Here is a 57109-nt window from a genome sequence, read left to right on the forward strand (position 1 = left end):
AAGGCGACGGTCTGCCCGGCGCCCGTCGCGGCGACGGAGTCGAGGCCGTAGAGGCCGCGGACCTGCGCCGGCGTGTACCCGCACGGTGCGATCGGCTTGCTGCTGGTCCCGTACGCGGGAGCGTTCGGCATCGCGACCGTCTTCTCGCCGTACCAGAGCGAGCACGGCTGGCCGGCGCGGAAGCCCGCGGACGGTGCGCCATGGTTCTGCTTCGGGCCGTTGCCGTTCGTGTTCGTCGGGGCGATCAGGTCGGCGCCCTGGTCGAGCCCTGCGACACTCTCCACGATCCCGGCGAGGGAGGCCGGCACGGTGACGGCGGACTCCGGCGCGCGCAGCGTGGTGCCGTACGCGTCGTATTCGCCGAGGGTGACCCCGAACGCGTTCTGTGCCTGCGCGACCGTGCCCTCCGCGGAGACGTACCGGTTGTTGGACGGCGTGTCCACGATCGAGAAGCCGGCGGACCGCAGGAACTGCTGCACCGCGACCACGCTCGACTGCGCGGGGGCGAACTGCTGGCGGAACTGCTGCGGGGTCAGGTAATGCCGGTAACTCGCGGAGCCGGGTGTGGACACGGCGAGCGCCGTCGCCGCCGCCTGCGCCTGGTTCTGCCACGGCAGGTACACCCGTAAGTCGACCGTGTCGGTCGCGGGCGCCGCGGAACGGAGCGCTTTCGCATTCGCCCAGGCCGGCTGGCTGCCCGGCAGGGCGTTCCTTCCCGGCGCTGCGACGGCGGGTGACGCCGCCACCGCGGCAAAGAGAAGGGCCGCGCCGGCGGTGACAGCTGCGGCCCTGAGGGTTCTGGTTGTGTTGCGCATGGATGTCCTTTCACCGATGCGATGGATGCGCTGGTCGGCGCACGGCTATCCAACCCCTGTGAACGGGGGTAGACCAAGTAGGGTTATTCTGAGAAACCGTTCAGGAAAGGATGGCGGCGTTCGGCCGGGCAGAACCCGGACGGGTTCGCACGGTGAGGGCGGTTACGGTGGAGCGCATGACCACGATCGACATCGACGTCCCGACCGCCCTCAACAGCAGCGACCTGGACGGCATCCGCCGGCTGCTCCCCCAGCTCTCCCGCTCCTCCACATTCGACGAGGAGCGGCTCGTGGCGATGCTGGGCCACCCGGGCACCGATCTGCTGGTCGCCCGCGTGGACGGCGAGGTGGCCGGGATGGCCACCCTGGCATCCTTCCCGCTCGCGACCGGCTGGCGGGGCCATGTGGACGACGTGGTGGTGGACGACGCGTATCGCGGCCGGGGCATCGCCCGGAAGCTGCTGGAGGCGATCATCCGGCTCGCCGTGGCGCGGGGCCTCCGGACGCTGGACCTGACCTCGCGACCGAGCCGTCATGCGGCCATCTCCCTGTACGAATCGGTGGGATTCGTTCCGCGGGAGTCGACGGTGATGCGGTACGCGGGGGTGCGGGACGACAACTAGGGCTCTCGGCGCCCGGCCGCCGGCAGCACCCGCTCCAGCCGCGCGAGCAGCTCCTCCAGCGCCCCGGGAGCCTCCGACTCGTACGGCAGCACCGTCCCGCGCAGGTCGAGTACCTCTCGCCGGTCGTCGTCGATGCCGTCCCGGAACTGCTCCACCCAGGCGTGGTCGGCGTGCCCGGGATGCCGCGACCCGTCGCGGGCGCGCGACTCGAACCGGCGGACCAGTTCGTCCGGCGACGCCGTGCAGTGCACCTGGATCGCAGTGAAGCCGTACTCCGCCTCCCACGACTGGAACTTCGGGTCCTCGTAGGCAGCATTGAACGCGGCGTCCACCACGAACGGGGCGCCCGCCTGCAGCTGCCGCTCGACCACCTGGTCGAGCAGCGCGAAACCGGCGCTGCCCAGCGCCATCGACCACTCCCGGTCCCCGGAGCCGAGGGTGTCGAACAGGATCTCCTTCAGCCCGTCCTTGGAGACGACGGGGAGGCCCGAGCGGGCTGCGTAGGCTGCGGGCATGCCGATGTCCGACTACATCCTGGCGATCCGCGAGCGGATCGGGAACGACTTCCTGCTGCTGCCCGGCGTCACGGCGGTGATCCGGGACGGCGAGCGCTTCCTGCTCGCACGGGCTCCGCACTCCGCCGAGTGGAGCCTGATCGGAGGCGGCGTCGAGCCGGGCGAGCAGCCGGCCGAGGCGCTGGCCCGCGAGGTCTTCGAGGAGACCGGCGCTCGGTGCGGATCACGGGGATCGTCGGCGCCTACGGCGGCGAGCCGCTGATGGTCGACTACCCGAACGGCGACCGGGTCTGCTACGGGACCACCGCGTACGAGTGCCGCCTCACCGGAAAGGCGAACCCTGACGGCGAGGAGATCGCCGAACTGGGCTGGTACACGCACGAGGAGATCCGGGCGCTGCAGCGGCAGGCCTGGATCGACCAGGTGCTCGCAGATGCGGGCTGACCGCTCCGTCTGACAGCATGCCGGTATGACTCGATCCCTCGACGCCGCCCGTGACGGCGTCCCGCGCGCGGCTCCCTACGACGCGATCGCCGACGGCTACGCGGAGCTCAACGCGACCAGCCTGCTGAACGAGTATTACAACCGGCCGGCGCTCGTGGAGCTCGCGGGCGACGTCGCGGGCCGCCGGATCCTGGACGTCGGGTGCGGTTCGGGCCCGATCCTGGCCGACCTCCGCGACCGCGGCGCGACCGTCACCGGTGTGGACGCGAGCGCCGGGATGCTCGACCAGGCACGAGCCAGGCTCGGCGCCGGAGCCGACCTGCGCGTAGCCGACCTGGCGGAGCCGCTGCCGTTCGACGACGACACCTTCGACGACGTCATCGCGTCGCAGGTCCTCCACTACCTGAGGGACTGGGGGCCGACCCTCGCCGAGCTGCATCGCGTCCTGAAGCCGGGCGGACGCCTGATCGTCTCCGAGGAGCATCCCACCGCCCTCTTCCTCTCGGACCGGCTGTCCGGCGGCGACCGCGAGTACTTCGGCACCCACGAGCGGACCGAGGAGTGGACGCTGGGCGGCCGGACCGCCGAGCTCACCTTCTGGGACCGCCCGCTGCACGCGATGACCGACGCGTTCGCCGCCGCCGGCTTCGGGATCGCGACGATCAGCGAGCCGGCTCCGGCCCGGGACGCCTTCGACCGCTTCCCCGAGGTCGGGAGGCGCGAGAGCGGGCGCTTCCTCGCGTTCCTGCTCTTCGTGCTGGTGGCGGAGCCGCAGCGATGACGCCGAACGCTTTCGCCGTCGTCGCCCTCTTCGCATCGATCGACGTCGGGACGTCCATCGCCCGCTCGGCGTGGCCCGCCCATGTGACGCTGGTGTCGAACTTCGCCGCCGAGGCGTCCCCGGGACGAGTGATCGAGGTCGTCCGCGACGCGCTGGCGGATGGCCCGCCGGTCTCGGCCCGAATCGCCGGCCGCGCGATGTTCGGCCCCGCCGGCGACATCCCGGTCCAGCTCGTGGAGCCCGATTCCTTCCCGGGCGTGCACAAAGCGCTCGCGGAGGCCGTCGAGCGCTTGCCCGGTTTCGTCGCCGACGAGCCCGACTACTGGCACGACGGCTACCGGGCGCACATCACCCTCCGGTTCGCGCCGGACCTGCGGGAGGGCGACGCGTTGCCGGTCCGTTGCATTGCGACGGCGCGGCTCACGGAGGAGTGCGGCACGATCGTCGACGTCGTGGAGGTGGCATGAGAGTCGGCTCGATCAGAAACGTCCCTCCGCCCAGCTCGATCACGACCTCCTGGTCCGGGGACGTCCTCGCCGACCGGACGGTGTCGCCCTGCAGGGACACGATGGCCTGGCGGAAGCCCGGGTCGCCGAAGCGGTGCACGCGGGTCCCGACCGCGACTGTCGGCCATTCGGGGATGGTGACGATCGCCCGGCGCTCGCCGAGGAACACCAGCTGCGGGTCGTCCACGTCGAACGTCACGCGTTCGAAGGTGGAGCCGCGCAGCTGCTCGATGAGGCGTGCGCTGCCGGCCGACCAGGCCTGGGCGCGTGCCTCGCGGACGGCATCGCGCCGAGCGAAGCGTCGCGCGACCAGCACGCCGCCTCCGACCAGGGCCGCGCACACGAAGAAGATCGACGCGCCCAAGACTCCGTACCCCACGGTCAGAGGGTAGCGCGGCGCGCCGCCTCCAGAACGTGGTCTGCCGCGGCGCGCGCACTGACCGACTCATCGAATCGCGTCTCCGTCACGAAGTCCAGCGGCTGCCAGCCGTGATACCACCCGCTCATCTCGTCCGCGCTGAACGCCTCCGACTTCGCCCGTGTCGCGTGACGCCGGAGGGTCTCCTCCAACGGGAGGTCCCAAGCGTAGAAGTGCGAACGCGTCGCGATCGCGGCGAGCTGTGCAAGCGAGCGCTGGTAGCGTCCAGCGTTCATGATGCCCTCCACCACCACCACGAGTCCGCGGGCGAGTCCCCAGGCGGCGATCGTCCGGAGCAGTTCGATGGTGGCCGCCTCCGCCCTGTCGGCTTCGTTCAGGAGCTGCCTCCGTACGACATCCTGAGGCACCACGAGGCACTCGCCCGCGCCGAGCTCCGCCTGCACCAGGCCCGCCACGGTGGACTTCCCCGAGCCGGAGTTTCCGCGGAGGACGACGAGAACACCCGCGGGGGCCTCCAGGGCCGTCACGCCTGCGCCCCCTCCCCGGCTGCGACCGTCCCCAGCACCCGGGCCGCCACCACCTCCACGTCGTCGGCGCTCGTGTCGACCATGTCGTCCTCGATGCCCGCGGAGTCGAGGATCGCCGTCAGCTCCGCCGCGCGGGCGAGGTGCCACGCCAAGGCGTCCGGATCGTTCGCGTGCCGCGCGCGCAGCCGTCGCTCGATGACCGCAGCGTCGGCGATCAGCCGCACAAAGGTCGCGCGACCGCCGACCGCGCGCCGGAACCGCTCCGCGTCCTCCCGGGACTCGATGACCCCGGCGACGACGACACGCTGTGCGCCGGCCGCGCCGAAGTTCGCCGCAAGCGCCGCGACGTTCGCGAGCTGCAGCTCCAGGTTGAACGGGTCGCCCGCCGCGGCGGGATGGAACCGGCGGATCTCGTCGAGGTCGACTACCGCGTGCGGACGCGCCTCCCGTTCGCTGATCGCGTCGGCGACGGAGGTCTTGCCGACACCGACCGTGCCGTTCAGGAACACTGCGTGCATCCCGCGATTCTCGCAGACCGGGAGTCACGCCTCCTCACGCGCACCTCATTGCCCCGCGTCGGTCGGGCCGGAGGTACAGCACCCCCGGTCTCCCGGGGGTTTCGTTGGTGGGCGATACTGGGATCGAACCAGTGACCTCTTCCGTGTCAGGGAAGCGCGCTACCGCTGCGCCAATCGCCCAGATCCTGAATGCTCAGGTTCGAGGTGGATACGGGATTCGAACCCGTGTATACGGCTTTGCAGGCCGCTGCCTCGCCTCTCGGCCAATCCACCGAAGCCACAACACGGAAGAACCGTACCGTATTCGAGAGGCCTGGAATCCGAGGAAACCAGGCCGACTCGAGCGGATGACGAGACTCGAACTCGCGACCCTCACCTTGGCAAGGTGATGCGCTACCAACTGCGCTACATCCGCATTTCGCACCCCGGTTTCCCGCGGCACTTGAATGACTTTAGCTGATCGGCGGGCCGATGACCAAACCGGGCGCGCCGTCCGGGTGTGTCGTGCGGCGCAACGCCCGACGCACGGTGCCGATGTGCATTCCGGTGCCGCGGTCGGCTAGTATCGAGACTCGCAGCCGGAATCCCCGGCCGCGCATGCATGGGCGATTGGCGCAGTTGGTAGCGCGCTTCCTTCACACGGAAGAGGTCATCAGTTCGAGTCTGGTATCGCCCACCAGCACAATAAACGGCCCCCGGGATCACCCGGGGGCCGTTTCGCGTCGAGGGTCAGTAGCCGATCACGCCCGTGAAGTCCGGGGAGCCGTCCGGCCTGGCCGGTAGTGGAGTCCCGTTGACGTAGCGCGGCCACTCCAACCGGTATCCGCCGGCGGGCGCCACCACGTTCGGGTACGGCGACGCAGCACCGGCCGGAGCCGCGAACGCGGCAGCCGCAGTCGCCGGAGCGGCGGCCGCCGCAGGAGCCGAGGCCGGCACAAAGGCCGACCCCGCCCCAGGAGCCGCAGCCGCAGGCGCCGCCACCGCTGCAGCCCCTCGCGCACCCCGCGCCGCCTTCGGCCCGAACAGCGTGAACGTCAGCGGGATCAGGATCGTCCCGAGCGCGTCCAGGATCGCGATCGCCGCGACCAGCCGCCAATACGTCTCCGAGAACGTCACCCGGTCGAACACCAGCGGCGCCGCCAGGCCCAGCGTGAGCGCGCCGACCAGCACCAGCGTGCACACCGTCACCTTCGACATGATCGGGCCGGTGAAGCGGCGCTGGGTGTTCAGCACCAGGTGGAGGTGCAGGAGGCCGAGGCGCACCACGACCACCAGCGCGACCCAGCCCAGGAGGCCCCACGACGACGTGCCGCCCGAGTCCTCGGTGGAGGCGCCGCCGTCGAACGCGGGCGCCCAGAGCTTCACGAGGCCGTCGAGCAACAGGAAGGCCGAAAGCGCGACCGACACCGCCCCGAACCAGGGCGCGCGCCGGGCCGAGACGTCCGCGTCGTACCAGGACACCAGCGAGAACAACACCAGCAGCGCGATCGTGCCGATCAGCCGCCAGCAGGTGTCGTCCCACGTCCCGATGATCACGGCGTAGACGCCGACCAGCGCCGCGGCGATCAGGGAGGCGATCACGATCCGCGGCAGGAGCTTGCGCACCCAGGCGAAGCGGTTGGTGTCGGGAGGGAGGGCACCGGCCAGTTCCGTCATGTCTCGAACGCTAGCCAGGGCCGGGGAGTCGCAGAATCCGTGCCAGTACGGTATTCGCCGGCCGCATCCGCCGCTCCCCAGGACCCTCCGCCGCGGCTACCTTACGTTGCGTGACGCGGACGGTCGCGCGGGCGCTCTCCGTGCAGCATCCTTGCTCAATGAGTTTCGCACCGGCCCGGCCCCTGGAGCAGCTCTTCGCGTCCCGGTCGAGCATCAAGTGGCGCCGCTACCCCGCGGACGTCCTTCCGGTCTTCGTCGCCGAGATGGACTTCGACGTCGAGCCCGCGATCCTCGATCGCGTCGCCGAGACCCTGCGCAACTCGGACACCGGCTACCTCGACTCGGCCGGCCCGCTCGCGCCCGCCTTCGCGGACTTCGCGTGGAGCTCGTGGTCCTGGGGAGTCGACCCGGAGTGGGTGCACCTGGCCACCGACGTGACCGTGGGCGTCGTCGAGACGCTGCGGCTGGTGCTCCCGGAGACCGGCGGCCGCGTCGTGCTGACCCCTCCGGTCTACCCGCCGTTCTTCGAGATGATCGAGGAGGCCGACGCCGACGCGATCACCGTCCCATTGCGCGAGGACGCCGGCTGGACGCTGGACCTGGACGCCCTGGAGACCGCCTTCGCCGCCGGAGCCGACGCGATGCTGCTCTGCAACCCGCAGAACCCGACCGGACGATGTCACAGCCGGCGCAGCCTGGAGGCGCTCGCCCGCCTCGCCGCCCGGCACGGGGTGTTCGTCGTCAGCGACGAGGTGCACGCCCCGCTCGCCCACCCCGGCGCCCCGTTCACGCCGTTCGCGCCCATCGCCCGGGCCGCCGGAGCCCGTGCCGTCACGGTGACCTCCGCCAGCAAGGCCTGGAACCTCGCCGCCCTCAAATGCGCGGTCATCGTCGCCGCCGAGCCGGCCACCGCCGAGCTGCTGACCCGGCTGCCCGACGAGCTCGCGGCGCGCACCAGCATCCTCGGCCTGCACGCCAACGTCGCCGCGCTGTCCTGCCTGCGCTGGCGCGACGGGCTGCTGGAGCAGCTCGTCCGGAACCTCGGACTCCTGGAGGCCGAGCTCGCCGTGCACGCGCCGGCGGTGCGCGTGGTCCGTCCCGACGCCGGTTACCTCGCGTGGCTGGACTTCCGGGAGACCGGGCTCGGCGACGATCCCGCCCGCACGCTGATCGACACCGGCCGGGTCGCCCTGAACTCCGGGCTGGCGTTCGGCGAGCAGGGCCGCGGCTTCGCCCGCATCAACCTCGCCTGCGACCCGAGCACCGTCGTGGAGGCCGTGCGCCGCATCGCGCGCACCGTCGCCGCCACCTCCCCCGCCCTCGCGCCCCTCCCCGCCTGACCGCCCCCGCGCCACCCGCGAATCGAGGGGACGCAACACGCCGTCAAGCGCCGGCGCATGCGGCGTGTTGCGTCCCTGCGTTCAGGAGAGGTCAGCCGCGGGCGGCTGCGAGGAGAGCGCGGTCCAGGTCCGCGATGATGTCGCGCGGGCTCTCGAGGCCGATGGACAGCCGCACCAGACCGGGAGTGATCCCGGCCGCCAGGCGCTCCTCCTTGGTGAGCTTGGCGTGGATGGTGCTGCCCAGGTGGATCGCCAGCGTCCGCACGTCGCCGATGTGCGTCATCGGGCTCACCAGCCGCAGCGCGTCCAGGAACCGGCGCGCCGCCTCCCTGCCGCCCGCCAGGTCGATGGAGACGATCGAGCCGGGGCCGAGCGGCAGGTAGCGCTGCGCGAGCTCGTGATACGGGTCGTCGGCGAGGCCCGGGTAGTACACGCGCGCGACCTCCGGCCGCCCCGCCAGCCACTCCGCCACCGCCTGCGCGTTGGCGACGTGCCGGTCCATCCGGACCGAGAGCGTCTCGATGCCGTGCAGCAGCAGGAAGGTGCTCAGCGCCGGGACGGTCGGTCCGTACTCGAGCACGATCACCGCCCGCAGGTAGGCGAGGTAGGCGCCGGCGCCGCAACGGTCCACGTACGCGGCGACGCCCGGCCGCGGCGGCTCGGTGAGCTGCGGGAACCGGTCGGCGTGTGCCGCCCAGTCGAACCGGCCGGCGTCGACCACGGCGCCGCCGATGACCGAGGCGTGACCGGACAGCCACTTGGAGGTCGAGTGCACGACGATGTCGGCGCCGTTCTCGATCGGCCGCCACAGGTAGGGCGTCGGCACGGTGTTGTCCACGATCAGCGGGACGCCGGCCTCGTGCGCGATCCCGGCCAGCCGTTCGATGTCGACCACCTGGTTCAGCGGGTTCGGCAGCGTCTCGGTGTACACCGCCTTCGTGTTCGGCCGGAACCTCGCCGCCCACTCCGCGTCGCTCGCGTCGTCGTCCACGTACTCGATCGCGATCCCCTGCCGCTTGAGGATCCCGCGGAACATCTCCCGCGTGCCCTCGTACAGCGACCGGGTCGCGAGGATGTGGTCGCCGGCCTCGGCGAGCGCGTTGATCGCCGCGGCGATGGCCGCCTGCCCGCTGGAGACCACGATGCCGTCGACGCCGCCCTCCAGGTCGGCGATGCGCCGCCCGGCGACGGCGTTGGTCGGGTTGTCGTTGCGCGAGTACGCCCGGTAGCGGCTCCGGCCGGCGAAGCGGTCCTCGCCGTCGTCGAAGTCGTCGAAGACGTACCCGGCCGTCTGGTAGATCGGGGTGACGCGGGCGCGGGTCTCGGCGTCCACCACCGCTCCGGCGTGGATCTGCCGGGTGGCGAAGTCGAGAGGGCGCGAACAGTCGTCAGACATGCGGCAACTGTAGTGACGCGGGGCGCGCAGCGCGCGCTGCCGCTTCACCGTTCGTCACGGATGGCGGTCAGCTCCAGCCGTACAGCTTCCGCAGGGCGGTGCGGACGGTCGCGAACCGGCGCGCGTCGAGGGCCGCGGCCTCCCGGCGCATCCCGGTGCCGTGCACGCGGAACACCCGGTCGAGCTTGACGAAGCTCGGCCTCCCCTGCCCGTCCCAGTCCCCCGCGCCGATCGCCAGGTACTCGGGGCGCCCGGGATGGGCCTGGCTGGTCAGTGCGACGGCGATCACGCTGCCGGCCGGCTCGGCGGCGACGACGAGCACCGGGCGGTCCTTGCCGCGGCCGTCGTTCTCCTCGTACGGCACCCAGGTCCACACGATCTCCCCCGGGTCGGGCGCGCCGTCGGTCTGCGGGTTGTACGACGTGCGGAGGCCCCTCAGCCGGCGCGGATCGACCTGGACCGTGGCGTCGACGCCCCCGCGTCCCGGCTCGACCCCGGCGACGCGCACGGGGCGCGCAGGGGCGGACCGGGAGGTCCGTCGTTCAGTTCCCCGCCCCGCCGGCCGGAACAGTCGGGCGATCGCGTCGAGGAGTCTGCTCATTCGTGGCACGATAGCGGATCCGCGTGAGGCCGAGCGTGAAGCGCAGTGCGAGCGCCAGCAGCAGCGCGAGGACGAACGAGCCGATCAGCACGGAGAAGCCCGCGATCGCCTGCGCGGTGAAGAGGTCGAAGTTGCCGCTGTCCACCATCCCGCCGCCCCCGGCGAATAGGCCCAGGTAGAGGAGGCCGACCATGCTCGCGACGGTCACGATGACGATCAGCGCCATGGCGGCGCCGAACCGCGCCCTGGCGGCCAGGTCGACCATCGTGGCGCACGTCACGGCGGCGATCGCGCCGAGCAGCAGCGACCAGCCGACGGTGAGCACACCGGCGGCCGGGGTGATGGCGACCAGGCCGGAGAACGCCCCGCAGAGCGCGCTCACCGTGGTCGGGCGCCGCAGCAGCACCCGGTCGACGACCATCCAGGCCAGGCATCCCCCGGCGGAGGCGAGGAACGCGTTGATCGCGATCAGGCCCGTGTAGGCGTCCACTGCGCCCTCCGACCCGACCACGAGCCCGAGCCAGCCGACCCAGACGAGCGTGCCGCCGATGGCGATGGCCGGGAAGCTGCGCTGCTCGGGCGGCCGGTGCTCTCCCCGGCCGCACGCCAGGATGACACCGGCGGCGGCCGCGCCCGCCGCCACGCCGACCGGCAGCGCCCCGCCGAAGTCGATCACACCGAGCACCCCGGTCGCCCAGCCGTCGTCGAGCGCGAAGACCGCGTAGCCCACCGGGTACAGCACCAGCACCGACCAGAGCACCGCGAAGATCAGCCAGGCGCGCAGCGTGATCCGCGACGCGACCGCGACGCCCACGATGGCGACGGCCACGGAGGCCACCGCCAGCAGCGAGCCGGCCGCGGCGAGCTGGTAGGCGTCCGGGTGCCGCACCGCCCCGAAACCCGCGGCGAGGTCGAACGACGGCGTGCCGATCACATGCGGCAGCAGGGGGCGTCCGGCCAGCATCCCGTAGCCGCCCGCCACTCCGAGCAGGACGGTGACCGCCGTGCCGGTGAGCGCGAACAGCAGCGCGCGGGAGGTCGTGGAGCGGCCGCCGAGGCCGCCGACGAAGAACGCGAGGCCCACCGGGACGAGGAGCGTCAGCGCCCCGCAGACGAACAGCAGCAGGGTGTCGACCTGCTCGCTCGCCGCGGACATCCGGCTCCCTTCCGCCTCAATGCAAGCATTACCCTAGCGGCCGGCGGGCTGCGCCCCCGTGCCGCGCGCCCGAACGCGGAACGGGGCGCCGCCCGCAGGCGGCACCCCGTTCACGGATGCTCGATGGTGCGAGACGGTCAGACCGTCTCCAGCGAGTAGCCCTCCTCGCCGTGCACCACGGTGTCGACGCCGGCCAGCTCGTCCTCGTTCTTGATGCGGAAGCCCATCGTCCGCTGGATGACCCAGCCGATCGCGTAGGCCAGGACGAACGAGTAGATCAGGACGCTGAACGCGCCGAGCGCCTGCGCTCCCAGCTGAACCCAGCTGCCGCCGTACCAGAGGCTGGAGAACGGCTTGGTGGCGTCGCCGTCGATGTGGGTGAAGCCGAAGAAGCCGATCCACAGGGTGCCGACGAGACCGCCGATGAGGTGGATGCCGACCACGTCGAGCGAGTCGTCGAAGCCGAGCTTGTACTTCAGGTCGATCGCGACGGCGCAGACGGCGCCGGCGACCAGGCCGAGCAGGATCGCGAAGCCGGGGGTCAGGATGTTACAGGCCGGGGTGATCGCGACCAGACCGGCGACGGCTCCGGACGCGGCGCCGATCGAGGTGGGCTTGCCGTCCTTGATCTTCTCGACGATCAGCCAGCCGATGGTCGCGGCGGCCGGGGCTGCGAGGGTGTTGATCCAGGCGATCGCGGCGACACCGTCGACCGCGGCCTCCGAACCGGCGTTGAAGCCGAACCAGCCGAACCACAGCAGCGCGGCGCCGAGGAGCGTCAGCGGGACGTTGTGCGGCTTGCTCATGCCCTTCTGGAAGCCGACGCGCTTGCCGAGCACCAGGGCGAGGGCCAGACCCGCCGCACCGGCGTTGATGTGGACCGCCGTGCCGCCCGCGAAGTCGTTCACGTGCAGGAGGGAGACGATCCAGCCCTGCGACAGGTTGAACACCCAGAACGCGACCGGGAAGTAGACGATGGTCACCCAGACGCCGGCGAAGACCATCCACGCGCCGAACTTGGCACGGTCGGCGATGGCGCCGGAGATCAGGGCGACGGTGATGATGGCGAAGGTGGCCTGGAACCCGGCGAAGGCGAGGCCGCCCAGGTCGGGGGTAATGCCGTCCTTGCCCATCAGGCTGGAAAGGAACCAGTCCGGCGTGCCCAGCACATGCGGGATGAGCGGCTTTCCGAACGAGAGTCCGTAGCCGTAGACGACCCAGAGCACGCCGACGATGGCCATCGCGCCGAAGCTCATCATCATCATGGAGACGACGCTCTTCGCGCGGACCATGCCGCCGTAGAAGAAGGCGACGCCGGGGGTCATCAGCAGGACGAGGGCTGCGGCGACGAGCAACCACAGGGAGTTGACGGTCCCTGCCGTTGCGTAGTCCGCGGCTGTGTGCAACACCATGCGAGTCTCTACCTCTCTATGCGACGCCCTGGAGTGGGTTCTGGCTCATCGGAGCCGGGTCGGGCGCTTCGGGGTGGAGCCAGTCTGAAGGTGCGAGGTTTCGGCTGCGGGATGCTCGTGTTTCGCGGGTGTTACGCATTCCCGCTCTGTGTAAACAGTCTGTTTCGCGGGGGTGCGAATCCATGGGGCGAACACCGGGCGGTCGCCGGGAGCGGCGCGCTACTCGTCGTGCGGCGGCAGCTCGCCCGCGGTGAGGGCGATCATTCGGGACATCGAGCGCAGGTACTTCTTGCGGTATCCGCCGCCCAGCATCTCGTCGTCGAAGACCTCGCTGAGCGCGGTGCCGGTCTGCACGATCGGGATCTCGGCGTCGTACACGCGGTCGATGAAGGCGACCAGCCGGAGGGCGGCCATCTGGTCGTGCAGCACGTGCACGTCGGCCAGCCCGATGACGTCGACGCCGTCGAGCATCTTGATGTAGCGGGACGGGTGCACGGTGGCGAGGTGGGAGATGAGGCCGTCGAACGTGTCGTTCGTCGCCATCTCGCCACGGGCCGTGAGCGCCGCCAGCGCCCGCTCGTACTCCCCCGCGTCGACGCTGACCGCTGCGCCGGAGGTGTCGCGGCGGCGGTAGTCGAGACCGTCGATGCGCAGGGTCTGGAAGTTGGCGGACAGCGACTGGATCTCGCGCAGGAAGTCGCTCGCGGCGAACCGGCCCTCGCCGAGCGCGTTCGGCGGCGTGTTGCTGGTGGCGGCGATGCGGGTGCCGGAGGCGACCAGCTCGCCCAGCATCCGCGTCATCATCATGGTGTCGCCCGGGTCGTCGAGCTCGAACTCGTCGATGCAGATCAGGGTGGAGCCGCGCAGCAGGTCGACGGCGCCGGCATAGCCCAGCGCGCCGACCAGGGCGGTGTACTCGATGAAGGTGCCGAAGTACTTGGGTCCCGGAGCCTCGTGCCAGAGCGCCGCCAGGAGGTGGGTCTTGCCGACGCCGAAACCGCCGTCGAGGTAGACGCCGGGCTTCATGGCCTCCACTTTGCGGCGGCTGCGGCTGAACAGGCCGGCCGGGCGCTGCGGCTCCCACGACTTGGCGAACAGCTTCAGCGTGGCGACGGCCTCCGACTGCGACGGGTAGTCGTGGTCGGGACGGTACGACTCGAAGGTGGCGTGCGCGAACTGCGACGGCGGCACGAGGCTCGCCGCGATCTCGGCGCCCGTGATCGCGGGCGAGCGGTCCGCGAGGCGGGGAAGGGCTCCGGTCGTCTCGATCGTCATGTGTGGATGCGCACCTTAGTGTGAAGAAGTGTTGACGGAACGTTCGTCACCCGCTGCGCGCCGCGTAGCCTGGACTCGTGGGCCGGCGATTTCGCAGGCTCCCAGCCTAACCCGGAGGATCAGCAGCATGGCCATCGCCCCCGACCCGTCGACCGACTTCGCCGGCTACGCGCACCCCGAACGGCTGGTGAGCACCGGCTGGCTGGCCGAGCACCTCGGCGAGCCGGGCCTGGCGGTGGTCGAGTCGGACGAGGACGTCCTCCTCTACAACACCGGCCACATCCCCGGCTCGGTCAAGATCGACTGGCACACCGACCTCAACGACCCGGTGGTCCGCGACTACGTCAGCCCCGAGCGCTTCGCCGAGCTGCTCGGTGCCAAGGGCATCGCACGCGACACCACCGTGGTGATCTACGGCGACAAGAACAACTGGTGGGCGGCGTACGCGCTGTGGGTCTTCACGCTCTTCGGCCACGAGGACGTCCGCCTGCTCGACGGCGGCCGAGACAAGTGGATCGCCGAGGGCCGCGAGCTCACCCGCGAGGTGCCCTCCCCCGCGCCGGCCGAGTACCCGGTCGTGGAGCGCGACGACCACACCATCCGCGCGTTCAAGGACGACGTGCTCGCGCACTTCGGACTGGTGCAATCGGGGAGGGGGGCTCTGATCGACGTCCGCTCGCCCGAGGAGTACAGCGGCGAGCGCACCGAGATCCCGGGCTACCCCACCGAGGGCGCCCTCCGCGCCGGCCACATCCCGTCGGCGGCATCGGTGCCGTGGGCGCGTGCCGCCGCCCCCGACGCGACCTTCAAGCGTCGCGCCGACCTGGAGGCCATCTACCTCGGCGACGCCGGCCTGAAGCCGGGCGACGACGTCGTGGCGTACTGCCGCATCGGCGAGCGCTCCAGCCACACCTGGTTCGTCCTGACCCACCTGCTCGGCTTCGAGAACGTCCGCAACTACGACGGTTCCTGGACCGAGTGGGGCTCGGCCGTGCGCGTGCCGATCGTGACGGGGACGGAGCCGGGCGAGGTCCCGGCCCGCTGACCCCGTCCACTGACCCTGTACGCAGCACGCGAAGGTAGCCTTTAAGGATGACCGCCCTCACCGGCACGCTCGCCGACATCAGCGACGACTTCCAGGCGCTGGAGCAGAACGACCGCCTCCAGCTGCTGCTGGAGTTCTCCGACGAGCTGCCCGACCTCCCCGAGCGCTACCGCGACCACCCCGACCTGTTCGAGCGGGTCGAGGAGTGCCAGGCGCCGGTCTTCATCTTCGTGGAGGTGGACGAGCACGACATCGTCCACCTCTACGCCACCGCCCCCAAGGAGGCCCCGACCACCCGCGGCTTCGCCTCGATCCTGGTCCAGGGCCTCGCCGGGCTCACGGCCGACGAGGTGCTGGCGGTCCCGGACGACTTCCCGAACACGCTCGGCCTCACGCAGGCTGTGTCCCCGCTGCGCATCCGCGGGATGTCGGCGCTGCTGGGCCGCACGAAGCGGCAGGTGCGGGCGAAGGTGGCGGCGGCGTAAGGGGTCACACCCGGCCGTCCAGCCACTCCCGCACGGCCCCCGTCCACCTCGCCTCGTCGTAGTTCCAGAGCTTGGTGTGCAGCGCGACCGTGAACGGCACGAAGGTGACGATGTCGCTGCGGGCCGCGGCGAGCGCGCGGGAGGCGGAGTCCGGCACGAAGCCGTCGTCCGCGCTGTGCAGGATGAGCATCGGGAGGCTGAGGTCGGCGGCGCGGGCGACGAAGTCCATGCTGCGCAGGTCGATCGGGGCGCCGAGGCCGGTGATCGGGCCGCTCCAATCCGAGGCGATCAGGCGCATCGCGCCCTGGGCGATCGCGTCGGGGAGGCGCAGCATGTTCGCCTGGAACTCGAGCGTGTCGATCCAGTCGACGACCGGCGACTCCAGCACGACCCCCGTGACCAGGCCCAGGTTCTGCGATCGCGTGATCGTCTGCAGCACGACGGCGCCGCCCATCGACCACCCCATCAGCACGATCGAGCGCGCGCCGTGATCTGCGGCGTAGCGGATCGCGGCGTCGATGTCGCGCCACTCGGTGCCGCCGAGGCCGTAGCGACGGTCGGCGCTCTCCGGCGCGTCGCCGTCGTTGCGGTAGGAGGCGAGCAGGCAGGTGTAGCCCGCGGCGTGGAACGTCGGGACCGCGCGCAGGCCCTCCTGGCGGGTGGCGCCCCAGCCGTGCACCTGGATCACCCAGCGGCCGGAGCCTCCATCCGAGCCGTCGCCGGACTCGGTCGACGCCGCCGGGAACACCCACGCCGGCGCCTGCCCCAGGTCCGTCTCGATCTCCACGCTCTCCACGGGCAGGCCGAGCTCCTCCGGCTCCAGGTAGTAGTAGCCGCTGATCCGCGCCCGGCCGAGCCCGAGGTCGCCGAAGTGGATGCGCTCCAGCTCGCGGACGACGCTGCCGTCCGTCGTCTCCAGGAGGCCGCCGATCTTCGCGTAGCCCGACTCCGACCCGAACCACAGCCCGAACCGGCCGGGCATCGCCGCGTCGGGGGTCCGCTTCAGCGTGATGGTGCCGAGACCCTCGTCCACGCCCCGCACGAACTCGCGGTGCGGCCGCCTCCTGACCGGAGTGATGACCGTCCGCGCCACGCGGGCCATGGCGTAGCCGGCACCCGCCGCGGTGAGCAGCACGAGCCCTCCCGCGACGGCCGCGGTGACGCCGACCGCCTTCCCGAATGCCCCGTTCCCGCCGGATCCGCTGCTGGTCGTCGCCATGCCCGACAGCGTAGCCGCGCCCGTGCCCGCCCGCGCTCAGGAGTCCGTCAGGCGGCGTGCCTTACTGTCACGAGCCCCGGAATCCTTCTAGTGTTCGTAGCGTGTCGACACCCACTTCGACCCCGCACCTGCCCGGGGAGTACGCGACGGCGCTGGAGTCCATCCGCGCCGCGAAGGCGCGGCCGGAGCTCGTGATCACGGAGATCCCGGCTCCCGCTCAGCTCGCGCCGTTCTCCGTCGCGCTCGCGGCCGACGTGCGGCCGGCACGGCACGGGGACGACTCCGACCTCGGCACCGGACGCTTCATCCTGCTCTACGACCCCGACGAGCCGGAGGCCTGGGGCGGCCCGTTCCGCATCGTCTGCTTCGCGCAGGCGCCGCTGGAGACCGACATCGGGCTCGACCCGTTCCTGGCCGACGTCGCCTGGTCCTGGCTGGTCGACGCCCTGGACGCCCGGCACGCCAAGTACACCGCCGCCAGCGGCACGGCGACCAAGATCATCTCGACCGGGTTCGGCGAGCTCGCGGCGCAGGGCGACGGCGCCCAGATCGAGCTGCGCGCCTCCTGGAGCCCGCTGGAGACCGACATCGCTTCCCACGTTGAGGGCTGGGGCGAGCTGCTGTGCATGCTCGCCGGCCTGCCGCCGACGGGCGAAGGGGTGAGCCTGCTGAGCACGAGACGGACACCGCGTGGCTGAACACATCGTCATCGACTCGCGCGACGCCTACCGGGAGGCCGTGGACCGCATCGTCGCGGGCGAGGGCCCGGTCGCGGTCGACGCCGAGCGGGCGAGCGGCTTCCGGTACTCGCAGCGCGCGTACCTCATCCAGATGTTCCGGCGCGGCTCCGGCACGTTCCTGTTCGACCCGCCGGCGATCGGCCGGTTCGACGAGCTCAACGAGGCGATCGCCGGCGACGAGTGGGTGCTGCACGCCGCGACGCAGGACCTCACCTGCCTGCGCGAGGTCGGCCTCGACCCGGTCAGCATCTTCGACACCGAGCTGGCCGCGCGCCTGCTCGGGATGCCGCGCGTCGGCCTCGGGACCGTCGTGGAGGAGCTCCTCGGCATCCACCTCGCCAAGGAGCACAGCGCGGCCGACTGGTCGACCCGCCCGCTCCCCGAGCCGTGGCTCGACTACGCCGCCCTCGACGTGGAGCTGCTGCCCGACCTGCGGGACTCGATCGCGGCGCTGCTGGCGGAGGCGGGCAAGACCGACATCGCCCGGCAGGAGTTCGCGGACGAGCTCACCCGCGAGCTCGTCGTGACGCGCCACGAACCGTGGCGGCGGCTCTCCGGCATCCACTCGATCCGCGGCCTGCGCAACCTCGCCGTGGCGCGCGAGCTGTGGCTGAGCCGCGACGCGCTCGCCCAGCAGCTCGACGTCGCGCCGGGCCGGCTGGTGCCCGACGCCTCCCTGACCGCCGCCGCGAAGGCGATGCCGGACTCCAAGCGCGCCCTCGCGGCCATGCGAGAGTTCACCGGCCGCGCCAGCCGCACGGAGCTGGACCGCTGGTGGGCCGCCGTCGAGGCCGGCCGCAGCACCGACGACCTGCCCGTGCTGCGCGGCAACGGCGACACCCTCCCGCCGCCGCGGGCCTGGTCCGACCGCAACCCGGAGGCCGACGCCCGGCTCAAGGCCGCCCGCGCCGCGCTGACGACCGTGGCCGAGGAGCTCTCGCTGCCGCTGGAGAACCTGCTCACCCCGGACACGCTGCGCCGCGTCGCGTGGACACCGCCGGCCGAGGTCACCCCGTCGGCGGTCGCCGAGGCCCTCGCCCGGCACGGCGCCAGGCGCTGGCAGATTGAGGCAACCTCACAGGCGATCGCCCAGGCCTTTGTGGAAAGCAGCCAAACGCCCGACGACGCGTCCGAAGCCGCTTCGTAGGAAGAGTCAAACGATTCCACTCCGGCGTTCCGGCCTCCTTAAGATCGTCAGCGACCTGATTTGGGAGGCACTGTGGCCGATAGAACGGATGTCGTGTTCGTCGATGGAGTCCGCACTCCGTTTGGACGTGCAGGCGAAAAAGGGCAGTACTGGAACACCCGGGCGGACGACCTCGTCGTCAAGGCGATGATCGGCCTGCTCGAGCGCAATCCGAACGTGCCCAAGGAGCGCATCGACGATGTCGCCATCGCGGCGACGACGCAGCAGGGCGACCAGGGCCTGACCCTCGGCCGCACCGCGGCGCTCCTCGCCGGGCTGCCGAAGTCGGTGCCCGGCTTCGCGATCGACCGGATGTGCGCCGGCGCGATGACCAGCGTCACCACGCTCGGCTCCGGCATCGCGTTCGGCAGCTACGACCTGGTGATCGCCGGCGGCGTGGAGCACATGGGCCGGCACCCCATGGGCTTCGGCGCCGACCCGAACCCGCGCTTCCTGTCGGAGCGCATGGTGGCCGAGGACGCCCTGAACATGGGCATGACCGCCGAGCGCATCCACGACCGGTTCCCCGCGCTCACCAAGGAGCGCTCCGACCGCTTCGCGCTGGGCAGCCAGCAGAAGACCGCCGCCGCGTACGCCGCGGGCAAGCTGCAGCCGGACCTGGTGTCCGTCGCCATCCGCTCCGAGCAGGGCTGGGGCCTCGCCACGCAGGACGAGGGCATGCGCCCGGAGACCACGATGGCGGGCCTCGCCACGCTGAAGACCCCGTTCCGCCCGCACGGCCGGGTGACCGCGGGCAACGCCTCGCCGCTCACCGACGGCGCCACCGCGAGCCTGCTCGCGTCCTCCGACGCGGTGAAGGAGTTCGGCCTGAAGCCGAAGATGCGGATGGTCAGCTTCGCGTTCGCCGGCGTCGAGCCTGAGATCATGGGCATCGGCCCGGTGCCGTCCACCGAGAAGGCGCTCCGCAAGGCGGGCCTGACCATCGACGACATCGGCCTGTTCGAGCTGAACGAGGCGTTCGCCATCCAGGTGCTGTCCTTCCTCGACCACTTCGGCATCGACGACGCCGACCCGCGCGTCAACAAGTGGGGCGGCGCGATCGCGATCGGCCACCCGCTCGCCGCGAGCGGCGTGCGCCTGATGATCCAGCTCGCCCGCCAGTTCGAGGAGCACCCGGAGGTCCGCTACGGCCTCACCGCGATGTGCGTCGGCCTCGGCCAGGGCGGCACCGTGATCTGGGAGAACCCCAACTACGACAAGCGCGCGGCGAAGAAGGGCTGACCGAACAGTGACCGACTACAGCACCATCGACTTCTCCCCGCTCGTCGAGCTCACCTCCGACGAGGTCGTCACCCACTCCTACGTGAAGGACGTGCCGCTGCCGAGCGGCAAGACCCTCGCGCTGGTCACCCTCGACAACGACCGGGACCACACCCGGCCGAACACGATGGGCCCCGCCACACTCCTGGAGCTCGGCACGACCTTCGACGCGCTGACCGAGCGGGCCGCGCGCGGCGAGATCGACGCCGTCGCCGTCACCGGCAAGCCGTTCATCCTCGCCGCCGGCGCCGACCTCAGCCGGGTCGGCGACATCCCGAGCGTGGAGGTCGCCAAGCTGCTCCCCCAGCTGGGCCACTACGTGCTCGGCAAGCAGGCGACCTTCGGCGTCCCGTCGTTCGTCTTCACGAACGGCCTCGCGCTCGGCGGCGGTGTGGAGATCGGCCTGAACGCCGACTACCGCACCATCGACCGCAACGCGGCCGCGTTCGCGCTCCCCGAGGTCTTCCTCGGCCTCATCCCGGGCTGGGGCGGCGCGACCATCCTGCCGAACCTGATCGGCATCGAGAACGCCCTCAAGGTCGTGGTCGAGAACCCGCTCAAGCAGAACCGGATGCTCAAGCCCCAGGAGGTCTTCGAGCTCGGGATCGCCGACGCGATCTTCGACTCGGCGAACTTCCTCGAGGACTCGCTGAAGTGGGCCGACAAGGTGCTCACGGGTGCGATCGAGGTCAAGCGCCCGAACGTTCCCGGCAAGGTCGAGCGCCTGGTCAAGTGGGACGCCGCGATCGGCATCGCCCGCAAGATGCTGGAGAGCCGCATCGGCACCGTCCCGAAGTCGCCCTATCGTGCTCTGGACCTGCTCAAGGCCGCCAAGTCGAACGACCGCGCCGCCGGTTTCGAGCTGGAGGACGACGCGCTCGCCGAGCTCATCTCCGGCGACCAGTTCCAGGCCAGCATCTACGCCTTCAACCTGGTGCAGAAGCGCGCCAAGCGGCCGGCCGGCGCTCCGGACAAGTCCCTGGCCAGGAAGGTCACGAAGATCGGCGTCATCGGCGCCGGCTACATGGCCAGCCAGTTCGCGCTGCTGTTCGTGCGCCGGCTGCGCGTGCCCGTCGTGATCACCGACCTCGACCAGGCGCACGTCGACAAGGGCGTGGCGTACATCCACGACGAGATCGGCACGCTGCAGGAGAAGGGCCGCATCTCCCCCGACGAGGCGAACCGCCTCCGCGCGCTCGTCACCGGCACGACCGACAAGGCCGACTTCGCGGACTGCGACTGGGTCATCGAGGCGGTCTTCGAGGAGCTGACGGTCAAGCAGGACGTCTTCGCGGAGGTCGAGCAGTACCTCTCCGACGAGGCCGTGCTGGCGACCAACACCTCCTCGCTGTCGGTGGAGCAGATCGGCGCGAAGCTGAAGCACCCCGAACGGCTGGTTGGCTTCCACTTCTTCACCCCCGTCGCGGTCATGCCGCTGATCGAGGTCGTGAAGACCCCGCACACCGACGCCGCGACGCTCTCCACGGCGATGGTCACGGCGGCGGCGCTCAAGAAGAACGCCGTCATCACGGCCGACACCCCCGGCTTCGTCGTGAACCGGGTGCTGGCGAAGATCCTCGGCGAGGCGATGCACGCGGTCGACGACGGCACGCCGTTCGAGACCGTCGACAAGGCCTTCGCGCCGCTGGGCCTGCCGATGGCGCCCTCCGTGCTGCTCGACCTGGTCGGCCTGAAGGTGGGCGCGCACGTGCTCGACACCCACCACGCGGCCTTCCCCGACCGGTTCTACCGCAGCGACAACCTGCACCGCCTCGCGGAGTACGGCACGCTGCTGGAGAAGGACTCCAAGGGCAAGGTGAAGGGCCTCGACAAGGGCGCGGCCAAGATCCTGGCCGGCGGGAAGAACCCGTGGACCGAGCAGGAGATCCTGCGCCGGCTGGAGGACGGCCTGGCCGACGAGATCCACCGCATGCTGGTGGACGACCACGTGGTCGAGGCGCCGGAGGACATCGACCTCTGCATGATCCTCGGCGCGGGCTTCCCTTTCCAGATGGGCGGCATCACGCCGTACCTCGACCGGGTCGGCGCGTCGGAGCGCACTTTCGGCGACACCTTCCAGCACCCGCCGGTCCGCGGCGTCACCGCCCCGGTGGAGGCCGCCGCCTAGCTAACGAGCACCCACTGAACACGGCCGAGACCGCCGGGTACGCTGCTCCATCGCGTACCCGGCGGTCTCGTTTTTTCACCCGCGACAGGTCTAGACCGTGCGGAAACGGGAAGGTTAGCGTACATATACCTGACTGGTATGCGACGTGGGGAGCCCAATGACCGATCAGAAGACCTCGCCGTCGACGGGTCTCAGCGCACCGGTGAAACTCTCGATGCTCACGATGACCGGAATGGTCGTCGGGAGCATGGTCGGGGCCGGGGTGTTCTCGCTCCCCCGGCGCTTCGCGCAGGAGACCGGTGTCGCGGGCGCGCTCATCGCCTGGACGATCGCCGGGGTCGGCATGCTGATGCTGGCCTTCGTCTTCCAGCTCCTGGCCAACCGCAAGCCCAAGCTCGACGCCGGCGTGTACGCCTACGCGAAGGCGGGCTTCGGCGAGTACCTCGGCTTCTTCTCGGCGTTCGGCTACTGGGCCAGCGCCTCCGTCGGCCTGGTCTTCTACTGGGTCTTCATCATGTCGACCATCGGCGCGGTCGTCCCGGCCTTCGGGGACGGCGACACGATCATCGCGATCGCCATCTCGTCGGCGGCGCTGTGGGGCTTCTTCCTGCTCATCCGCCGCGGCATCAAGGAGGCCGCGGCCATCAACCGCATCGTCACGGTCGCCAAGATCGTGCCGATCATCGTCTTCATCCTGCTGGCGCTGTTCGCGCTCAAGCCCGACGTGTTCGCAGCAAACTGGGGCGGAGCGGACTACGCGGGCTCGCTGTTCGACCAGGTGCGCAACACCATGCTCGTCACGGTGTTCGTCTTCCTCGGCGTGGAGGGCGCCAGCACCTACTCCCGGCACGCGAAGCGCCGCCAGGACGTCGGCCGCGCCACGATCCTCGGCTTCGTGAGCGTCTTCGCCGTCTTCGCGTCGGTGACGATCGTGTCGTACGGCATCCTCCCGATGGGCGAGATCGCGAAGCTCCGTCAGCCCTCGATGGCGGGCGTGCTGGAGGCCGCGGTCGGTCCGTGGGGCGCCTGGTTCGTGAGCATCGGGCTGATCGTGTCCGTGCTCGGCGCGTACCTGGCGTGGTCGCTGATGGCGGCCGAGGTGCTCTTCGTGGCGGCCAAGGACCACGACATGCCGCGCTTCCTCGCCCGCTCCAACAAGCAGGACGTGCCGGTGGCGGCGCTGCTGCTGACCGCGCTGTTCGTGCAGGCCGTCCTCGTGATCATCTACTTCGCCAACGACGCGCTGAACCTGGCGCTCGACCTCACCAGCGCGCTCACGCTCATCCCGTTCCTCCTGGCGGCGCTGTACGCGCTCAAACTCGTGACGACCCGCGAGACCTATGTGGAGCAGCCCCGCGGCTGGGGCCGTGACCTCGTCGTGACGATCCTGGCCACGATCTACACCGCGTTCCTGCTGTTCGCCGCCGGACTCACCTTCGTGCTGCTGTCGTTCATAATCTACGCGCCGGCGACCATCCTGTTCGTCATGGTCCGGCGCGAGCAGGGGCGCAAGCTGTTCAGCGGCCGCGAGCTGGTGATCCTCGCGGTCTCGGTGATCGGCGCGGTCCTCGGCATCGTGGCGCTCTCCGTGGGCTGGATCACGCTGTGACGCGCCTCCCCACCGCACACCTCAGCCTCTCTCAACGAATTCACGAAGCACCACACGTAAGGGGAACACTGTGACCGACACGACATTCGGCGTCCACTCGGAGGTCGGGCAGCTGCGACGCGTGCTCGTCGCCTCGCCCGGGCTGGCGCACCACCGACTCACGCCGACCAACGCCGACGACCTCCTGTTCGACGACGTGATGTGGGTCGAGAACGCCAAGCGCGACCATGCCGCCTTCGTCGCGGACCTGCGCTCCCACGGGGTCGAGGTGCTCGAGCTGCACACCGTGCTGGCCGAGACCGTCGCCCAGCCCGAGGCCCGGGCGTGGCTGCTCGACCGCAAGGTGGTCGCGAACGAAGTCGGGCTCGGGCTGCTGGAGGGCACCCGCGCGTACCTGGAGACGCTGCCCGCCGACCGGCTCGCCGAGTTCCTCATCGGCGGCCTCTCCACGGCCGACCTGCCCGAGGACTACCGCACCGGCTACGTGGCGCTGGCCCGCGAGTCGACAGGCGTCCGGGAGTACCTGATGCCGCCGCTGCCGAACACGCTCTACACCCGCGATACGACGTCGTGGATCTACGGCGGCGTCACCCTCAACCCGCTCTACTGGCCGGCCCGCCACGACGAGACGCTGCTGATGAAGGCGATCTACCTCTTCCACCCGGCGTTCGCCGGCGCGCGCGTGTGGTGGGGCGACCCCGAGCGCGACTGGGGGCAGGCCACCCTGGAGGGCGGCGACGTGATGCCCGTCGGCAACGGGGCGGTCCTGATCGGCATGAGCGAGCGCAGTTCGCGGCAGGCCATCACGCAGACCGCCGCGGCCCTCTTCGAGGCGGGCGCGGCCGAGCGGGTCATCGTGGCCGGCATGCCCAAGCTCCGTGCGGCCATGCACCTCGACACCGTCTTCACCTTCGCCGACCGCGACCTGGTGACGCTGTACCCGGCGATCATGGACCGCGTGCACACCTTCACCCTCCGGCCGGGCAGCGGCGGCGACGCCGTCGAGGTGATCGACGAGGAGGGCCGCGCGTTCGTCGACGTCGTGGCCGGCGCCCTCGGCCTCCCCCGCCTGCGCGTGATCGAGACCGCGGGCGACAACTACGAGACCGAGCGCCAGCAGTGGGACAGCGGCAACAACGCGGTCGCCCTCCGCCCCGGCGTGGTCTACGCGTACGACCGCAACACGGCCACCAACGACGCGCTGCGCCGCGCCGGCGTCGAGGTCATCCCGATCGTCGGCGCGGAGCTCGGACGCGGTCGGGGCGGCGGCCACTGCATGACCTGCCCGCTGCTGCGCGACCCGGTCGAGTTCTGACGCGGGCCCCGCGCGCCCACCCCCGCCGAGGGGCACGTTGTTGTCACTTCTCGACCCGAAAAGTGACAACTACGTGCCCCTCGGTGACGGCTTACCGGTTGAGCGGGCTCATGTCCGCGTAACGGTCCCCGACCGGCGCGGCGACGGCGTCCAGGCGCGCGAGCTGCTCGGGCGTGAGGTCCAGGTCTGCTGCCGCGACGTTCTGCTCCAGGTTCTCCACCCGGCGCGTGCCCGGGATGGGAGCGAGATCGTCGCCGCGCGACAGCAGCCAGGCGAGCGCCACCTGGCCCGGCGTCGCGCCGGCCTCGCGGGCGACCGCGTCGACCTGCTGCACGATGCGGATGTTGGCCTCCAGGTTGTCGCCCTCGAAGCGCGGGTTGAAGCGGCGGAAGTCGTCCTCGGCGAGCTGGTCGAGCGAGCGGATGGATCCGGTGAGGAAGCCGCGGCCGAGCGGCGAGTACGGCACGAAGCCGATGCCGAGCTCGCGGACGGTCGGCAGCACTTCCGCCTCCGGGTCGCGCGTCCACAGCGAGTACTCGGTCTGCACCGCGGTCACCGGGTGCACCGCATTCGCGCGCACGATCGTCTCCGGCGCGGCCTCCGACAGCCCGTAGTGCCGGATCTTGCCCTCCTCGATGAGCTCCGCGAGCGCGCCGACGGTCTCCTCGATCGGCGTGGCGGGGTCCATCCGGTGCTGGTAGTAGAGGTCGATGTGGTCGGTCTGCAGTCGCTTCAGCGAGCCCTCCACCGACAGGCGCACGTTCTCGGGCGAGCCGTCCATCCCGCGCTCGTTCGTCGACCGGTGCAGGATGGTGCCGAACTTGGTCGCGATGACGACCTTGTCGCGGCGGCCGCCGGCGAAGGCCCGGGCCAGCAGCTCCTCGTTCGTGTACGGGCCGTAGATCTCGGCGGTGTCGAAGAAGGTGACCCCGAGGTCCATCGCGCGGTGGATGGTCCGGATCGATCCGGCGTCGTCGGCTCCGGCGCCCGTGTAGAACGCGCTCATGCCCATGCAGCCCAGGCCGAGTCGCGAGACCTCGAGCTTCTCCGTACCGAGTGTTGTCGTCATCAACGTCATACCCTCACGATAAACCCGTCCGGCATCATCACGTTCCCTGTCCCCGGCGCCTGGTACGGTCGCGACATGGCCCTCACCAAGTACTACGTCGCCTCCTCCATCGACGGGTTCATCGCCGACGTGCACGACCGCATCGAGTGGCTCATGCAGTTCGGTTTCGAGGAGTTCGACGAGCATTACCAGAACTTCGTCTCGGGCATCGGCGCGCTCGTGATGGGCGCGACGACCTACGAGTTCGTCCTCGGCGAGCAGGGGCCATGGCCGTACAGCGACATCCCCACCTGGGTGGTCACGCACCGTGCGCTGCCGGTGCCGGAGGGCGCCGACGTGACGTTCTTCTCCGGCGACATCGCCCAGCTCGACGCGGAGCTGCGCGAGGCTGCCGACGACCGCGACGTGTGGATGGTCGGCGGCGGCGCGCTGGCGGCCCAGTTCGCCGACCGCGGCCTGATCGACGAACTGCACGTCACCTACGTGCCGGTGCTCGTCGGCTCGGGCAAGCCGTTGCTGCCGGTCGCTGACGCCAGCCGCCCGCTCGTGCTCTCCAGCACGAAAACGTTCCCCTCGGGCGCAGTAGAACACATCTACCGCTTCGCCTAACCCCCACCTCCCATCCCGTCGAGGAGGGGCGGCGGAGATCGGGGCTAGGCGCGGCGCTTCTTGGCGGGGGCGTCCTGCTCGACGGGCTCCTCCGCGGGGAGCGGCCGGGCGATCGGGATGCGGCTGCCCAGCACCTGCGCGACCAGGTCGCGCGCGATCTTCTGCGGGGTGAGGCCCGCCTCGTCCAGGATCTCGGTGCGCGTCGCGTGATCGATGAAGGCATCCGGCAGCCCGAGCTCGTCGACCGCAGTGTCGATCCCGGCCTCGCGGAGGTCCTGGCGCACGCGCGTGCCGATCCCGCCGACCCGGATGCCGTCCTCGATCGTCACGACGATGCGGTGGTCCGCGGCCAGGCTCAGGATGCTGCGCGGCACCGGGACCACCCAGCGCGGGTCCACGACGGTCGCGCCGATGCCCTGCGCCGCGAGCCGCTCCGCGACCTTCAGGCCGAGGTCGGCCATCGGGCCGACGGTCACGAGCAGGACGTCCTTGCTGTCCGACTCGCGCAGCACGTCCACGCCGTCCTCCAGCCGCCGCACGGCCGGGATGTCCGCCTGCACGTTGCCCTTCGGGAAGCGCAGCACGGTGGGCCCGTCGTCGACTGCAACGGCCTCCGCCAGCTCCTCGCGGAACCGGGAGCCGTCGCGCGGCGCCGCGAGCCGGATGTTCGGGACCACCTGGAGGATCGCCAGGTCCCAGATCCCGTGGTGGCTCGGCCCGTCCGGACCGGTCACCCCGGCGCGGTCGAGCACGAACGTGACGCCCGCCTTGTGCAGCGCGACGTCCATCAGCACCTGGTCGAACGCACGGTTGATGAAGGTCGCGTAGATCGCGACGACGGGGTGGAGGCCGCCATAGGCGAGCCCCGCAGCGCTCGTCGCCGCGTGCTGCTCGGCGATGCCGACGTCGTGCACGCGGTCGGGGAACCGCTCCGCGAATTTGTGGAGGCCGGTCGGCCGCAGCATGGCGGCGGTGATACCGACGATCTTCGGGTTCTTCTCGGCGAGCTTCACGATCTCGTCGGAGAACACGCCCGTCCAGCTCTGCCCGGTCGAGCTCTCGATCGGCTCGCCGGTCTCCGGGTCGATCTGGCCGACGGCGTGGAACTGGTCGGCGGCGTCGCGCAGCGCGGGCTCGTAGCCGCGGCCCTTCTGCGTGATCGCGTGCACGATGACGGGCGCCCCGTAGTTCTTCGCCTGGCGCAGCGCCTCCTCCATCGCCGCGATGTCGTGACCGTGCACCGGCCCGATGTACTTGATGTCGAGGTTGGAGTACAGCGACTCGTTGTTCGAGAAGCGGCTGAGGAAGCCGTGCAGGCCGCCCCGGATGCCGCGGTACAGCGACTGACCGGGGGTGCCGAGCTTGTCGAACGCCTTGCGGCTGCTGAGGTAGAGGCTGCGGTAGCCGCGCCGGGTGCGCACCGTGTTGAGGAACCGCGCCATACCGCCGATGGTCGGGGCGTACGAGCGGCCGTTGTCGTTGACGACGATGATCAGCCGGCGGTTGTTGTCGTCGGAGATGTTGTTGAGCGCCTCCCACGTCATCCCGCCGGTGAGTGCGCCGTCGCCGACCACGGCGATCACGTGCCGGTCGTTCTGACCGGTCATCTCGAACGCGCGCGAGATGCCGTCCGCCCAGCTCAGCGACGACGAGGCGTGCGAGCTCTCGACGATGTCGTGCTCCGATTCGGAGCGCTGCGGGTAGCCGGCGAGGCCGCCCTTCTGGCGCAGCCGGGAGAAGTCCTGGCGGCCGGTGAGCAGCTTGTGCACGTACGACTGGTGCCCGGTGTCGAAGACGATCGCGTCGCGCGGCGAGTCGAACACGCGGTGGATGGCGATCGTCGTCTCCACCACCCCGAGGTTCGGGCCCAGGTGCCCGCCGGTCTTGGCGACGTTGGCGACCAGGAACGCCCGCACCTCGGCGGCGAGCCGATCGAGCTCTCGTTCCGTGAGCCGGTCCAGATCACGCGGCCCGTGGATGGTTTCGAGGATGCTCATGGATTTCAGTGTAGAACCGTGTGAATCCGAGGAGGCTCGGAACCGACGATCCCGAGCCTCCCCTTGACAACAGTCTGGTTACACCAGGCTCCTCAGCACGTACTGCAGAATGCCGCCGTTGCGGTAGTAGTCGGCCTCACCGGGGGTGTCGATCCGCACCACCGCGTCGAACTCGACGACCTGCTTGCCCGCGGGCGAGTGCTCGGTGGGCTCGGCGACGACGTGCACGGTCTTCGGCGTGCGGCCCTCGTTGAGCTCCTCCAGCCCGGTGATCGAGAACGACTCGGTGCCGTCCAGCCCCAGCGACTCGGCGTTCTCGCCGGCCGGGAACTGCAGCGGGACCACGCCCATGCCGATCAGGTTCGAGCGGTGGATGCGCTCGAAGCTCTCGGTGATGACCGCGCGGACGCCGAGGAGGCTGGTGCCCTTCGCCGCCCAGTCGCGCGACGAGCCGGAGCCGTACTCCTTGCCGCCGAGCACGACGAGCGGGGTGCCCTGCGCCTGGTAGTTCTGCGATGCGTCGTAGATGAACGACTGCGGGGCGTCGGCCTGAGTGAAGTCACGCGTGTAGCCACCCTCGACGCCGTCGAGCAACTGGTTGCGCAGCCGGATGTTCGCGAACGTGCCGCGGATCATCACCTCGTGGTTGCCGCGGCGCGAGCCGTACGAGTTGAAGTCCTTGCGGTCGATGCCGTGCTCGTTGAGGTACTGGCCGGCCGGGCTGTCCGCCTTGATGGAGCCGGCGGGCGAGATGTGGTCGGTGGTGACCGAGTCGCCCAGCTTCGCCAGCACGCGCGCGCCGGTGATGTCGCTGACCGGGGTGGTCTCCAGCGTCATGCCCTCGAAGTACGGGGGCTTGCGCACGTAGGTCGACTTCTCGTCCCACTCGAAGACCGAGCCGGTCGGGGTCGCCAGCGACTTCCAGCGCTCGTCGCCCTCGAACACCGAGGCGTACTGGTGGACGAACATCCCCTCGTTGATGGAGGAGTCGATCGTCTGCTGGACCTCGGCGGTGTCCGGCCAGATGTCCTTCAGGAAGACGTCGTTGCCGTCGGCGTCGGTGCCCAGCGGGTCGACCTCGAAGTCGAAGTTCATCGAGCCGGCGAGCGCGTAGGCGATGACCAGCGGCGGGCTCGCCAGGTAGTTCATCTTGACGTCGGGGTTGATCCGGCCCTCGAAGTTCCGGTTGCCCGAGAGGACGGCCGTGACGGCGAGGTCGCTGTCGTTGACCGCCTGCGAGATCTCGTCGAGCAGCGGGCCCGAGTTGCCGATGCAGGTGGTGCAGCCGTAGCCGACCGTGTAGAAGCCGAGGGCCTCCAGGTCCTTGGTGAGACCGGCCTTCTCGTAGTAGTCGGTGACGACCTTGGAGCCCGGGGCCAGCGTGGTCTTCACCCACGGCTTGGCCTTGAGGCCCTTCGCGGCCGCGTTGCGGGCCAGGAGGCCGGCGGCCAGCATGACCGACGGGTTCGACGTGTTCGTGCACGAGGTGATCGCGGCGATGGCGACCGCGCCGTGATCGATCACGAAGTCCGTGCCGTCGCCGAGCGTCACCGGGGTCGGGTTGGAGGCCGACTTGGGCGCGTGGCTGTGGTGCGTGTGCACGTGGTGGCTGTGGCCGTCCTCCGGCTGGAGCTCGCCCGGGTCGGACGCCGGGAAGGACTCCGAGATCGTCAGGTCGACCAGGTCGTGCGAGATGTCCGCGTAGTCGGTGAGGTCCTTCTCGAACTGCGTCTTGGCCACGCTCAGCTCGATGCGGTCCTGCGGACGCTTCGGGCCGGCGATGGACGGCACGACCGTCGAGAGGTCGAGCTCGAGGTACTCGGAGAACACCGGCTCGCTGGCCGGGTCGTGCCACAGGCTCTGCGCCTTCGAGTACTGCTCGACCAGGGCGACCTGCTCCTCGCTGCGACCGGTGAGGCGCAGGTAGTCGAGGGTGACGTCGTCGATCGGGAACATCGCGGCCGTGGAGCCGAACTCCGGGCTCATGTTGCCGATGGTGGCGCGGTTCGCTAGCGGGACCTCCGCGACGCCGGCGCCGTAGAACTCCACGAACTTGCCGACCACGCCGTGCTTTCGCAGCATCTGCGTGATGGTGAGCACGACGTCGGTCGCGGTCACGCCGGTCGGGATGGCGCCGGTGAGCTTGAAGCCGACGACCTTGGGGATGAGCATGGACACCGGCTGGCCGAGCATGGCCGCCTCGGCCTCGATGCCGCCGACGCCCCAGCCGAGCACGCCGAGGCCGTTGACCATGGTGGTGTGCGAGTCGGTGCCGACGCAGGTGTCGGGGTACGCCTGGAGCTCGCCGCCGACCTCGCGGGTCATCGTGACGCGGGCCAGGTACTCGATGTTCACCTGGTGGACGATGCCGGTGCCCGGCGGGACGACCTTGAAGTCGTCGAATGCCGTCTGGCCCCAGCGCAGGAACTGGTAGCGCTCGCCGTTGCGCTCGTACTCGATGTCGGTGTTGCGCTCGAGCGCGTCCTCGGTGCCGAAGAGGTCGGCGATGACGGAGTGGTCGATGACCATCTCGGCCGGGGCGAGCGGGTTGATCTTGTCCGGGTCGCCGCCGAGGGAGGACACGGCCTCGCGCATGGTGGCGAGGTCGACGATGCAGGGCACGCCGGTGAAGTCCTGCATGATGACGCGGGCCGGGGTGAACTGGATCTCGGTGTCGGGCTCCGCCTGCGGGTCCCAGCTGCCGAGGGCCGTGATGTGGTCGGCGGTGATGTTGGCGCCGTCCTCGGTGCGCAGCAGGTTCTCCAGCAGCACCTTGAGGCTGAACGGGAGCTTCTGATAGCCGTCGACCGTGTCGATCTTGAAGATCGTGTAGTCCTTCGACCCCACCGTCAGGGTGCTCTTCGCACCGAAAGTGTTTACAGCTGACACTGTGCCTTCTCCTTCGTCGGCAGGCGATGTCCCGCGAGCCTCATCCATCTTGGTCGTGCGTCGACGCGTGTTTCCAGCAAGGCAAGCCTAAGCGGTCGGCTCCTGAAAGTATCTTGACGTCGAGATAAAATCTAGCACGTTCAGACCCGGTCGAACACCAGGCCGCGCCGCCGGGCGAACCGGTAGAACAGCTCGATTCCCGCCGACCCGACGGCGCCCACCGCGATCCCCCAGAGCAGCGCCGTGTCGAGCGTCAGGTGCATCTCGAAGAAGGTCGCCGTGGCCGGGATGACGCACACCAGCACGAACGCCGCCACCACCCCGCCGAGCAGGAACCAGCGCCAGGTCGTGAGGGGCCGGGTGAGCACGCAGAGGATCCATAGCGACACGCAGAACAGCGCGACCGTCGTCACGCTGCGCGCCTCATGCAGCGGGACCGACCGGTGCAGCGGCGCGTACGCCACGACCGCGGTCACCCCCGCGATGACGCCGGTCGGGATGGAGTACCGCAGGATGCGCGAGAGCACCCCCGGCGTGTAGATGCGCTTGTTCGGCGCCAGCGCGAGGAAGAACGACGGGATGCCGATGGCGAGCGTCGAGACCAGCGTCAGCTGGCGCGGCAGGAACGGGAACGGCCACAGCACCACGGCGCTGAACAGCGCGAGCAGGATGCCGTAGACGGTCTTCGCCAGGAAGATGTTCGAGACCCGCTCGACGTTGGCGATGACCCGGCGCCCCGAGGCCAGCACGTCCGGCAGCCGGTCGAACCGGTCGTCGAGCAGCACGAGCCGGGAGACGGCCTTGGTCGCCGCGGTGGCGGTCCCCATCGCGATGCCGAGGTTCGCGTCCTTGATCGCCATGGCGTCGTTGACGCCGTCGCCGGTCATCGCGACCGTCCGGCCCTGGCGCTGCAGCAGTCCGACCGCCGTGCGCTTCTGCTCCGGACTGACCCGGCCGAAGACGCTGGACCGTTCCAGGGCGGCGGCCAGGTCGTCGTCGGTCAGCAGAGTGGAGGCGTCCACGGCCTCCCCCTCCAGATCGAGCGCCCGGGCGATGGCGGCCACCGTCACGGGGTTGTCGCCCGACATCACCACCACCCGCACGGCCTGCTCGCTGAAGTAGCCGAGCGTCTCCGGCGCCTCCGGCCGCAGCGTCTCGCCCAGCACGACGAGCAGCGCGGGCTGCACCCGCACGTCGCCGAGCGGCACGTGTGCGCCGTGCGGGAGCGGGTCGACGGCGCGGGCGAGCGCGAGCGTCCTGCGCCCGCTCGACGCGACGGCCGTCGCCCGGCGCAGCGCCTCCTCGTGCCCGGCGAGCACCCGCTCTGGCGCGCCGAGCACCCACGAGCTCTCCTCGTCCTCCACGCGCATGACCAGTCCGCTGTACTTGGTGGCGGAGCTGAACGGGATGCGCCGCTCGACCCGGAACCGGTCGCTGCGGAACCGCGTCGAGAGGATCCCGGAGGTCGCGTTCCCGGTCTCGTCGGCGCCGAACGCCGCGAGGGCGATCTCGGCGAGCTCGGCGGGGACGTCGCCGATCGGCTCGGTCCCCTCCAGCACCAGCTCCCCGGTGGTGAGCGTGCCGGTCTTGTCCAGGCAGAGCACGTCGACGCGGGCGAGCACCTCCACCGCCGCGAGCTCCTGGACGAGCACCTTGCGCGCGGCGAGCTGGATCGCGGCGACGCCGAACGCGAGACTGGTCAGCAGCACCAGCCCCTCGGGGATCATCCCGACCACGGCCGCGACCGCGTCGAGCAGCGCCCGCCGCCAGCGCGCGTCGGTGAAGAGCGCCTCGAAGCCGCCGTACGCCAGCACGCGGCCGATGATCGTCACCAGGATGATCGGGCCGAGGATCCAGGACAGGTAGACCAGGATGCGGTTGGTCGCGTCGCGCAGCTCCGAGTGGACGAGCGAGTGGCGGCGGATCTCGCTGGTCAGCTTGCTCGCGTACGAGTCGGCGCCCACGGCCGTGACGATCGCGTAGCCGGTCCCGGTGGCGACGTGCGAGCCGGAGAGCAGCTGGGCCCCCTCGTCCTTGAAGACCGGGTCGGACTCCCCCGTCAGCATCGACTCGTCGAGGGAGAGCCCGGTGCTCTCGGCGACGACCGCGTCGGCAGGGATCTGGTCGCCGGGGCGCAGCACGAGCAGGTCGTCGAGCACGACGTCCTCCAGGGCGATCGCGACGACCTCCCCGTCGCGCCTGACCCGGCTCTCCGGCGCCGCGAGCAGCGCCGCCCGGTCGAGCACGCGCTTGGCCCGCAGCTCCTGCACGATGCCGATCAGGGCGTTGACGACGACGACCCCGTAGAAGAAGCCGTCCCGCAGGTCGCCGAGCAGCAGCACGGCGATGAAGCAGCCGGTCAGGATGCCGTTGAACAGCGTGAAGATGTTCTCGCGCAGGATGTCGGCGAGCGAGCGCGACCCCGGCTGACGCTGGAGGTTGGCCCGGCCGTCCGCGTGGCGCTCCGCCACCTGCGCGGCGCTCAGGCCCTCCCTGGTCTGCGCGTCGAGCATCCTGCCCCCTCCTGGACGGTTGTGCGCCTAACCGGCGCTGGTGCCCTGAGGCTTCGGCGACGACGGCTTCTGCGGGAACTGCCCCTTCACCACGAACCAGGTGATCAGCAGCAGCGGCGCGTAGAGCGGGACGCCCATCAGCAGCTTCGTCAGCGCCAGCGCGCTGGTCGCCGCGTCGGTGTGCGCCAGATAAAGGGGTACCTGCACGAGCAGCCGCGCGGCGAAGAGCAGGAACCAGAGGAAGGTCAGCGCCTGCATGACCCGGAACTTCGACTTCACCGAGCGCCAGGCCAGCCCGTCGCCCATCAGGTAGCCCGCCGCGAGGCCGATCAGCGGCCAGCGCACCAGGATCGAGATGAGGAGGGCGGCGGCGTACGCGGCGTTCGTCCAGATGCCGAGGATGAAGTTGTCCTCGCCGCGACCGGTGATGAGCGCGAAGATCGCGGAGAGGCCGACGCCGATCAGGCCGGCGAGGGCCTGCGTGACGGGCGTCTTGCCGACGATCCGGACCACAGTGAATACGACCGCGACGCCGACCGAGACGCCGATCGACAGCGGGACGTTCTGCGTGAACGTGAAGATGACGAGGAACACGAGGCCGGGGACGATCGTCTCCAGCAGGCCGCGCACGCCGCCGAGGGCGGAGAGCAGTGCCGTGCCGGTCGGCGTCTCGCCGTCGACGAGCTGGCCCATTCCCGAGTTGCGTGCCGCCTTCGCCAGGCTCTCGCCGAGCGTGGAGGCGACCTGGTCGCGCTCCTGATCGTCGGGCTGCGCCGGCTCGGGGTCGTGCTGCTGGTCGTGCTGGTCGGTCACGTCGCGTCCACCGCTCACAGCGAGCTGTATCCGCTGTCCCCGGTGCTCGGGGCCGACGGCATGCGCAGCGGGATGAGGTCGCGCGGCGGCATCGGGGTGTTGCCCCGGACGACGACGATGCTGCGGAAGAGGTCCTCGACGAGGGCTGCGGCGTCCGGCTTGACCGCGGCGTCGCCGGCGATCACGCCGCGCAGGAACCAGCGCGGGCCGTCGACGCCGACGAAGCGCGCCACTCGGGTCTCGCCCGGTGCACCCTGCGGCGGTGCCACGGGGATCTCGGCGACCAGCTCTGGGCCGAACACGCCGTCGCGCTCGCTCACGCGGCCGCCCTGGCGCTGCACCTGCTCGGCGATCTGGATGCGGATCTCGTGCCACAGTCCCGTGGAGCGCGGAGCGGCGAACGGCTGCACCTGCAGCGTCGAGTTCGCGTAGTCCAGGCCGACGGCGACGACGCGCTGCGACTCCTCCTCGACCTCTAGACGGAGGTGGAGGCCCTCGCGCGGCAGGATCTTCACACCGCCGAGGTCGACGTAGGGACGGACGGGGTTCGCCTCGCTGTCGTCGAGGGGACCCTCCGTCTCCCGATCCTCCGGCGCGGACTTCTCCGCGTCTTGAGGCTCGGCCTCGCCGGGGGTGTCGATGCTGTCGGTCAAGCGTGCTCTCCTGCCTGGGTGACGGTATAACCGGACGAGCCGAAGCCCGCGCTGCCGCGGTGGCTGTCCGGGAGGGTGTCGACGGGGATGAACCGGGCCTGCGCGACCGGCATGACGATCAGCTGCGCGATCCTGTCGCCGACGGCGATATCGTACGTCATCGACCTGTCCGTGTTCAGGACGGTCACCTTGATCTCGCCGCGGTAGCCCGCGTCCACGGTGCCCGGCGCGTTCACGATGGTGATGCCGTGGCGCATGGCGAGTCCGCTGCGCGGCACGACGAAGCCGAGGTAGCCCTCCGGGAGGGCGATCGAGACGCCGGTGGGCACGGTGTGCCGCTCCCCCGGGGCCAGGCTGACGGCCTCCGCCGCGCACAGGTCGGCGCCCGCGTCACCGGGGTGGGCGTACACGGGGAGGCGCTCGGCGATGATCGGGACGTCCACGGTTTCGGTCACGTGTCGAGGGTAGTGCACGAAGGATGATCGAATAGTCCCATGGACCTCTACCGAGAACGGCTCTGGGCGACCCCCTGGCTCTTCATCTCCACCATCCTCGTCGTGCCCGCCGTGATGCTCGTCTTCGCCCCGATCAACTTCGCCGTCGGCGTCGTGCTGGCGATCGTGTTCTACGCGGCGATCGTGATCGCGCTGCTCGTCTCGGCGCCGGTCATCCGGGTGACGACGGCGGAGCTGACCGCCGGACACGCGAGGATTCCGCTGGAGTTCATCGGCGAGCCGCAGTCGTTCTCCGGCGAGGAGGCCACGATGGAGCGCGGCCAGCGGCTCGACGCGCGCGCATGGCTGCTGATCCGCGGCTGGATCAAGCCGGTCGTGAAGGTGCCCGTGCTGGACGTCGACGATCCGGCGCCCTACTGGCTCATCTCGACAAGAAACCCGGACCAGCTGGTCCGGGTTCTCGATGAGGCCCGACGTCCGCTCTAGCCCCTCCTCAGCAGTGCTGGGAGTGGGGCCGCTCGGCGTCGGAGCGGTGCAGCGCGTCGGTCAGGCGGCGCACTCCATGCAGATCGGCCCGAGCTTGGTCTCGTGGTCGATCTGCGAGCGGTGCTTCACCAGGAAGCAGCTCACACAGGTGAACTCGTCCGCCTGGGGAGGCAGCACCACGACATCGAGGTCGAGGTCCGAGAGGTCGGCACCGGGGAGCTCGTAGCCGCCCGGGTTGTCGGCGTCTTCGACGTCGACGACGCCAGACATCTTGTCCGGAACTCGCTCCTTGAGGGCCTCGATCGACTCGGAGTCGTCCTCGGTCTTCCGCGGTGCGTCGTAATCCGTTGCCATGCCCATCCACTTCTCGTCGTAACGGCCGATTCTCGCAATCGGCGGCCATAGTTTGCATCAATCGCCTGCGAATAGCAAAACCACGCAGGAGCCTCTCAGCGTTTGCTCGGTGTTCAACTTCCGGCACGCCCGGGGTATTCCCCGGAAGTCCCCCGTTCTCGTGGCATTCTGGGCCGGAACGAACGCGAGCTCGGAAGGCATCACAATGCAGGATTTGAAGGTCATCGGGGTCGAGAACGGTGCCATCGTCGCCGTCGGCGACGACGGTGAACGCTTCCGCATCGCCGTCGACGACACGCTTCAGTCGAAGATCCGGCAGGTGCGGCAGCAGGTCTCCGCCGAAGCCCCCAAACTCTCCCCGCGGGAGATCCAGGCGCACATCCGCTCCGGAATGTCCGCCGAGGACGTCGCGGCGGTCACCAACGCGCCGCTGGACTACGTCCAGCGCTTCGAGGGCCCGATCGTCGCCGAGCGCGAGCACGTGGTCGCGAGCGCCCTCAGCGTCCCGGTGCGCACCGCCGCCGAGGTCGACCCGCTGGGCGAGCCCGACACGTTCGGCTCAGTCATCCGCGACCGCCTCGCCTCGCTCGGAGTCTCCGGCGAGCGCTGGGCGAGCTGGAAGGACATCGAGACCGGCTGGATCGTCAAGCTCGAGTTCACCGCCGACGAGATCGACCACGACGCGCGTTGGAGCTACGACCTCCGCAAGCACGCGCTCGCGCCGCTGAACTCGGAGGCGACCACGCTCTCCCAGGCCGGCGAGCTGCGCGGCGGCGCGCTCATCCCGCGGCTGCGCGCCGTCCTCCCGCACGAGGGCGAGCCGGACTCCTCCCGCTTCGACAGCGGAGCGTTCACCTTCCCCACTCCCGGCGTGGACCTGCTCGGCCCCGAGGTCACCCAGCCGCTCGAACCGCTGGAGCCGCACACTCCCGGCCGCGCCAGCAACTCCATCGCGATCTCGGCGATCAAGCGCGCGGACGAGACGCCGCGCGACCTGCACCAGACCGCCGACCTGCTGGAGGCCCTGCGCCGACGCCGGGGCGAGCGCGAGGCCGCAGGCTACGACGAACCCGCCGCGCGGAACGACCACACCGAGCGCACCGAGCGCGGCAGCCGCCACGAGCAGGTCGAGCAGCCCACTCTGCTCGACCCGGTGATGCCGTTCCGCGTGATCGAGGAGTCGATCACCGTGATCGAGGAGTTCGGGCCGCCGCCGGCCGCGCCGGCCTCCGGTGCGCCGACCCCGACGCCGCCGACGCCGCTGTCCTCGACGCAGGAGCAGACCCCGGTCTCCGGCGGCCGCCGTAAGGGCCGCGCCGCGATGCCGAGCTGGGACGAGATCGTCTTCGGCGCGCGCACGGACGACGACCTGGCCTGACGCCGGCTCGCTGCCGCTACTCCGCCGCCCCGAACCGCAGCAGCGGCACCCGCGTCTCCTCGGCCGTGAGCGAGCCGTGCTGGCCGATCATGCTGCGCCCGGTGCGCTGCGGGTCGCGCGAGTCGTAGTAGGCGATCCGCTTGCGGGCGGCGACCAGCACGTCCCCGATCCGCGGCGCCACCTCGGGGACGACGACCGGCCCGAACCAGCCCGCGGCGATCGCCTCGTCGCGCGTCGCGACCCAGGAGCGGCCGCCCTCCACCTCGCGCCAGCGCGCGGCGACATCGTCCGGGCTCGCGTCCGCGCCGGTATAGAGGTGCAGCATCCGCGGCTCCCCCGCCACCTCCGCCACGCCTTCCAGCAGCTCGGGCGCGGTGTCGAAGAGCACATGCCCGCTCTCCGGGATGTCGACGATGCCGTGATCGGCGGTCACCAGGACGCCCTGCCCGGGGCCGAGGGAGGCCGCCAGCGCCGCGATCAGCCCGTCCAGCGTCTCCAGCTCGGCCGTCCAGCGCGGCGACTCCCAGCCGCGCGCGTGGGCGGCCTGGTCGAGCTCGGCGACATACAGATAAGTCAGCGCCGGCCCCGGCGTGCCGAGTACCGCGCGTGCGATGTCGAAGCGGTCGGCCATCGTCTTGCCGCCGATGAACTCAGCCCCACGGAGCACGGCGCGCGTGAAGCCGGATTCGGCGTACGCGGGCACGCCGATCGCCCGGGACGCGACGCCGTCGGCCGCCGCGCGCTCGAACACCGTCTCGGCGCGCTGCCAGGTCGCGGGGTCCATCCGGTCGTCCCAGCCGTTGAGCTGGTTGGTCAGCCTGCCGGCGTCGTCGCGCACCCGGTAGCCGACGAGCCCGTGCTCGCCCGGCGTCGTCCCGGTCGTGAGCGTCGCGAGCGCCGCGGCCGTCGTGGTTGGGAAGCCGGCGTCGATCGTCGTGGTCTTGCCGAGCCGGGAGGCGAGCGTCCTGGCGTGTCCCTCGCGCGCCCGCAGCGCGGCGGCGCCGAGCCCGTCGACCACCACGACGACGGCGTGCTCCAGCGGAGGGAGGCCGAGGTCGTTCCCCTCGCCGCGCAGCGCCCGCAGACAACTCGGCAGAACCGTGGCGAGGCTCGCTCGGGTGGTGAACGCGGCCGGTAGCATGGGGGGCATCCGGGCCAGTCTGTCACAGCTGGACGGACGGGAGCCGTCGAACCCGCGCCTCCTGCCGCCCCACCACCGAATGCACGAATGACACCAGCAGACGATCAGGCCCCAACAACCGAACGCATCGAAGACGTCGACGTCACGACCGAGATGCAGGGCTCGTTCCTGGAGTACGCGTACTCCGTCATCTACTCGCGGGCGCTCCCCGACGCGCGCGACGGCCTGAAGCCCGTGCAGCGGCGCATCCTCTACATGATGACCGAGATGGGCCTGCGCCCCGACCGCGGCCACGTCAAGTCGGCGCGCGTCACCGGCGAGGTGATGGGAAAGCTGCACCCGCACGGCGACAGCGCCATCTACGACGCGCTCGTGCGCATGGCCCAGGACTTCACCCTGCGCGTGCCGCTGGTCGACGGCCACGGCAACTTCGGCTCGCTCGACGACGGCCCGGCCGCCGCCCGCTACACCGAGGCTCGCCTCGCCGCCGCCGCGCTCGCGCTCACGGAGGACCTGGACGAGGACGTCGTCGACTTCGTCCCCAACTACGACAACCAGCTCCTGCAGCCCGACGTGCTGCCCGCCGCGTTCCCGAACCTCCTGGTCAACGGCGCCAGCGGCATCGCGGTCGGCATGGCCACCAACATGGCCCCGCACAACCTGGTGGAGGTCGTGGGCGCCGCCCGCCACCTCCTGGCCAACCCGGAGGCCACCCTCGACGAGCTGATGGACTACGTCCCCGGCCCCGACCTCCCGAGCGGCGGCACCATCGCGGGCCTCGCGGGCGTGCGTGACGCCTACGCGACAGGGCGCGGCAGTTTCAAGATGCGCGCCAAGGTGGGCGTCGAGTCGATCACCGCCCGCAAGAGCGGCCTGGTCGTCACCGAGCTGCCCTACGGGGTCGGCCCGGAGCGCGTGATCGAGAAGATCAAGGACGGCGTCAACGCGAAGAAGCTGAACGGCATCTCCGACGTGACCGACCTCTCCGACCGGCAGCACGGCCTGCGGCTCGTCATCGGCATCAAGACCGGGTTCAGCCCGGAGGCGGTGCTGGAGCAGCTCTACCGGCACACTCCGCTGGAGGAGGGCTTCTCGATCAACAACGTCGCCCTCGTGGCGGGCGGACCGCAGACCCTCGGGCTGCGCGAGCTGCTGCGCGTCTACCTCGACCACCGGATCAGCGTCGTCACCCGGCGCTCGGAGTTCCGGCTCGCGCGTCGCAAGGAGCGGCTGCACCTGGTCGAGGGCCTCCTCATCGCGATCCTCGACATCGACGAGGTCATCCAGGTCATCCGCACCTCCGACGACACCGATCAGGCACGCACGCGGCTGCAGCAGGTGTTCGACCTCAGCACACTGCAGGCCGACTACATCCTCGAGCTGCGGCTGCGCCGGCTGACCCGGTTTTCCCGCATCGAGCTGGAGACCGAGCGCGACCAGCTCCGGGCCGAGATCGCCGAGCTGGAGGAGCTCCTCGGCAGCCGCGCGCGCATCGAGAGCCTGGTGTCCGACGAGCTGGAGCAGGTCGCCGCGAAGTTCGGCACCCCGCGCCGTACGCTGCTCACCGAGGCCAAGCCGTCGATCGCCGGCGCGGGCTCGCGCAGCAAGGCGATGACGGTGCAGCTGGAGGTCGCGGACGTCCCGTGCCGGGTCTACCTGTCGACCACCGGGCGCATCCTCCGCGTCGACGCGGGAGCTGCGGAGGGCGAAGGGCTGGACCGCATCCAGCCGCCGGCGCGCCGCAGCAAGCACGACGCCATCCTGTCGCGGCTCGACACGACGAGCCGCAGCGAGATCGGTGCGGTCACCGACCGCGGGCGGCTCATCCGGTTCTCCCCGGTCGACCTCCCGGCCGCCCCGCTCAACTCCGTGCAGCTGGGCGCCGGCGTGAAGGTGGGCGACTACCTCGCGCTGGCCGACCGCAAGGAGCGGGTGCTGGCGCTGGTCTCCCTGGACGCGCCGCTCGCGATCGCGCTCGGCACCCGGCTGGGCGTGGTCAAGCGGGTGACGCCGGGCGACTGGGCCAACAAGCCCGAGTTCGAGGTCATCTCGCTGAAGCCCGGCGACGCGGTCGTCGGCGCGGTGCAGTCGACAGACGACGCCGAGCTGGTGTTCGTCGCCAGCGACTCCCAGCTGCTGCGGTTCTCCGCCGGGTCGGTGCGCCCGCAGGGCCGCGCGGCCGGCGGCATGGCCGGCATCAACCTGTCCGGCGACGCCCGCGTGGTGTTCTTCGGGGCGGTGGAGGCCGCGGAGCGCGAGGAGGCCGTTGTCGTCACGATCGCGGTCAGCGACCAGACCCTCCCCGGCGCCGACCCCGGCAGCGGCAAGGTGAGCGACTTCGCGGAGTTCCCGGCCAAGGGCCGCGCGACCGGCGGCGTCCGCGCGCAGCGCTTCCTCAAGGGCGAGACCGAGCTCGCGCTCGCCTGGGTGGGCGCCGCGCCCGCGCTGGCCGTGGGCACCGACGGCTCCGCCCGCGTCCTCCCCGAGGGCGGCGCGCGCCGCGACGGCTCCGGCACCCCCCTCGACATGGTCGTCGGCTCCCTCGGCCGCCGCCTGGCCTGACCCCAACGGAGGACATCCGCCTCCGGCCCCGGCGCGCCGGCAGCCAACGGAGGAGATCCGCCCCGCACCGGCCCTGATCTCCTCCGTTGCGTGCGTTTTGGCGGCGTGTCGCTGTGGATGTCCTCCGTTGGGGACGTCAGGCGTCGATGCGGGCGCGGGAGAGGTCGTCGGCTCCGGCGATGATGAACTCCTTGCGCGGGGCGACGTCGTTGCCCATCAGCAGTTCGAAGACGCGGTTGGCCGCCTCCGCGTCCGAGACGCGCACGCGCCGCAGCGTGCGGTGGGCGCGGTCCATCGTCGTTGTCGCGAGCTGGTCCGCGTCCATCTCGCCGAGGCCCTTGTAGCGCTGGATGGGCTCCTGGTACTTCCTGCCGCGCTTCTTGAGGTCGGCGAGCACGGCCTGCAGCTCCGCCTCGGAGTACGTGTAGATCGTCTCGTTCGGCTTCGAGCCCGGGTTGACCGCGACCACCCGGTGCAGCGGAGGCACGGCCGCGAACACCCGGCCCTCCTCGATCATCGGCCGCATGTAGCGGAAGAACAGCGTCAGCAGCAGCGTCCGGATGTGGGCGCCGTCGACATCCGCGTCCGACATGATGATGACCTTGCCGTACCGCGCCGAGCCCAGCTCGAACGAGCGCCCGGAGCCCGCGCCGATCACCTGGATGATGGCCGCGCACTCCGCGTTGGAGAGCATGTCGGAGACCGACGCCTTCTGCACATTCAGGATCTTGCCGCGGATCGGCAGCAGTGCCTGGTACTCGCTGTCGCGCGCACGCCGGGCGGTGCCGAGGGCCGAGTCGCCCTCCACGATGAACAGCTCGCTGTTCGCCACGTCGCTCGACCGGCAGTCCACCAGCTTGGCCGGCAGGGACGACGTCTCCAGGGCGTTCTTGCGCCGCTGCGTCTCCTTGTGGGCGCGGGCCGAGATCCGGGACTTCATCTCGGCGACGACCTTGTCCAGCACGAGCGCCGACTGCGCCTTGTCGTCGCGCTTGGTCGACGCGAAGCGCTCGGCGAGGGTCTTCTGGATGACGTTGGCGACGATCGTGCGCACGGCCGGCGTGCCGAGGACCTCCTTGGTCTGGCCCTCGAACTGCGGCTCGGGGAGGCGCACGGTCAGCACCGCCGTGAGCCCGGCCATCACGTCATCCTTCTCCAGCTTGTCCGTGCCCGCCTTGAGCCGGCGCGCGTTGAGCTCCACCTGCTGACGCAGGAACTTGAGGAGTCCCTGGTCGAAGCCGGTCTGGTGGCTGCCGCCCTTCGGGGTCGCGATGATGTTGACGAACGAGCGCATCACGGTGTCGTAGCCGGTCCCCCAGCGCAGCGCGATGTCGACCTGGCACTCGCGCCTGAGCTCGGTCGGCACCATCGCGCCGCCGTCGGAGAGCACCGGCACCGTCTCGGTGAAGTGGCCCTCTCCGGTCAGTCGCCAGGTCTCGGTGATCGGGCTGTCGGGAGCCAGGAAGTCCGCGAACTCGGAGATGCCGCCGCTGTAGCTGAAGGTGGTCCGCTCGCCGTCGGCCGAGCGCTGGTCGTCGATCGTGATGGCGAGGCCGGGAACGAGGAACGCCGTCTGCCTGGCCCGCCCGACGAGGTCGTCCACCGAGAACTCGGCACCGGACGTGAACACCTGCCGGTCAGCCCAGTAGCGGATGCGCGTGCCGGTCCTGCCCTTGGCGACCTTGCCGGCGACCCGCAGCTCGCTGCCGCTGACGAAGGGCGAGAACGTCGCGTCAGGGCTCGGCGCGGCCTTCCCGTCGTCGAACACGCCGGGCTCGCCGCGGTGGAAGGACATCGCCCAGGTCTTGCCGTCGCGGTCGACCTCGACGTCGAGCCGCTCCGAGAGCGCGTTGACGACCGACGCGCCGACGCCGTGGAGGCCGCCCGACGCCGCGTAGGAGCCGCTGCCGAACTTGCCGCCCGCGTGCAGCTTGGTGAAGACGACCTCCACCCCGGTCAGGCCGGTCTTGGGCTCGACATCGACCGGGATGCCGCGTGCCGTGTCGCGCACCTCGACGCTGTCGTCCGCGTGCAGGATGACCTCGATCGCCGTGCCGTGCCCGGCGAGGGCCTCGTCCACGGAGTTGTCGATGATCTCCCACAGGCAGTGCATGAGTCCGCGGGAGTCGGTGGAGCCGATGTACATGCCTGGGCGTTTGCGGACGGCCTCCAGGCCCTCCAGCACCGAGAGGTGCCTCGCCGAATAGTCCGAGCTCGCCACGAGCGCTCCTTGTGTTCCGTGCGGTGGTTCCGGGTGCCGGCGCGCGATCCGCATGCCGTGCATCCTCCAGGTTACGTGCTGCCCGAGGTGATCCCCGTCCCGACACCCATGGGCCCCGAGGCTACGCGTTGAGCGAAATAGCAGCCGATACGCGCCTCGTCACAGGAATTACGTGGTTCTATAGACGTACCGAGTTCACCGGTTGCGACGGAAAGGAGCATCACATGTCTACTATCACCTCGGAGAACGGTGCGGTTGACGAGCTCGAGTCGGGGCCGCAACTGACGGCCGCGGATCGCTGCGACAGCTGTGGCGCTCAGGCGTACATCCGCGTCGTCGTCAACAACGGCGAACTCCTCTTCTGCGCCCACCACGGCAAGAAGCACCAGGAGAAGCTCTCGCAGATCGCGCACAGCTGGCACGACGAGACCGCTCGTCTCTTCGAAGAGCAGCGCGCCTAGGCTCCGCGACTCACGCGAAGCGGCTGATCGAGCGATGGCAGGGGCCACCGGCGTGCGCAGACGCGCATTCGTCGACCTCGACATCATCCGCTCGAACGCCACCACCGCGGCCACCGCGCCGCTCCCCGACTGCACCGCCGATCTCCGCGCGGACGCGTACGGGCACGGGCTCATCCCCGTCGCCCGGGCGCTGACCGACGCGGAGGTCGGCGGTTTTCTCGTCTCCCGGGTGGAGGATGCCGCGGCGATCGCCGACGAGGGCATCCCGCTGCCCGTCACCGTCGGCTTCCCGGCCGGTCGGCACGCGAGCGGCCCCGCCCACCTGCTCGGCCCCGAGCTGCTGGGCCTGACCGATGCCGCAGGCGTCACCCCCGCGCTGCGCCTGACCGGCGAGATCATCGCGGTCAAGCGCGTCGGCGCCGACCGCGGCGTCTCCTACGGCTACACCTACCGCACCGCCCGCCCCAGCACGCTCGTGCTGGTCGCGCTCGGCTATGCCGACGGCATCCTGCGCGTCGCCTCCAACAAGGCGCCCGTGCTGGTCGGGGAGACCACCGGCCGGATCACCGGCCGCATCGCGATGGACCAGTTCGTCGTGGACATCGGCGACGCCGAGGCTCGGCCCGGCGACCCGGTGGTGCTGTTCGGCGACCCGTCGCGCGGCGAGCCGTCCGTGCTCGACTGGGAGGCCGCGCTCCGCGTCGCCGCACCGGTCATCACGAGCCGGCTGGGCCGCCGCATCGAGCGGTCGTACGGGCACCGGACGGACAGGAGCGCACCGTGACCATCGTGGACGCGATCGCGGAGCCGCTTCCCCGCGCAGTCATCGACCTCGGCGCGCTGCGGAGGAACGTTGCGCACCTCACCCGGCTGATCGCGCCGGCCGAGACCATGCTCGCGGTCAAGGCGGACGCCTACGGGCACGGCCTGCTGCCGATCGCCGAGGCCGGGCTCGAGGCGGGCGCCACCTCTCTCGCCGTGCTGGAGGCCTCCGCCGGTCTCGTCCTGCGCAGCGCCGGGATCACCGTCCCCGTGCTGGCCTGGCTGCACGGCGACGACACCGACTGGCGCGCGGCCATCGAGGCCGAGATCGAACTCGGCATCTCGGCGCTCTGGCAACTGGAGGCCATCGCGGCCGCCGGCGCCGACCGGCCCGCCATCGTCCACCTCAAAGTGGACACCGGGCTCAGCCGCAACGGCGCCACGCGCGAGCAGTGGCCGCAGCTCATCGACGCCGCGCTGGAACTCGAGCGAGCGGGAGTCGTGCGGATCCGCGCCGCCTGGTCACACCTGGCCGACGCCTCCATCGCCGACGACGAAGCCGCGCTCGCGGAGTTCCGCGATGCGGTCGCCGAGGCCGAGGAGCGCGGGGCCCGGTTCGAGATCCTGCACCTCGCGGCGAGCTCGGCCGGCATCCGGATGCCGGAGGCCCGCTTCGACCTGGTCCGGTTCGGCATCGCCGCCTACGGCTACTCGCCGTTCGACGACCGCACAGGAACCGAGCTCGGGCTGGAGGCCGTCATGCGGCTGGAGGCGCCCGTCGTGGAGGTGCACGTCGGCGGCACGACGCGCGCCCGCCTCGGGATCGGCTACGGCGACGGCGTCCCGGTGCTCGGCATCGCGAAGACCTCCGTTCTCCTCGCCGGGCAGCGCTGCCCTGTGCTCGAGGTGGACGTCGACACGATGATCGTCGACACCGGTGCGGCCCGCGTCGCCGTCGGCGACACCGCGGTCCTGTTCGGTTCCGGCCTCGACGGCTCGGTCACCGCCGAGAAGTACGCGGACTGGGCCAAGACCATCGCCGACGAGATGATCACCGGCGTGGCGACCCGCGTCCCCCGCGTCTACGTGGGCTGAGCGCCCGCGCGAACGGACTCGGTCAGAGCGCGACGCCGAGGCGCGCGGCGATGGCGCGGCGTGCGTTCGCGGCGTAGCGGTCGACGCGCTCGGTCTGCGGCACCGGCGGCAGCTCGCCGCGCAGCGCGCTCTGCAGCATCCGGTCGGCCAGCACCGGGTTCATCGGGAGGACCGGGCCGTGCAGGTGGGTGCCGATCGCGTTCCCGAGCAGGACGCCCTCCGTCTGGTCGCCGTTGCCGAAACCGCTCACGACGTCGCCGAGCGGTGCCGCGCCTGACGCGTCGGCGGTGAGCGTCGTCGTGGCCGAATGGTTCTCGAACCCGGCGAGCGCGACCCCGTCGCGCATCCGGACGACGACCTCGGCGACGTGCCGACGCGGGCCCAGCACCGCGCGGGTCGGGAAGACGCCGGCGCCGGCAAAGATCTCGCCGTCCGGGGTCTCGATCTCCTCGCCGAGGAGCTGCCAGCCGCCCGCGATCGCGAGGATCGGCACGCCGGCGTCGCGCCACTGGCGCAGCAGCGGCGCGATCCGCGCCACGTCGCCCGCCACGGCGCGCTGCGACGACAGCGGACCGGAGCCGATGTGCACGAGGTCGGCGCTGGCCGGGAGCTCGGCGCCCGGCCGGTGCTCCACGACGTCGACGTCCACCCCGCGCCAGCGCGCGCGCTCGGCCAGGGCGAGCACGTTGCCGCCGTCGCCGTTGATCCCGAGCTCTTTCGGGTAGAGGTGCAGGATGCGGAGGACGGTCACTTGTCGCCGCCTTCGAGGTCGAGGAAGCCGAGCTGCTTGCGGATCGCCATCATCTGCTCGTAGTTGACGATCATCGTCTTGGTGCCGCGCGACGGCTTGGGGAGTGCGAGGAACGCCTGCAGCGCGGGCTTGAGCTCCGGCATCACCTGGTCGACCTCGATGCCCGCGTAGGCGAACCGGGTCGCGAACTGCCACGCCTTCGTGCCGGACACGATGTCGACGTGCTCGAGCTTGGAGAGGTCGGTGTCGTACACCCAGGACGGGTCGGGGGTGCCCTCGTCGACCGCGACGAAGACCTGCTCCGGGGTGTGGCTCAGGTAGTCGAGGTTCAGCTGGAGGCTCGGCGGGTTCTTCATCATGATGATCTCGATGTCCTCGTCGCCGACCCGCAGGGTCTCGCCGCGGCCGTAGACCGTGCGCAGCGAGCTCATCGCGGCGACCACCGCCTCGGGCGTGAAACGCTCGCCGAGAACGCGGCGGGCCATCGCGGTCGCGCCGGCGGCGTCCACCGCGTAATGCAGGCCGCGCGCGGGCAGACCGATCCGGATGGACTCGCCGCCCATCGTGAGCTGCGCGCTCTGCGTCTCGAGCTTGCTCACGAACACCGCGGGCACGGGGAGGGCGCCCGCTGCGACTCCGGACAGGTCCGCCACGTTGGCGAGCCCGTTCGGCGACGACTCGATGATGGCGGGGGCCACAGCGAACGTCGTCACGTCGCGCCCGTAGGCGGCGAGCTCCGCGCCGACGCGGGCCAGGCTCTCGTCGTCGGCGTTCACCACGACGAACTCGCTGGACCGCTCGGCGATGGTGCGCAGCATCCCGATCACCCTGGTCGGCTCGAAGAACCGGTTGAGCTGGTCGATCTGCACGTTGAGCAGCAGGGAGCCGCGCGGCTTCAGGACGGTCGCGAGGTCGACACCGTACGCCTCGTCCACCTCGATCACCCCGACGTCGCCGCGCACGTAGCCGTCCAGCGGCACGTCGGCTAGCAGAGCGGAGGCGATGCCCTGCGGCAGGTTGCCGCCGGACGGGTTGGTGAAGACGTTCAGCCCGTGCTCGCGCAGGATCGCCGTGAGCATGTTCGTGGTGGTCGACTTGCCGTTCGACCCGGAGACGAACACGACGCCGAGCGGGAGGCGGCTGACCGCGCGCTCCAGGAACTTCGGCGCGATAGCGAGCGCGACCCGTCCCGGCACCGCGGAGCCGCCTCCCCGCAGGCGCAGCAGCCAGCGGGCGAGGCGGCCGGCGATGACCGCCAGTCGATAGCGCACCGTTTACTCGAGGTAGTCGCGCAGCGACTGCGAGCGGGACGGGTGGCGCAGCTTCGCCATCGTCTTCGACTCGATCTGCCGGATGCGCTCCCGCGTCACGCCGAAGGTGTCGCCGATCTGGTCGAGCGTCTTCGGCATGCCGTCGCCCAGGCCGAAGCGCATGCGGATCACGCCCGCCTCGCGCTCGGACAGGGAGTCGAGGAGGCTCTCCAGCTGCTTCTGCAGCATGGTGAACCCGACCGCGTCGGCCGGCACGACCGCCTCGGTGTCCTCGATCAGGTCGCCGAACTCGCTGTCGCCGTCCTCACCGAGCGGCGTGTGCAGCGAGATGGGCTCGCGACCGTACTTCTGCACCTCGATGACCTTCTCCGGGGTCATGTCGAGCTCCTTCGAGAGCTCTTCCGGGGTGGGCTCGCGGCCGAGGTCCTGCAGCATCTGCCGCTGGACGCGGGCGAGCTTGTTGATGACCTCCACCATGTGCACCGGGATGCGGATGGTGCGGGCCTGGTCGGCCATCGCGCGCGTGATCGCCTGGCGGATCCACCAGGTGGCGTAGGTCGAGAACTTGAAGCCCTTGGTGTAGTCGAACTTCTCCACCGCGCGGATCAGGCCCAGGTTGCCCTCCTGGATCAGGTCCAGGAACTGCATGCCGCGGCCGGTGTAGCGCTTGGCGAGGCTCACCACGAGGCGCAGGTTGGCGCCGAGCAGGTGGCTCTTGGCGCGCTGGCCGTCGCGGGCGACCCAGCGCAGCTCGCGCTCGAGCTCCTTGGGCATGTTCGGGGTGTTCGCGAGCTTGTCCTCCGCGAACAGGCCGGCCTCGATGCGCATCGCGAGCTCGACCTCCTCCGCGGCGTTCAGCAGCGGGACCTTGCCGATCTGCTTGAGGTAGTCCTTGACCGGGTCGGCGGTGGCGCCGGTGATGGTCGTGGAGTACACGGGGATGTCGTCGTCCTCGTCCACGGCGCGCAGCACGAGCGCGTCGGTGGGCAGCGGGGCGTCGGCCGCGGCCTGCACGGCCGCGCTCTCGCCCTTCGGGCCGGACTCCTCGGCGTCGTCCGACTCGGCGTCGTCGCCCTCGGTCTCCGCGGACTCGTCAGTCTCGGCGTCGTCGACCTCAGCCGCGTCGTCGACGTCGATCTGGACCTCGGCGTCGTCGTCGAGCTCCTCGTCGTCGTCGCCCTTGGCCTTGGTCGCGGCCTTCTTGGGCGCAGCCTTCTTGGCCGGCGCCTTGGCCGCCGTCTTCTTCGCCGCCGGCGTGCTGGCCGCAGCGGTCTCTTCGGTCTCCTCGACCGCCTCGGCCTCGCGGGCCTTGGTTGCTGCACGGGTTGCCATGATGAACACCTTTCATATCGAGCGGGGCCGTGGTGCGCCGGCCGTGCGCCCGACTGAGGTCGCGTGCGGACATTACTAAGACCCATGTCAAGTCTTGGGCTGTCGCGCCGGGCACCATCGAGTGCTCCGACCCCAGGACATGAACGGGTCCAGGTATCAATTATTGCACGTTCTCGCCAGGTTCCCGACCATCCCGCCTGCGCCAAACGTCAACCAATGCAACCCACAAGGGGCCCACTTCTATTCCCTCCTCCTCCGCCATCCGCCGCCGCGTGCGACGGCGGGCGCGCACCAGGAAGACCACACCGAACCCGACGATGACGTACTGCAGCGCGAACGCCCACCGGAAGGAGTCCAGCGCGTACAGCCCGGCGACCGTGTGGGCGGTGTTCTGCGCGTCGAGGGCGACCCCGATCAGGAACATCATCACGAAGCTCGCGAGGAATCCGCCGACGTTCACGAAGCCGTTGGCGGAGCCGAGGCTGTGCAGCGGGTTGGAGGTGCGCGCGAAGTCGAAGCCGATCAGCGAGCCGGGGCCGCCGATCCCGATCGCGACGAGCAGCAGGACCAGCAGCCACAGCGGCGGCGTCGTGGGCCACAGCAGAACGAGCGCCCAGACGATCCCCATCATCGCGACGATCCCGAGCACGAGGTTGCTGCGCCGCAGCGGGAAGCGCGCGGTCAGCACGCCGAGGATCGGGCCGGCGATCAGGCCGGCGACGACCGACACGATGAGCAGGCCGCCCGCCTCTGCCGGATCGATGCCGAGCGCGAACACCATGAACGGCAGCCCCCACAGCAGGTTGAACACGGTGCCGGAGGACTGCGTGGTGAAGTGCGACCAGAACCCGAGCTGCGTGCCCGGCCGGGCGAGGCTGATCCGGAGCTGGCGGATCGACTCGCGCCAGGTCGCCGGCCGCGGCGCCTCGCTCGATCCCACCGGCCGGTCGCGGATGGCCGCGACGATCCCGACCAGCGCGACCACCGACACCGACGCGGCGCTGAGGAACGCGGTCGTCCAGCCGGACTGATGGAGGAGCAGGGCGAACGGGATCGCCGAGAGCACCTGGCCGAGCTGGCCGATGTTCCCGATCCACTGCGAGAGCTGCGGGACGATCCGGCCGCGGAACCAGGAGTTCACCAGCCGGATGAGCGAGGTGAACACGGTCGCGTCTCCCGCTCCGACGAGGATGCGGCCGACGATGGCGAGCGCGATGGTCGGCGCGAACGCGACCGTGACCTGCCCGACGACCATCAGCGCGGTCCCCGCGATCATCAGGGCGCGCGAGCCCACGCGGTCGATCAGCACGCCGACGGGCACCTGCATGGCCGCGTAGACGATCAGCTGGACGACCGCCATCGAGGACAGCACCGCAGCCGAGACGTGGAAGCGGTCGGTCGCCGCAACACCGGCCACGCCGATGCTCGTGCGCTGCATGACGGCGACGAGGTAGGCGAAGGCTCCGATCCCGAAGATGACCCAGGACCGACGCGAATTCACTCCACGATCTTATTCCAGCCGCAGCGGAGTCACCGCGACGGGCGCGGGACCGGACGGCCGGTCAGCGCTCCCCGCGCGGGTTCTCGTCGTCTCCGCGGCGGTCGTCGCCGTGCCGGCGGAAGGCCAGGAAGTTCTCCAGCTCCGCAGCGATCTCGTCGGCGCTCGGGAGCTCGCCGTCGCGGTCGGTCAGCGGCGAACGCAGCTGGGTGTCCTCCATGTACGTGTCGTGCCGCTCCTCCAGCGTGCCGACCAGCTTGGCGAGCTCGGAGTTGCCCGCGACCTGCTCGTCGATGTTGGCCACGAACTCGCGGTCCTCCTCGCGCAGGCGGTCGGTCGGGAAGATCAGGCCGGTCGCGGCGCTGATGCTCTCCAGCCCCGCGATCGCGGCTGCCGGATACTCGGTGTCCGCGAGGTAGTGCGGGATGAGCAGGACGAACCCGGCGATCGGGTACGACAGCTTCTGCAGCCGGAACTCCAGCAGGTGGAGGGCGTTGCCCGGCACCTGGGTCTGCGGCTTCCAGATGGACATCCCCTCGATGAGGTCGGAGCGGTTGCCGCTGACGGTCACGCCGATCGGCCGCGTGTGCGGCACCGGCATCGGGATGGAGTGCACCCAGGTGACGCTCTTCACCTTGTAGCGCTCGATGAGCCCGAGCACGGCATCGGTGAAGGCCTCCCAGCGGAAGTCGGGCTCGAACCCGGAGAGGAACAGGAACGGCTGGCGCAACTCGTCGTAGACCAGGTGGAGCTTGAGCGTCGACGGCTGGTAGTCGGCCAGGTGGTCCTGGTCGAAGTAGATGATCGGGCGCCGGGCGCGGTAGTCGAGCAGGATGTCGGCGTCGAACGTCGCGACCACCTCGCTGTCGAGCGTGCCCAGCAGGTAGGTGCCGAGCTGGCTGACGCCGGAGCCGGCGTCGGCGAACCCGGTGAGCCCCGCGATCAGCGGGAGGCCCTCCGGCACCGCCAGTGCCGGATTCAACACGTACAGTTCGCCCGGGTCTCGCATATGTCAACTCTAGGCCGAGCACCCGACCCGGTCGTGGCGCAGAGGGCCGCTCGCAGCACGCCCACAGCGAACAGGCGGCCTCCGGCTCCGCGCCGGGCCGAGCGGATAGGGTCGAGACATGACCCCTCCCGCGCTCAGCGTCACTCCCGTCCCTTCTTCTGCCGCCGACGTCCTCGTGGTCGCCGCTCGCTCCGGCGCGGACGGCATCGCCGTCCTCTCCGCCTCGGCGCGCGAGGGACTGGGCGAGGAGCTCCGCGCGGTCGGCTTCGGCGGCGGCAGGGACGATCTGGTCCGCCTGCCCGGTGCGGCGGGCGGCCCGGCGCTCGCGGTGGTCGGCCTCCCGGAGCCGGTGGACGAGGACGCGCTGCGCTACGCGGCGGGCACGGCGATCCGCCAGCTCGCGGGAGTCGGCCGGGTCGCGATCGACGTGCCCGTCGACGACGACGCGGGTCTCGGCGCCGTGCTCGAGGGCGCGGCCCTCGGGGCGTACGCGTTCACCGACTACCGGTCCGCCAGCCGGGCCGGCGTCAAGGCCCCGGTGGAGACCATCGAGGTCGTCGGCGAGTCGGCGGAGAGCGAGGCTCTCGTCGCCCGGGCCGTCGCGGTCTCCGGCGCCGCCGCGCTCGTGAAGGACCTGGTCAACACTCCCCCGATCGACCTCTATCCTGCGTCGTTCACCTCGCGGGTGGAGGAGGCCGTGGAGGGCCTTCCCGTGACCGTCGAGGTCTGGGACGAGCGCCGGCTGGAGGCCGAGGGCTTCGGCGGCATCCTCGGCGTCGGCCTGGGCTCGGTGCGCCCGCCGCGGCTGGTGAAGGTCGACTACGCGCCCGCCAGCGCGGCGAAGCATCTCGCGCTGGTCGGCAAGGGCATCACGTTCGACTCCGGCGGCCTGTCGCTCAAGCCGGCCTCCGGCATGGTGGGGATGAAGTACGACATGACCGGCGCGGCCACCGTGCTCGCGGTCGCCCTCGCCGCCGCGCGCCTGGCCCTGCCGGTGCGGGTGACCGCGTGGCTGTGCCTGGCCGAGAACATGCCGTCCGGCTCCGCCATCCGGCCGAACGACGTGCTGCGCATGCGCGGCGGCCGGACGGTCGAGGTGCTGAACACCGACGCCGAAGGCCGGCTCGTCCTCGCGGACGGACTGGTCGTCGCGGGCGAGGAGCACCCGGACGCGATCGTCGACGTCGCGACGCTGACCGGCGCCGCGGTGGTCGCGCTCGGCACGCGCTACGCCGCGATCATGGGCTCCGACGACCTGGTCGGGGACGTCATCGCCGCCGCGAAGGCCTCCGGCGAGCTGCTCTGGCCGATGCCGCTCGCGAGCGAGCTGCGCGCCACCATCAACTCCGACGTCGCGGACATCGCCAACGCCAACCCGGGCGTGACCGCCGGCGGGATGCTGCTGGCCGGGGTCTTCCTCCAGGAGTTCGTCGGACGCACCTCGGACGAGGACGACGCGCCGCGCATCCCCTGGGCGCACCTCGACATCGCCGGCCCGGCGAAGGGCCCGTCGGCGCCGTACGGGTTCACGGGCAAGGGCCCGTCCGCCGTCAGCGTACGTGCGCTCATCCGTTTGGCCGAGGACTTTTCCCGGAGGTAGTAGGGTCGTATGGGCAGGAAAATCCTGCCCATGCAACGCCTGCCTCGAGCCATCCCTCGGGGCAGGATCGTGTCACGAATCCTGATGCGCGAGGAGTAGCTGGGTGTCTGAGCAGAACTTTGACATTGTGGTGCTCGGCGGTGGGAGTGGAGGCTACGCAGCAGCGCTGCGTGCGGCCGAGCTCGGTTTCACCGTCGGCATGATCGAGAAGGACAAGGTCGGCGGCACCTGCCTGCACCGCGGCTGCATCCCGACCAAGGCGCTGCTGCACGCGGCCGAGGTCGCGGACTACTCGCGGGAGTCGGCGAAGTACGGCATCGTCACGGAGCTCAAGGGCATCGACATCAACGGCGTCACCGAGTACCGCCAGAGCATCATCGCCAAGAAGTACAAGGGCCTCCAGGGCCTGGTGAAGGCCCGCGGCATCACGGTCATCGAGGGCGAGGGCAAGCTGACCTCCCCCACCACCGTGCAGGTCGGCGACGACACCATCACGGGCAAGAACGTCATCCTCGCCACCGGCTCCTACTCGCGCAGCCTCCCCGGCCTCGAGATCGGCGGCCGCGTGATCACCAGCGAGCAGGCCCTCGAGCTGGACTTCGTCCCCAAGAAGGTCGCCGTGCTCGGCGGCGGCGTCATCGGCGTCGAGTTCGCCAGCGTCTGGAAGTCCTTCGGCGCCGACGTCACGATCATCGAGGCCCTCCCGCACCTGGTCCCCAACGAGGACGAGACCATCAGCAAGTCGCTGGAGCGCGCCTTCCGCCGCCGCGGCATCGACTACCGCCTCGGCGTCCGGTTCTCCGGCGTCACCCAGAACGAGAACGGCGTCGTCGTCTCGCTCGAGGACGGCAGCACGGTCGACGCCGAGCTGCTGCTCGTCGCGGTCGGCCGCGGCCCGCTCACGGCCGGCATGGGCTACGACGAGGTCGGCGTCACGCTCGACCGCGGCTTCGTCATCACCGACGAGCGCCTCGCGACCAACATCCCCGGCGTTTACGCCGTCGGCGACATCGTCCCCGGCCTGCAGCTCGCGCACCGCGGCTTCCAGCAGGGCATCTTCGTCGCCGAGGAGATCGCTGGCCTCAACCCGATCGTCGTCCCCGACGTCAACATCCCGAAGGTCACCTACTGCGACCCCGAGGTCGCCTCGATCGGCCTCAGCGAGGCCAAGGCGGCGGAGCAGTACGGCGCCGACGCGATCACGAGCTACGACTACAGCCTGGCCGGCAACGGCAAGAGCGAGATCATCGGCACGAGCGGCACCGTCAAGGTCGTCCGCGTCAACGACGGCCCGGTGGTCGGCGTGCACATGATCGGCGCGCGCGTCGGCGAGCTCATCGGCGAGGCGCAGCTCGCGGTGAACTGGGAGGCGTACCCGGAGGACATCGCCCCGTTCGTCCACGCGCACCCCACGCAGAACGAGTCGCTCGGCGAGGCCTTCCTGTACCTCGCGGGCAAGCCGCTGCACACCCTCTAACGCGTCCGCCGCGCGAGCGGCTGCAATAAGCTACTGAACGATCAGGTTTTGAAGGAGAGAAGCTCATGAGCGAATCCGTCAGCCTCCCGGCACTCGGCGAGAGTGTCACGGAAGGCACGGTCACCCGCTGGCTGAAGAACGTTGGCGACCGTGTCGAGGTGGACGAGCCCTTGCTCGAAGTCTCGACCGACAAGGTCGACACCGAGATCCCCTCGCCCGTCGCGGGCGTCATCGAGGCGATCCTGGTGCAGGAGGACGAGACGGTCGAGGTGGGCACTGCGCTCGTGACCATCGGCGACGGCTCCGGTGCGGGTGCGCCGGAGGCGGAGCCGGCTGCTGAGGCGGCGCCTGCTGCTGAGGCTGCGCCTGCTGCTCCGGCAGAGGCTGCTCCGGCACCGGCCGCTGAGGCTGCTCCGGCTCCGGCCGCTGAGGCCGCGCCGGCCCCCGCCGCTGAGCCGGCTCCTGCCGCTCCCGTTCAGGAGGCTCCTGCCGCTGCTCCCGTTCAGGAGGCTCCGGCTGCCGCTCCGGCTCCGGCCGCTGCTGCCGCTCCGGCCCCTGCCCCTGCTCCCGCTCCGGCCGCCGAGGCTCCCGCCGCGTCGGGCGGCGCGCACGCCGGCACCTCCGGCTACGTGACCCCGATCGTGCGCAAGCTCGCCAACGAGCACGGCGTCGACCTCGCGAGCGTGACCGGCACCGGCGTCGGCGGACGCATCCGCAAGGAGGACATCCTCTCGGCCGCCGCTCCGGCCGCCGCAGCTCCCGCTGCCGCCGCCCCCGTGGTCGAGGTGTCCCCACTTCGTGGCACCACGCAGCAGATGTCCCGCCTCCGCAAGGTCGTCGCCGAGCGCGCCGTCATCTCGATGCAGTCGACCGCGCAGCTCACCACGGTGGTCGAGGTCGACGTGACCAAGGTCGCCGCCCTGCGCGACCGGGTCAAGAGCGACTTCCTCGCCAAGACCGGCACGAAGCTCTCCTTCCTGCCGTTCTTCGCCCTCGCGGCCGCCGAGGCGCTGAAGGCCTACCCGGTCATCAACGCCACGGTCGACGGCGACAGCATCGTCTACCCGGACCACGAGAACATCTCGATCGCGGTGGACACCGAGCGCGGCCTGCTCACGCCGGTCATCCGCAACGCGTCCGACCTCGACATCGCCGGCCTCGCCGGTGAGATCGCGGACCTCGCCCAGCGCACCCGCGACAACCACCTCAAGCCGGACGAGCTCGCCGGCGGCACGTTCACGCTGACCAACACCGGTTCGCGCGGCGCGCTGTTCGACACTCCGCTGGTGTTCCTCCCGCAGGTCGCGATCCTGGGCACGGGCATCGTCAGCAAGAAGCCGGTCGTGATCACGGCCGACGGCACGGACTCCATCGCGATCCGGTCGACGGTCTACCTGGCTCTGTCGTACGACCACCGCATCGTCGACGGCGCCGACGCCGCGCGCTTCCTCGTCGCGGTCAAGAACCGCCTCGAGGGCGGCGCGTTCGAGGGCAGCCTCGGCATCTGAACGATCTGACCTGACCTGGAACGGCCCGGCTCCCCTGAGGAGCCGGGCCGTTCTGCGTAGGTGAGGCCGCGGTGTCGGGCGTGCCGCGTCAGCGCGCCGTGTCGAGCGACTCCGCGCGGGTGCGAGCGCGCGTCCGGGACCGCAGCCGGGACATCGGCACACCGATGAGGATGCGCGACAGCGGGGTGAGATTGACCAACAGTGCGAGGATCCACGGCACGATGAGTGCCGCCAGGAACATCTTCGGCGAGCC

General features: G+C 70.8%; 51 protein-coding genes, 4 tRNA genes and 1 pseudogene (2 of these 56 only partly in view). 25 read left to right on the forward strand and 31 right to left on the reverse strand.

Translation table 11 applies throughout. The annotated features are described in order from the left end of the window. Window positions 1–815 carry the 5' portion of a S53 family peptidase gene (locus AC3A3H_RS15390; protein WP_487615413.1) on the reverse strand. It extends 1243 nt beyond the left edge of the window, so 815 of the gene's 2058 nt are visible here — the first part of the coding sequence; its start codon is at window positions 813–815; its stop codon lies off the left edge, out of view. A 176-nt stretch (window positions 816–991) separates the two neighbouring features. Here AC3A3H_RS15390 and AC3A3H_RS15395 point away from each other — a divergent pair, with 176 nt between their 5' ends. Next, window positions 992–1438, forward strand: coding sequence for an N-acetyltransferase family protein (locus AC3A3H_RS15395; protein ID WP_487615414.1), 447 nt, complete (start codon window positions 992–994; stop codon window positions 1436–1438). Here the strand turns inward: AC3A3H_RS15395 and AC3A3H_RS15400 are convergent. Further along, the gene (locus AC3A3H_RS15400; RefSeq protein WP_487615415.1) at window positions 1435–1953 is read right to left on the reverse strand and encodes a P-loop nucleotide/nucleoside kinase family protein; all 519 of its coding nucleotides are present in this window, start codon (window positions 1951–1953) and stop codon (window positions 1435–1437) included. The genes AC3A3H_RS15395 and AC3A3H_RS15400 overlap by 4 nt on opposite strands. Here AC3A3H_RS15400 and AC3A3H_RS15405 point away from each other — a divergent pair. The 4 genes and pseudogenes from AC3A3H_RS15405 to AC3A3H_RS15420 all read left to right on the forward strand — a co-directional run. Continuing rightward, entirely contained in the window at window positions 1952–2215 is a 264-nt protein-coding gene (locus AC3A3H_RS15405) for an NUDIX domain-containing protein (protein ID WP_487615416.1), read from the forward strand. The genes AC3A3H_RS15400 and AC3A3H_RS15405 overlap by 2 nt on opposite strands. Then, window positions 2170–2397, forward strand: a complete 228-nt coding sequence (locus AC3A3H_RS15410; protein ID WP_487615417.1) for an NUDIX hydrolase — start codon at window positions 2170–2172, stop codon at window positions 2395–2397. Before AC3A3H_RS15405 ends, AC3A3H_RS15410 begins: the two co-directional genes overlap by 46 nt. A gap of 25 nt (window positions 2398–2422) precedes the next feature. Then, window positions 2423–3178: a class I SAM-dependent methyltransferase gene (locus AC3A3H_RS15415; protein ID WP_487615418.1), complete on the forward strand. Its 756-nt coding sequence runs from the start codon at window positions 2423–2425 to the stop codon at window positions 3176–3178. Next, window positions 3175–3549: pseudogene (locus AC3A3H_RS15420) on the forward strand (2'-5' RNA ligase family protein); the annotation flags it as partial. The gene AC3A3H_RS15415 and the pseudogene AC3A3H_RS15420, both read left to right, overlap by 4 nt. 49 nt (window positions 3550–3598) lie before the next feature. Here AC3A3H_RS15420 and AC3A3H_RS15425 read toward each other — a convergent pair. From AC3A3H_RS15425 to AC3A3H_RS15450, 6 genes are all read right to left on the reverse strand, one after another. Further along, complete coding sequence (locus AC3A3H_RS15425; protein WP_487615419.1) at window positions 3599–4063, reverse strand: hypothetical protein; 465 nt, start codon at window positions 4061–4063, stop codon at window positions 3599–3601. A gap of 2 nt (window positions 4064–4065) precedes the next feature. After that, a complete protein-coding gene (locus AC3A3H_RS15430) occupies window positions 4066–4590 on the reverse strand; it encodes an AAA family ATPase (protein WP_487615420.1) in 525 nt (174 codons plus the stop codon). Beyond that, window positions 4587–5108: an AAA family ATPase gene (locus tag AC3A3H_RS15435; RefSeq protein ID WP_487615421.1), complete on the reverse strand. Its 522-nt coding sequence runs from the start codon at window positions 5106–5108 to the stop codon at window positions 4587–4589. The genes AC3A3H_RS15430 and AC3A3H_RS15435 overlap by 4 nt, the downstream gene beginning before the upstream one ends. 105 nt (window positions 5109–5213) lie before the next feature. Beyond that, window positions 5214–5288: transfer RNA gene (locus AC3A3H_RS15440), tRNA-Val, on the reverse strand. A gap of 22 nt (window positions 5289–5310) precedes the next feature. Then, window positions 5311–5381 (reverse strand) — tRNA-Cys (locus tag AC3A3H_RS15445). Window positions 5382–5450: 69 nt separating this feature from the next. Then, a tRNA-Gly gene (locus tag AC3A3H_RS15450) sits at window positions 5451–5523 on the reverse strand. Window positions 5524–5711: 188 nt separating this feature from the next. Between AC3A3H_RS15450 and AC3A3H_RS15455 the strand changes: the two genes are divergently transcribed. Beyond that, window positions 5712–5787, forward strand: a tRNA-Val gene (locus AC3A3H_RS15455). Window positions 5788–5837: 50 nt separating this feature from the next. Here AC3A3H_RS15455 and AC3A3H_RS15460 read toward each other — a convergent pair. Beyond that, entirely contained in the window at window positions 5838–6764 is a 927-nt protein-coding gene (locus tag AC3A3H_RS15460; RefSeq protein ID WP_487615422.1) for a hypothetical protein, read from the reverse strand. A gap of 158 nt (window positions 6765–6922) precedes the next feature. Here AC3A3H_RS15460 and AC3A3H_RS15465 point away from each other — a divergent pair, with 158 nt between their 5' ends. Then, entirely contained in the window at window positions 6923–8104 is a 1182-nt protein-coding gene (locus AC3A3H_RS15465) for a MalY/PatB family protein (protein ID WP_487615423.1), read from the forward strand. Window positions 8105–8195: 91 nt separating this feature from the next. Here AC3A3H_RS15465 and AC3A3H_RS15470 read toward each other — a convergent pair whose 3' ends face one another. The 5 genes from AC3A3H_RS15470 to zapE all read right to left on the reverse strand — a co-directional run bounded on the left by AC3A3H_RS15470 (window position 8196) and on the right by zapE (window position 13944). Beyond that, complete coding sequence (locus AC3A3H_RS15470; RefSeq protein ID WP_487615424.1) at window positions 8196–9500, reverse strand: O-acetylhomoserine aminocarboxypropyltransferase/cysteine synthase family protein; 1305 nt, start codon at window positions 9498–9500, stop codon at window positions 8196–8198. A gap of 67 nt (window positions 9501–9567) precedes the next feature. Continuing rightward, window positions 9568–10101: a type II toxin-antitoxin system PemK/MazF family toxin gene (locus AC3A3H_RS15475; RefSeq protein ID WP_487615425.1), complete on the reverse strand. Its 534-nt coding sequence runs from the start codon at window positions 10099–10101 to the stop codon at window positions 9568–9570. Further along, window positions 10043–11257, reverse strand: coding sequence for an ammonium transporter (locus AC3A3H_RS15480; RefSeq protein WP_487615426.1), 1215 nt, complete (start codon window positions 11255–11257; stop codon window positions 10043–10045). The genes AC3A3H_RS15475 and AC3A3H_RS15480 overlap by 59 nt, the downstream gene beginning before the upstream one ends. Before the next feature lie 137 nt (window positions 11258–11394). Continuing rightward, window positions 11395–12669, reverse strand: coding sequence for an ammonium transporter (locus AC3A3H_RS15485; protein ID WP_487615427.1), 1275 nt, complete (start codon window positions 12667–12669; stop codon window positions 11395–11397). Window positions 12670–12888: 219 nt separating this feature from the next. Next, window positions 12889–13944: a cell division protein ZapE gene (gene zapE, locus AC3A3H_RS15490; protein WP_487615428.1), complete on the reverse strand. Its 1056-nt coding sequence runs from the start codon at window positions 13942–13944 to the stop codon at window positions 12889–12891. 127 nt (window positions 13945–14071) lie between these two features. On the opposite strand from zapE, the gene AC3A3H_RS15495 reads away from it, so the two are divergent. Both AC3A3H_RS15495 and AC3A3H_RS15500 read left to right on the forward strand, forming a co-directional pair. Then, window positions 14072–14989, forward strand: coding sequence for a sulfurtransferase (locus AC3A3H_RS15495; protein WP_487615429.1), 918 nt, complete (start codon window positions 14072–14074; stop codon window positions 14987–14989). Window positions 14990–15036: 47 nt separating this feature from the next. Next, on the forward strand, window positions 15037–15474 hold the full coding sequence (locus AC3A3H_RS15500; protein ID WP_487615430.1) for a SufE family protein: 438 nt from the start codon (window positions 15037–15039) through the stop codon (window positions 15472–15474). Window positions 15475–15478: 4 nt separating this feature from the next. Here AC3A3H_RS15500 and AC3A3H_RS15505 read toward each other — a convergent pair whose 3' ends face one another. Then, entirely contained in the window at window positions 15479–16693 is a 1215-nt protein-coding gene (locus AC3A3H_RS15505; RefSeq protein ID WP_487615431.1) for an alpha/beta hydrolase family protein, read from the reverse strand. Window positions 16694–16794: 101 nt separating this feature from the next. Between AC3A3H_RS15505 and AC3A3H_RS15510 the strand changes: the two genes are divergently transcribed. The 6 genes from AC3A3H_RS15510 to AC3A3H_RS15535 all read left to right on the forward strand — a co-directional run bounded on the left by AC3A3H_RS15510 (window position 16795) and on the right by AC3A3H_RS15535 (window position 24952). Next, window positions 16795–17391: a DUF3000 domain-containing protein gene (locus tag AC3A3H_RS15510; RefSeq protein WP_487615432.1), complete on the forward strand. Its 597-nt coding sequence runs from the start codon at window positions 16795–16797 to the stop codon at window positions 17389–17391. Continuing rightward, entirely contained in the window at window positions 17384–18580 is a 1197-nt protein-coding gene (locus AC3A3H_RS15515; protein WP_487615433.1) for an HRDC domain-containing protein, read from the forward strand. The genes AC3A3H_RS15510 and AC3A3H_RS15515 overlap by 8 nt, the downstream gene beginning before the upstream one ends. Before the next feature lie 72 nt (window positions 18581–18652). Continuing rightward, entirely contained in the window at window positions 18653–19861 is a 1209-nt protein-coding gene (locus AC3A3H_RS15520; protein ID WP_487615434.1) for a thiolase family protein, read from the forward strand. 7 nt (window positions 19862–19868) lie between these two features. Then, a complete protein-coding gene (locus AC3A3H_RS15525; RefSeq protein ID WP_487615435.1) occupies window positions 19869–22028 on the forward strand; it encodes a 3-hydroxyacyl-CoA dehydrogenase NAD-binding domain-containing protein in 2160 nt (719 codons plus the stop codon). A gap of 157 nt (window positions 22029–22185) precedes the next feature. Continuing rightward, the gene (locus AC3A3H_RS15530; protein WP_487615436.1) at window positions 22186–23637 is read left to right on the forward strand and encodes a basic amino acid/polyamine antiporter; all 1452 of its coding nucleotides are present in this window, start codon (window positions 22186–22188) and stop codon (window positions 23635–23637) included. A 70-nt stretch (window positions 23638–23707) separates the two neighbouring features. Beyond that, complete coding sequence (locus AC3A3H_RS15535) at window positions 23708–24952, forward strand: arginine deiminase (RefSeq protein WP_487615437.1); 1245 nt, start codon at window positions 23708–23710, stop codon at window positions 24950–24952. 91 nt (window positions 24953–25043) lie between these two features. Here AC3A3H_RS15535 and AC3A3H_RS15540 read toward each other — a convergent pair whose 3' ends face one another. Next, on the reverse strand, window positions 25044–26024 hold the full coding sequence (locus AC3A3H_RS15540) for an aldo/keto reductase (RefSeq protein ID WP_487615476.1): 981 nt from the start codon (window positions 26022–26024) through the stop codon (window positions 25044–25046). A 72-nt stretch (window positions 26025–26096) separates the two neighbouring features. Here AC3A3H_RS15540 and AC3A3H_RS15545 point away from each other — a divergent pair, with 72 nt between their 5' ends. After that, window positions 26097–26630 (forward strand): dihydrofolate reductase family protein, encoded by a 534-nt coding sequence (locus tag AC3A3H_RS15545; protein WP_487615438.1) that lies wholly within the window; start codon window positions 26097–26099, stop codon window positions 26628–26630. A gap of 44 nt (window positions 26631–26674) precedes the next feature. Here AC3A3H_RS15545 and dxs read toward each other — a convergent pair whose 3' ends face one another. The 6 genes from dxs to dut all read right to left on the reverse strand — a co-directional run bounded on the left by dxs (window position 26675) and on the right by dut (window position 35950). After that, window positions 26675–28627, reverse strand: a complete 1953-nt coding sequence (gene dxs / locus AC3A3H_RS15550) for a 1-deoxy-D-xylulose-5-phosphate synthase (RefSeq protein ID WP_487615439.1) — start codon at window positions 28625–28627, stop codon at window positions 26675–26677. A gap of 78 nt (window positions 28628–28705) precedes the next feature. Beyond that, complete coding sequence (gene acnA, locus AC3A3H_RS15555) at window positions 28706–31516, reverse strand: aconitate hydratase AcnA (RefSeq protein ID WP_487615440.1); 2811 nt, start codon at window positions 31514–31516, stop codon at window positions 28706–28708. Between the two features lie 140 nt (window positions 31517–31656). Next, window positions 31657–34029, reverse strand: a complete 2373-nt coding sequence (locus tag AC3A3H_RS15560; protein ID WP_487615441.1) for an HAD-IC family P-type ATPase — start codon at window positions 34027–34029, stop codon at window positions 31657–31659. 27 nt (window positions 34030–34056) lie between these two features. Further along, window positions 34057–34860 carry a DUF3159 domain-containing protein gene (locus tag AC3A3H_RS15565; protein ID WP_487615442.1) on the reverse strand — a complete coding sequence of 268 codons (804 nt, stop codon included), beginning with the start codon at window positions 34858–34860 and terminating at the stop codon, window positions 34057–34059. After that, window positions 34857–35495, reverse strand: a complete 639-nt coding sequence (locus AC3A3H_RS15570; protein WP_487615443.1) for a DUF3710 domain-containing protein — start codon at window positions 35493–35495, stop codon at window positions 34857–34859. The genes AC3A3H_RS15565 and AC3A3H_RS15570 overlap by 4 nt, the downstream gene beginning before the upstream one ends. Next, a complete protein-coding gene (gene dut / locus AC3A3H_RS15575) occupies window positions 35492–35950 on the reverse strand; it encodes a dUTP diphosphatase (protein ID WP_487615444.1) in 459 nt (152 codons plus the stop codon). The genes AC3A3H_RS15570 and dut overlap by 4 nt, the downstream gene beginning before the upstream one ends. Window positions 35951–35989: 39 nt before the next feature. Between dut and AC3A3H_RS15580 the strand changes: the two genes are divergently transcribed. Next, window positions 35990–36436 (forward strand): DUF3093 domain-containing protein, encoded by a 447-nt coding sequence (locus tag AC3A3H_RS15580; protein ID WP_487615445.1) that lies wholly within the window; start codon window positions 35990–35992, stop codon window positions 36434–36436. 60 nt (window positions 36437–36496) lie between these two features. Here the strand turns inward: AC3A3H_RS15580 and AC3A3H_RS15585 are convergent, their stop codons facing one another. Further along, entirely contained in the window at window positions 36497–36790 is a 294-nt protein-coding gene (locus tag AC3A3H_RS15585; RefSeq protein WP_179605681.1) for a DUF4193 domain-containing protein, read from the reverse strand. A gap of 205 nt (window positions 36791–36995) precedes the next feature. On the opposite strand from AC3A3H_RS15585, the gene sepH reads away from it, so the two are divergent. Continuing rightward, window positions 36996–38168 carry a septation protein SepH gene (sepH, locus tag AC3A3H_RS15590; RefSeq protein WP_487615446.1) on the forward strand — a complete coding sequence of 391 codons (1173 nt, stop codon included), beginning with the start codon at window positions 36996–36998 and terminating at the stop codon, window positions 38166–38168. A 16-nt stretch (window positions 38169–38184) separates the two neighbouring features. On the opposite strand, the gene AC3A3H_RS15595 is transcribed toward sepH, so the two are convergent. After that, on the reverse strand, window positions 38185–39309 hold the full coding sequence (locus AC3A3H_RS15595; RefSeq protein WP_487615477.1) for an alkaline phosphatase family protein: 1125 nt from the start codon (window positions 39307–39309) through the stop codon (window positions 38185–38187). Between the two features lie 87 nt (window positions 39310–39396). Between AC3A3H_RS15595 and AC3A3H_RS15600 the strand changes: the two genes are divergently transcribed. Next, entirely contained in the window at window positions 39397–41871 is a 2475-nt protein-coding gene (locus tag AC3A3H_RS15600; RefSeq protein WP_487615447.1) for a DNA gyrase/topoisomerase IV subunit A, read from the forward strand. Window positions 41872–42007: 136 nt separating this feature from the next. Here the strand turns inward: AC3A3H_RS15600 and AC3A3H_RS15605 are convergent, their stop codons facing one another. Continuing rightward, window positions 42008–44092 carry a DNA gyrase/topoisomerase IV subunit B gene (locus AC3A3H_RS15605; RefSeq protein WP_487615448.1) on the reverse strand — a complete coding sequence of 695 codons (2085 nt, stop codon included), beginning with the start codon at window positions 44090–44092 and terminating at the stop codon, window positions 42008–42010. A gap of 224 nt (window positions 44093–44316) precedes the next feature. Between AC3A3H_RS15605 and AC3A3H_RS15610 the strand changes: the two genes are divergently transcribed. The 3 genes from AC3A3H_RS15610 to AC3A3H_RS15620 are packed head-to-tail and all read left to right on the forward strand — an operon-like array spanning window position 44317 to window position 46410. Next, window positions 44317–44553: a DUF7455 domain-containing protein gene (locus tag AC3A3H_RS15610; protein ID WP_055915732.1), complete on the forward strand. Its 237-nt coding sequence runs from the start codon at window positions 44317–44319 to the stop codon at window positions 44551–44553. A gap of 34 nt (window positions 44554–44587) precedes the next feature. After that, window positions 44588–45337, forward strand: a complete 750-nt coding sequence (locus AC3A3H_RS15615; RefSeq protein ID WP_487615449.1) for an alanine racemase — start codon at window positions 44588–44590, stop codon at window positions 45335–45337. Next, on the forward strand, window positions 45334–46410 hold the full coding sequence (locus tag AC3A3H_RS15620) for an alanine racemase (RefSeq protein ID WP_487615450.1): 1077 nt from the start codon (window positions 45334–45336) through the stop codon (window positions 46408–46410). The genes AC3A3H_RS15615 and AC3A3H_RS15620 overlap by 4 nt, the downstream gene beginning before the upstream one ends. Before the next feature lie 22 nt (window positions 46411–46432). On the opposite strand, the gene AC3A3H_RS15625 is transcribed toward AC3A3H_RS15620, so the two are convergent. The 5 genes from AC3A3H_RS15625 to AC3A3H_RS15645 form a co-directional block, all read right to left on the reverse strand. Next, window positions 46433–47161, reverse strand: a complete 729-nt coding sequence (locus tag AC3A3H_RS15625; RefSeq protein ID WP_487615451.1) for a type 1 glutamine amidotransferase — start codon at window positions 47159–47161, stop codon at window positions 46433–46435. Then, the gene (locus tag AC3A3H_RS15630) at window positions 47158–48432 is read right to left on the reverse strand and encodes a MurT ligase domain-containing protein (protein WP_487615452.1); all 1275 of its coding nucleotides are present in this window, start codon (window positions 48430–48432) and stop codon (window positions 47158–47160) included. The genes AC3A3H_RS15625 and AC3A3H_RS15630 overlap by 4 nt, the downstream gene beginning before the upstream one ends. Before the next feature lie 3 nt (window positions 48433–48435). Further along, complete coding sequence (locus AC3A3H_RS15635) at window positions 48436–49764, reverse strand: RNA polymerase sigma factor (RefSeq protein WP_487615453.1); 1329 nt, start codon at window positions 49762–49764, stop codon at window positions 48436–48438. Between the two features lie 160 nt (window positions 49765–49924). Further along, window positions 49925–51265, reverse strand: a complete 1341-nt coding sequence (locus AC3A3H_RS15640; protein ID WP_487615454.1) for an MFS transporter — start codon at window positions 51263–51265, stop codon at window positions 49925–49927. Between the two features lie 61 nt (window positions 51266–51326). After that, complete coding sequence (locus tag AC3A3H_RS15645; protein WP_487615455.1) at window positions 51327–52271, reverse strand: proteasome assembly chaperone family protein; 945 nt, start codon at window positions 52269–52271, stop codon at window positions 51327–51329. A gap of 118 nt (window positions 52272–52389) precedes the next feature. Here AC3A3H_RS15645 and AC3A3H_RS15650 point away from each other — a divergent pair, with 118 nt between their 5' ends. From AC3A3H_RS15650 to sucB, 3 genes are all read left to right on the forward strand, one after another. Continuing rightward, window positions 52390–53871, forward strand: coding sequence for a leucyl aminopeptidase (locus AC3A3H_RS15650; RefSeq protein WP_487615456.1), 1482 nt, complete (start codon window positions 52390–52392; stop codon window positions 53869–53871). Window positions 53872–53974: 103 nt separating this feature from the next. Beyond that, window positions 53975–55348, forward strand: coding sequence for a dihydrolipoyl dehydrogenase (gene lpdA / locus AC3A3H_RS15655; RefSeq protein WP_487615457.1), 1374 nt, complete (start codon window positions 53975–53977; stop codon window positions 55346–55348). Window positions 55349–55413: 65 nt separating this feature from the next. Further along, entirely contained in the window at window positions 55414–56856 is a 1443-nt protein-coding gene (sucB, locus tag AC3A3H_RS15660) for a 2-oxoglutarate dehydrogenase, E2 component, dihydrolipoamide succinyltransferase (RefSeq protein WP_487615458.1), read from the forward strand. Window positions 56857–56944: 88 nt separating this feature from the next. Here the strand turns inward: sucB and AC3A3H_RS15665 are convergent, their stop codons facing one another. Continuing rightward, a protein-coding gene (locus AC3A3H_RS15665) for an acyltransferase family protein (RefSeq protein WP_487615459.1) crosses the window boundary here: on the reverse strand, window positions 56945–57109 show its 3' portion. Its footprint extends 879 nt past the window's final position; the window shows 165 of its 1044 coding nt (coding positions 880–1044); the start codon falls outside the window, past its right edge; the stop codon is at window positions 56945–56947.

The organism is Leifsonia sp. Soil_N53 (assembly GCF_057655165.1).

Coding starts and splice junctions, on each gene's coding strand:
- AC3A3H_RS15395 (WP_487615414.1), top strand. CDS start 992: ATGACCACGATCGACATCGACGTCCCGACCGCCCTCAACAGCAGCGAC.
- AC3A3H_RS15405 (WP_487615416.1), top strand. CDS start 1,952: ATGCCGATGTCCGACTACATCCTGGCGATCCGCGAGCGGATCGGGAAC.
- AC3A3H_RS15400 (WP_487615415.1), bottom strand. CDS start 1,953: ATGCCCGCAGCCTACGCAGCCCGCTCGGGCCTCCCCGTCGTCTCCAAG.
- AC3A3H_RS15415 (WP_487615418.1), top strand. CDS start 2,423: ATGACTCGATCCCTCGACGCCGCCCGTGACGGCGTCCCGCGCGCGGCT.
- AC3A3H_RS15435 (WP_487615421.1), bottom strand. CDS start 5,108: ATGCACGCAGTGTTCCTGAACGGCACGGTCGGTGTCGGCAAGACCTCC.
- AC3A3H_RS15460 (WP_487615422.1), bottom strand. CDS start 6,764: ATGACGGAACTGGCCGGTGCCCTCCCTCCCGACACCAACCGCTTCGCC.
- AC3A3H_RS15465 (WP_487615423.1), top strand. CDS start 6,923: ATGAGTTTCGCACCGGCCCGGCCCCTGGAGCAGCTCTTCGCGTCCCGG.
- AC3A3H_RS15470 (WP_487615424.1), bottom strand. CDS start 9,500: ATGTCTGACGACTGTTCGCGCCCTCTCGACTTCGCCACCCGGCAGATC.
- AC3A3H_RS15475 (WP_487615425.1), bottom strand. CDS start 10,101: ATGAGCAGACTCCTCGACGCGATCGCCCGACTGTTCCGGCCGGCGGGG.
- AC3A3H_RS15480 (WP_487615426.1), bottom strand. CDS start 11,257: ATGTCCGCGGCGAGCGAGCAGGTCGACACCCTGCTGCTGTTCGTCTGC.
- AC3A3H_RS15485 (WP_487615427.1), bottom strand. CDS start 12,669: ATGGTGTTGCACACAGCCGCGGACTACGCAACGGCAGGGACCGTCAAC.
- zapE (WP_487615428.1), bottom strand. CDS start 13,944: ATGACGATCGAGACGACCGGAGCCCTTCCCCGCCTCGCGGACCGCTCG.
- AC3A3H_RS15495 (WP_487615429.1), top strand. CDS start 14,072: ATGGCCATCGCCCCCGACCCGTCGACCGACTTCGCCGGCTACGCGCAC.
- AC3A3H_RS15500 (WP_487615430.1), top strand. CDS start 15,037: ATGACCGCCCTCACCGGCACGCTCGCCGACATCAGCGACGACTTCCAG.
- AC3A3H_RS15505 (WP_487615431.1), bottom strand. CDS start 16,693: ATGGCGACGACCAGCAGCGGATCCGGCGGGAACGGGGCATTCGGGAAG.
- AC3A3H_RS15530 (WP_487615436.1), top strand. CDS start 22,186: ATGACCGATCAGAAGACCTCGCCGTCGACGGGTCTCAGCGCACCGGTG.
- AC3A3H_RS15545 (WP_487615438.1), top strand. CDS start 26,097: ATGGCCCTCACCAAGTACTACGTCGCCTCCTCCATCGACGGGTTCATC.
- dxs (WP_487615439.1), bottom strand. CDS start 28,627: ATGAGCATCCTCGAAACCATCCACGGGCCGCGTGATCTGGACCGGCTC.
- AC3A3H_RS15560 (WP_487615441.1), bottom strand. CDS start 34,029: ATGCTCGACGCGCAGACCAGGGAGGGCCTGAGCGCCGCGCAGGTGGCG.
- AC3A3H_RS15580 (WP_487615445.1), top strand. CDS start 35,990: ATGGACCTCTACCGAGAACGGCTCTGGGCGACCCCCTGGCTCTTCATC.
- AC3A3H_RS15585 (WP_179605681.1), bottom strand. CDS start 36,790: ATGGCAACGGATTACGACGCACCGCGGAAGACCGAGGACGACTCCGAG.
- sepH (WP_487615446.1), top strand. CDS start 36,996: ATGCAGGATTTGAAGGTCATCGGGGTCGAGAACGGTGCCATCGTCGCC.
- AC3A3H_RS15595 (WP_487615477.1), bottom strand. CDS start 39,309: ATGCTACCGGCCGCGTTCACCACCCGAGCGAGCCTCGCCACGGTTCTG.
- AC3A3H_RS15600 (WP_487615447.1), top strand. CDS start 39,397: ATGACACCAGCAGACGATCAGGCCCCAACAACCGAACGCATCGAAGAC.
- AC3A3H_RS15610 (WP_055915732.1), top strand. CDS start 44,317: ATGTCTACTATCACCTCGGAGAACGGTGCGGTTGACGAGCTCGAGTCG.
- AC3A3H_RS15615 (WP_487615449.1), top strand. CDS start 44,588: ATGGCAGGGGCCACCGGCGTGCGCAGACGCGCATTCGTCGACCTCGAC.
- AC3A3H_RS15635 (WP_487615453.1), bottom strand. CDS start 49,764: ATGGCAACCCGTGCAGCAACCAAGGCCCGCGAGGCCGAGGCGGTCGAG.
- AC3A3H_RS15645 (WP_487615455.1), bottom strand. CDS start 52,271: ATGCGAGACCCGGGCGAACTGTACGTGTTGAATCCGGCACTGGCGGTG.
- AC3A3H_RS15650 (WP_487615456.1), top strand. CDS start 52,390: ATGACCCCTCCCGCGCTCAGCGTCACTCCCGTCCCTTCTTCTGCCGCC.
- sucB (WP_487615458.1), top strand. CDS start 55,414: ATGAGCGAATCCGTCAGCCTCCCGGCACTCGGCGAGAGTGTCACGGAA.